45 protein-coding genes and 1 tRNA gene (2 of these 46 running past the window's edge) are annotated in these 57,671 nt (G+C 36.6%); 41 read left to right on the top strand and 5 right to left on the bottom strand.

Going from position 1 to position 57,671, the window contains the following annotated elements:
• The 7 genes from ABDJ41_RS09135 to ABDJ41_RS09105 all read left to right on the top strand — a co-directional run.
• Positions 1 to 1,910 carry the 3' portion of a TonB-dependent receptor gene (locus ABDJ41_RS09135; RefSeq protein ID WP_349785647.1) on the top strand. Its footprint begins 448 nt before the window's first position, so the window shows 1,910 of its 2,358 coding nt (coding positions 449-2,358); the start codon falls outside the window, past its left edge; the stop codon is at positions 1,908 to 1,910.
• 12 nt (positions 1,911 to 1,922) lie between these two features.
• Positions 1,923 to 2,744, top strand: coding sequence for a sugar phosphate isomerase/epimerase family protein (locus ABDJ41_RS09130; protein WP_349785645.1), 822 nt, complete (start codon positions 1,923 to 1,925; stop codon positions 2,742 to 2,744).
• 86 nt (positions 2,745 to 2,830) lie between these two features.
• On the top strand, positions 2,831 to 4,261 hold the full coding sequence (locus ABDJ41_RS09125; protein WP_349785644.1) for a Gfo/Idh/MocA family oxidoreductase: 1,431 nt from the start codon (positions 2,831 to 2,833) through the stop codon (positions 4,259 to 4,261).
• Positions 4,262 to 4,266: 5 nt separating this feature from the next.
• Positions 4,267 to 5,643, top strand: a complete 1,377-nt coding sequence (locus ABDJ41_RS09120; protein WP_349785643.1) for a putative oxidoreductase C-terminal domain-containing protein — start codon at positions 4,267 to 4,269, stop codon at positions 5,641 to 5,643.
• A gap of 222 nt (positions 5,644 to 5,865) precedes the next feature.
• Complete coding sequence (locus ABDJ41_RS09115; protein WP_349785642.1) at positions 5,866 to 6,876, top strand: endonuclease/exonuclease/phosphatase family protein; 1,011 nt, start codon at positions 5,866 to 5,868, stop codon at positions 6,874 to 6,876.
• A 13-nt stretch (positions 6,877 to 6,889) separates the two neighbouring features.
• Positions 6,890 to 8,080 carry a winged helix-turn-helix domain-containing protein gene (locus ABDJ41_RS09110; RefSeq protein ID WP_349785641.1) on the top strand — a complete coding sequence of 397 codons (1,191 nt, stop codon included), beginning with the start codon at positions 6,890 to 6,892 and terminating at the stop codon, positions 8,078 to 8,080.
• 41 nt (positions 8,081 to 8,121) lie between these two features.
• Entirely contained in the window at positions 8,122 to 8,889 is a 768-nt protein-coding gene (locus ABDJ41_RS09105) for a sister chromatid cohesion protein PDS5 (RefSeq protein ID WP_349785640.1), read from the top strand.
• On the opposite strand, the gene ABDJ41_RS09100 is transcribed toward ABDJ41_RS09105, so the two are convergent.
• On the bottom strand, positions 8,878 to 9,948 hold the full coding sequence (locus ABDJ41_RS09100; RefSeq protein WP_349785638.1) for a PCMD domain-containing protein: 1,071 nt from the start codon (positions 9,946 to 9,948) through the stop codon (positions 8,878 to 8,880). The two genes, ABDJ41_RS09105 and ABDJ41_RS09100, sit on opposite strands and share 12 nt — an antisense overlap.
• Before the next feature lie 4 nt (positions 9,949 to 9,952).
• Positions 9,953 to 10,693, bottom strand: a complete 741-nt coding sequence (locus ABDJ41_RS09095) for a hypothetical protein (protein WP_349785637.1) — start codon at positions 10,691 to 10,693, stop codon at positions 9,953 to 9,955.
• 130 nt (positions 10,694 to 10,823) lie between these two features.
• On the opposite strand from ABDJ41_RS09095, the gene ABDJ41_RS09090 reads away from it, so the two are divergent.
• Both ABDJ41_RS09090 and ABDJ41_RS09085 read left to right on the top strand, forming a co-directional pair.
• A complete protein-coding gene (locus ABDJ41_RS09090) occupies positions 10,824 to 11,465 on the top strand; it encodes an N-acetylmuramoyl-L-alanine amidase (protein WP_349785636.1) in 642 nt (213 codons plus the stop codon).
• A 72-nt stretch (positions 11,466 to 11,537) separates the two neighbouring features.
• Positions 11,538 to 11,990 (top strand): hypothetical protein, encoded by a 453-nt coding sequence (locus ABDJ41_RS09085; RefSeq protein WP_349785635.1) that lies wholly within the window; start codon positions 11,538 to 11,540, stop codon positions 11,988 to 11,990.
• 30 nt (positions 11,991 to 12,020) lie between these two features.
• Here ABDJ41_RS09085 and ABDJ41_RS09080 read toward each other — a convergent pair whose 3' ends face one another.
• Positions 12,021 to 13,004: a GlxA family transcriptional regulator gene (locus ABDJ41_RS09080; protein ID WP_349785634.1), complete on the bottom strand. Its 984-nt coding sequence runs from the start codon at positions 13,002 to 13,004 to the stop codon at positions 12,021 to 12,023.
• 139 nt (positions 13,005 to 13,143) lie between these two features.
• On the opposite strand from ABDJ41_RS09080, the gene ABDJ41_RS09075 reads away from it, so the two are divergent.
• The 18 genes from ABDJ41_RS09075 to ABDJ41_RS08990 all read left to right on the top strand — a co-directional run bounded on the left by ABDJ41_RS09075 (position 13,144) and on the right by ABDJ41_RS08990 (position 42,078).
• A complete protein-coding gene (locus ABDJ41_RS09075; protein ID WP_349785633.1) occupies positions 13,144 to 13,590 on the top strand; it encodes an SRPBCC family protein in 447 nt (148 codons plus the stop codon).
• Between the two features lie 63 nt (positions 13,591 to 13,653).
• Positions 13,654 to 14,511 carry an NAD(P)-dependent oxidoreductase gene (locus ABDJ41_RS09070; protein ID WP_349785631.1) on the top strand — a complete coding sequence of 286 codons (858 nt, stop codon included), beginning with the start codon at positions 13,654 to 13,656 and terminating at the stop codon, positions 14,509 to 14,511.
• Positions 14,512 to 14,599: 88 nt separating this feature from the next.
• The gene (locus ABDJ41_RS09065; protein WP_349785630.1) at positions 14,600 to 16,801 is read left to right on the top strand and encodes a B12-binding domain-containing radical SAM protein; all 2,202 of its coding nucleotides are present in this window, start codon (positions 14,600 to 14,602) and stop codon (positions 16,799 to 16,801) included.
• Positions 16,802 to 16,925: 124 nt separating this feature from the next.
• Entirely contained in the window at positions 16,926 to 17,543 is a 618-nt protein-coding gene (locus ABDJ41_RS09060) for an RNA polymerase sigma factor (protein ID WP_349785629.1), read from the top strand.
• Positions 17,544 to 17,619: 76 nt separating this feature from the next.
• The gene (locus tag ABDJ41_RS09055) at positions 17,620 to 18,735 is read left to right on the top strand and encodes a FecR domain-containing protein (RefSeq protein ID WP_349785628.1); all 1,116 of its coding nucleotides are present in this window, start codon (positions 17,620 to 17,622) and stop codon (positions 18,733 to 18,735) included.
• A 210-nt stretch (positions 18,736 to 18,945) separates the two neighbouring features.
• Positions 18,946 to 22,239, top strand: a complete 3,294-nt coding sequence (locus ABDJ41_RS09050) for a TonB-dependent receptor (protein WP_349785626.1) — start codon at positions 18,946 to 18,948, stop codon at positions 22,237 to 22,239.
• A gap of 33 nt (positions 22,240 to 22,272) precedes the next feature.
• Positions 22,273 to 23,844 (top strand): RagB/SusD family nutrient uptake outer membrane protein, encoded by a 1,572-nt coding sequence (locus tag ABDJ41_RS09045; protein ID WP_349785624.1) that lies wholly within the window; start codon positions 22,273 to 22,275, stop codon positions 23,842 to 23,844.
• Positions 23,845 to 23,863: 19 nt separating this feature from the next.
• Positions 23,864 to 24,841: a phosphodiester glycosidase family protein gene (locus ABDJ41_RS09040; RefSeq protein WP_349785623.1), complete on the top strand. Its 978-nt coding sequence runs from the start codon at positions 23,864 to 23,866 to the stop codon at positions 24,839 to 24,841.
• Positions 24,842 to 24,879: 38 nt separating this feature from the next.
• A complete protein-coding gene (locus tag ABDJ41_RS09035) occupies positions 24,880 to 26,187 on the top strand; it encodes an IPT/TIG domain-containing protein (protein WP_349785622.1) in 1,308 nt (435 codons plus the stop codon).
• Between the two features lie 8 nt (positions 26,188 to 26,195).
• The gene (locus tag ABDJ41_RS09030) at positions 26,196 to 28,034 is read left to right on the top strand and encodes a beta-N-acetylhexosaminidase (protein ID WP_349785621.1); all 1,839 of its coding nucleotides are present in this window, start codon (positions 26,196 to 26,198) and stop codon (positions 28,032 to 28,034) included.
• 172 nt (positions 28,035 to 28,206) lie between these two features.
• Positions 28,207 to 28,806, top strand: coding sequence for an RNA polymerase sigma-70 factor (locus ABDJ41_RS09025; protein ID WP_349785620.1), 600 nt, complete (start codon positions 28,207 to 28,209; stop codon positions 28,804 to 28,806).
• A 90-nt stretch (positions 28,807 to 28,896) separates the two neighbouring features.
• Positions 28,897 to 30,072, top strand: coding sequence for a FecR family protein (locus tag ABDJ41_RS09020; RefSeq protein ID WP_349785618.1), 1,176 nt, complete (start codon positions 28,897 to 28,899; stop codon positions 30,070 to 30,072).
• A gap of 237 nt (positions 30,073 to 30,309) precedes the next feature.
• Entirely contained in the window at positions 30,310 to 33,624 is a 3,315-nt protein-coding gene (locus tag ABDJ41_RS09015) for a SusC/RagA family TonB-linked outer membrane protein (protein ID WP_349785616.1), read from the top strand.
• Positions 33,625 to 33,639: 15 nt separating this feature from the next.
• Complete coding sequence (locus tag ABDJ41_RS09010; protein WP_349785614.1) at positions 33,640 to 35,139, top strand: RagB/SusD family nutrient uptake outer membrane protein; 1,500 nt, start codon at positions 33,640 to 33,642, stop codon at positions 35,137 to 35,139.
• 26 nt (positions 35,140 to 35,165) lie between these two features.
• Positions 35,166 to 35,735, top strand: coding sequence for a hypothetical protein (locus tag ABDJ41_RS09005; protein WP_349785613.1), 570 nt, complete (start codon positions 35,166 to 35,168; stop codon positions 35,733 to 35,735).
• A 23-nt stretch (positions 35,736 to 35,758) separates the two neighbouring features.
• Positions 35,759 to 38,257, top strand: a complete 2,499-nt coding sequence (locus ABDJ41_RS09000; protein WP_349785612.1) for a zinc-dependent metalloprotease — start codon at positions 35,759 to 35,761, stop codon at positions 38,255 to 38,257.
• Between the two features lie 132 nt (positions 38,258 to 38,389).
• A complete protein-coding gene (locus ABDJ41_RS08995; RefSeq protein ID WP_349785611.1) occupies positions 38,390 to 40,549 on the top strand; it encodes a TonB-dependent receptor in 2,160 nt (719 codons plus the stop codon).
• Between the two features lie 119 nt (positions 40,550 to 40,668).
• Positions 40,669 to 42,078, top strand: a complete 1,410-nt coding sequence (locus ABDJ41_RS08990; RefSeq protein WP_349785610.1) for a sialate O-acetylesterase — start codon at positions 40,669 to 40,671, stop codon at positions 42,076 to 42,078.
• Positions 42,079 to 42,100: 22 nt separating this feature from the next.
• On the opposite strand, the gene ABDJ41_RS08985 is transcribed toward ABDJ41_RS08990, so the two are convergent.
• Positions 42,101 to 42,174 (bottom strand) — tRNA-Pro (locus tag ABDJ41_RS08985).
• A gap of 195 nt (positions 42,175 to 42,369) precedes the next feature.
• Here ABDJ41_RS08985 and ABDJ41_RS08980 point away from each other — a divergent pair.
• From ABDJ41_RS08980 to ABDJ41_RS08915, 14 genes are all read left to right on the top strand, one after another.
• Positions 42,370 to 42,792, top strand: a complete 423-nt coding sequence (locus ABDJ41_RS08980; protein ID WP_349785609.1) for an HYC_CC_PP family protein — start codon at positions 42,370 to 42,372, stop codon at positions 42,790 to 42,792.
• 76 nt (positions 42,793 to 42,868) lie between these two features.
• Complete coding sequence (locus ABDJ41_RS08975) at positions 42,869 to 44,263, top strand: TolC family protein (RefSeq protein WP_349785608.1); 1,395 nt, start codon at positions 42,869 to 42,871, stop codon at positions 44,261 to 44,263.
• Positions 44,264 to 44,267: 4 nt separating this feature from the next.
• On the top strand, positions 44,268 to 47,426 hold the full coding sequence (locus ABDJ41_RS08970) for an efflux RND transporter permease subunit (protein WP_349785607.1): 3,159 nt from the start codon (positions 44,268 to 44,270) through the stop codon (positions 47,424 to 47,426).
• A 4-nt stretch (positions 47,427 to 47,430) separates the two neighbouring features.
• The gene (locus ABDJ41_RS08965; protein WP_349785606.1) at positions 47,431 to 48,519 is read left to right on the top strand and encodes an efflux RND transporter periplasmic adaptor subunit; all 1,089 of its coding nucleotides are present in this window, start codon (positions 47,431 to 47,433) and stop codon (positions 48,517 to 48,519) included.
• Positions 48,520 to 48,614: 95 nt separating this feature from the next.
• Positions 48,615 to 50,201 carry a glycoside hydrolase family 28 protein gene (locus ABDJ41_RS08960; protein ID WP_349785604.1) on the top strand — a complete coding sequence of 529 codons (1,587 nt, stop codon included), beginning with the start codon at positions 48,615 to 48,617 and terminating at the stop codon, positions 50,199 to 50,201.
• Positions 50,202 to 50,246: 45 nt separating this feature from the next.
• A complete protein-coding gene (locus tag ABDJ41_RS08955; protein WP_349785603.1) occupies positions 50,247 to 50,684 on the top strand; it encodes an RrF2 family transcriptional regulator in 438 nt (145 codons plus the stop codon).
• Positions 50,685 to 50,755: 71 nt separating this feature from the next.
• On the top strand, positions 50,756 to 51,967 hold the full coding sequence (gene hmpA / locus ABDJ41_RS08950; protein ID WP_349785602.1) for an NO-inducible flavohemoprotein: 1,212 nt from the start codon (positions 50,756 to 50,758) through the stop codon (positions 51,965 to 51,967).
• 93 nt (positions 51,968 to 52,060) lie between these two features.
• Positions 52,061 to 54,082: a cbb3-type cytochrome c oxidase subunit I gene (locus ABDJ41_RS08945; RefSeq protein ID WP_349785601.1), complete on the top strand. Its 2,022-nt coding sequence runs from the start codon at positions 52,061 to 52,063 to the stop codon at positions 54,080 to 54,082.
• A gap of 1 nt (position 54,083) precedes the next feature.
• Complete coding sequence (locus tag ABDJ41_RS08940) at positions 54,084 to 55,103, top strand: cytochrome c (RefSeq protein ID WP_349785599.1); 1,020 nt, start codon at positions 54,084 to 54,086, stop codon at positions 55,101 to 55,103.
• On the top strand, positions 55,103 to 55,363 hold the full coding sequence (locus ABDJ41_RS08935; protein WP_349785598.1) for a hypothetical protein: 261 nt from the start codon (positions 55,103 to 55,105) through the stop codon (positions 55,361 to 55,363). The genes ABDJ41_RS08940 and ABDJ41_RS08935 overlap by 1 nt, the downstream gene beginning before the upstream one ends.
• A 1-nt stretch (position 55,364) precedes the next feature.
• Positions 55,365 to 55,778, top strand: a complete 414-nt coding sequence (locus ABDJ41_RS08930) for a cytochrome C (protein ID WP_349785597.1) — start codon at positions 55,365 to 55,367, stop codon at positions 55,776 to 55,778.
• Positions 55,775 to 56,161 (top strand): group III truncated hemoglobin, encoded by a 387-nt coding sequence (locus ABDJ41_RS08925; protein WP_349785596.1) that lies wholly within the window; start codon positions 55,775 to 55,777, stop codon positions 56,159 to 56,161. Before ABDJ41_RS08930 ends, ABDJ41_RS08925 begins: the two co-directional genes overlap by 4 nt.
• Before the next feature lie 2 nt (positions 56,162 to 56,163).
• Complete coding sequence (locus ABDJ41_RS08920) at positions 56,164 to 56,640, top strand: hemerythrin domain-containing protein (protein WP_349785595.1); 477 nt, start codon at positions 56,164 to 56,166, stop codon at positions 56,638 to 56,640.
• Positions 56,641 to 56,868: 228 nt separating this feature from the next.
• Positions 56,869 to 57,444, top strand: coding sequence for a uracil-DNA glycosylase family protein (locus ABDJ41_RS08915; protein WP_349785594.1), 576 nt, complete (start codon positions 56,869 to 56,871; stop codon positions 57,442 to 57,444).
• On the opposite strand, the gene ABDJ41_RS08910 is transcribed toward ABDJ41_RS08915, so the two are convergent.
• Positions 57,417 to 57,671: the end of a sigma-70 family RNA polymerase sigma factor gene (locus tag ABDJ41_RS08910; RefSeq protein ID WP_349785593.1), read on the bottom strand. The gene runs 399 nt beyond the window's last position; the window shows 255 of its 654 coding nt (coding positions 400-654); its start codon lies off the right edge, out of view; the stop codon is at positions 57,417 to 57,419. The genes ABDJ41_RS08915 and ABDJ41_RS08910 overlap by 28 nt on opposite strands.

Below are 57,671 nucleotides of genomic sequence, written 5' to 3'. Positions count from 1 at the left end.
TACCTAACCTGTATGCAGGTAATCCTGGTGATGGCAGAAATGTCGTATCTGTGCGAGGAATGGTAAGTACCTCATATGATCCGGCAATTGCCACTTATGTTGATGGGGTAAACCAATTTGGCCTGGATACTTATATCTCGGATTTACTGGATGTAGATAGGATTGAAGTATTGAGAGGCCCACAGGGTACTTTATATGGTAGAAATGCCATGGGAGGCGTAATTAACATCATCACAAAGCAACCAAACAATACAACATCAGGTTTTGCAGGGATAGATGCAGGTAGTTTTGGACAGCAGCGTTATACACTTGGTTTACGGACTCCGTTGATAAAAGATAAACTGTTTTTTGGAGCGACTGGTATGTATAATGTACAGAGTGGAATTTATGTCAATGAGTTTACAGATGCACGCTTCGATAAGTTTAAGGGAATTATGGGAAGTTACTTCTTAAAGTATCTTGTAAATGATAAGCTATCCATGATTTTAAATGTAAAGCATAATGCGAACAGGAATAATGGAGCCTTTCCTCTGGTAGGTTCAATGGATGCAGCATTTGAAAATCCTTTTAAAGTGAATCAGGATGCAACTACTCAAATGGTTGATAATTTAATTAATGCTTCATTTTCTGTTAATTACTTAACTCATCGGATACATATTTCATCTCAAACTGCATATCAATCGAATTATAGGTATTATAAAACACCTATTGATGGTGATTTTTCGGCCTTGGATATTGTTTCCATAAAAAACAATTTTGGTAAGGACTGGAACAAAGTTCAGGTCTTAAGTCAGGAGTTTAAATTCAGCTCTCCGACTGCTTTAGAAAGCAGGTTTAATTGGACTGCCGGTCTGTATGGTTTTTATCAATATAGTCCAACAAAGCAAGGGACACATTATGGTGAAGATGCTGGCTTATTTGGTAGCCCAATTATTAACTTTACGGACCTTGCGACGCATACTGCTAAAAGTATGGGCGTAGCAACCTATGCTCAATTGGGGTATACCATTACAACTCAACTGAGTGCAACAGCAGGTTTTAGATATGATTATGAGCACAAGAAGCTACATGGCTTTGATGAAATCATTATGGATGGAATGCAGCCTTCAACAACTCCTGATTTTGAAAGCGGATTAAAAAGTTATCATGCCTTTTCTCCCAAAGTAAGTCTGAAGTATCAGCCTCTGGCATACAGTAATTGGTTCGCGAGTTACAATAAAGGGTTCAGGGCTGGCGGTATCAACCAAACGAGTTCTGAATCGCTTCAGTTTGTGACTTATAAGCCAGAAAATAGTAACAGCTTTGAGATTGGAACTAAGAATACCTTTTTTAAGGAACGTTTGAGGGTTAATGCAGCGGTATTTTATACCAGTGTAAACAATGCCCAGGTGCCGACTTTAATCCTTCCTGAAGCGATTACCGTTACTAAAAATGCAGGCAAGCTAAGGAGTAAAGGCGCAGAATTAGAAATTTCGGCTATACCTGTAAAAGGTTTGTCTATAGATTACAACCTAGGCTTTACAGATGCTAAATACACTGACCTGAAATTGGGTAAGGAAGAAGATGTATTAAACCTGGATAATAACAGACAGGTATTTACACCTGATTACACCTCTATGCTTGCCTTACAATATGCATATGACCTTTCTGCTTTAGAAGACATAAAACTTGTTGGAAGGGCTGAGTGGGCTGCAACAGGTAAGCAATATTTTGATCTGGAGAATAAGCTGGAACAAAAGGCTTATGACTTGTTTAATGCCAAATTTGGAATTTCCTTGAAGAAACTAGATTTTTTTGTTTGGGGAAGAAATCTGGGGAATAAAATATACGCAGATTATGCCTACGACTTTGGAGCTACACACTTAGGAACTCCACGGACTTACGGCGTTAGCATTAGTACTAAATTTTAAAAAAATAAACACATGAAAAAAACATTATTTTGTTTGATCCTATGCTCAATATTGGTTCAATCTTCTTTTGCACAACGTTTTGGGAAACTTCTAAAAGAAGCACCTGGAGTAGTTTCCTATACTTTCAGAGATGCTTTTTCTGAAGATGTACCTGGTACATTGGATATGATTAAATCCATGGGGATAACCAACATCGAATTTTCAAGTCTATTTAAGTTAAGCCCTGAAAAGATGCGGGCTTTATTGGATGAACGAGGTATGAAATGCACGACCTATGGTGTAGGTTATGGGGATATCAATAATGCTGAGAATGTAATAAAAACAGCTAAAATATTAGGAGCTGAGTTTGTACGTATACCTTCAATTCCACATAAGAAGGCCATCGACTCAAACATCATAAAAAAAGCGGTTGTTGATTTTAACATTTTTGGTAAAAAACTTAAAGAAGGAGGTTTGGAGTTTTGTTTCCATAATCATGGTCAGGAGTTCGTACCAGGAGGAGACTTCTTTAAAGAAAGTCTATTCGATTATCTTGTTCAAAAGACCGATCCTAGATATGTTTCCTTTGAAATGGATGTGCTTTGGGTGTTGGTACCGGGTTATGATCCGATAGAATACCTGAAAAAATATCCAAAACGCTTTAAACTGATGCATTTAAAAGATCGCCCTAAAGCTGGTGGTGAAAACGTAGCGCTCGGTAGTGGTCAGATTGATATGAAGGAATTACTCAAAGCAGCTAAGAAAACATCAATTAAGTATTTCTATATTGAAGACGAAAGTAAAGGAGTAAAGCAACAGGTTCCTAAAAGTTTGGCTTACTTAAAAAGCATTTAAATTACTGTTGTTGACTAAGAGGAGGTCGTCTCAATCAATATCAGAATGATAGATCAATACCGAATATAAACTTTTTCAAAATTAAAATGAGCACAAAAGACTTTTCGAGAAGACATTTTTTAAAGCAGACAATGATGTTGTCTGCCGCCGCCGCAGTTACCCCGGGTATACTGATGGGGATGAGTAAGGGAGATATAAAATTTGCCAGCGCGAATGAGCGGGTAAATTTGGCTTGTATCGGAATTGGAAATAGAGGAGCTGAAATTATACGTGATTTGTATAGAACAGGACTTGTTAATATTGTTGCATTATGTGATGTAGATATGGGTGCAGCGCATACTGAGGCAATCTTGAAAGAATTTCCAAATGTACCTCGCTTCCAGGATTTCAGGAAGATGTTTGATAAAATGAGTAATCAGATAGATGCGGTTACCGTTGGCGTGCCTGATTTTTCGCATTTCCCGATCACAATGATGGCTATGGGCTTAGGTAAGCATGTTTATGTAGAAAAGCCAATGGCTCGTACTTTTAATGAAGTAGAGCTCATGATGAAAGCCGCAAAGAAATACAATAAGGTGGTTACGCAAATGGGTAACCAAGGTCACTCTGATGCAAATTACTTTCAGTTTAAAGCCTGGAAAGAAGCAGGCATTATTAAAGATGTCACCTCAATAACAGCACATATGAATGCGCCAAGACGTTGGCATTCATGGAATCTCAACATGACCTCTTTACCACTTGCTCAAACAATGCCGGATACACTGGATTGGGATATATGGCAAATGGCAACATCTGGTCATAATTATAACAAGGATTATGTGAATGGACAATGGCGTTGCTGGTTTGACTTAGGTATGGGAGCTCTTGGGGATTGGGGTGCACACATTTTGGATACTGCACACGAGTTTCTGGATTTGGGATTACCAAACCAAATCGTTCCTAAATTGGTAGGACATAACGATTTCTTTTTCCCATTGTGTTCTACAATAGCTTTTAAATTCCCACAGAGAGGAAATATGCCAGCGTTGGACATTAACTGGTATGATGGTGTAAATAACTTACCTCCGATTCCTAAGGGATATGGCGTATCTGGTTTAGACCCGAATATACCACCACCAAGCACAGGGAAAATTGAACCTGCGAAATTGAACCCAGGAAAGATCATATATAGCAAGGATCTTATTTTTAAAGGAGGTTCTCATGGTAGTACACTCTCAATTATTCCTGCAGAAAAAGGAGCTGCTATGGCTGGTTCATTGCCAGAAGTGCCAAAAAGCCCTTCAAACCACTTTAAGAATTTCCTTCAAGCTTGTAAAGGAGAAGAAAAAACACGTTCACCATTTTCAATAGCAGGTCCGCTTAGTCAGGTATTCTGTTTAGGGGTTCTTGCACAGAAATTAAATACAAAGCTTGATTTTGACCGAAAAAACAAAGTAATTACGAATAATAAAGTTGCCAATGCCCTGTTGGTTGGGCCACCACCACGTAAAGGCTGGGAGCAATACTACAAGGTTTAATTAGGATGAAGAATATTTATATTATAATCTCAGTTCTGATTGTTTCAGGCTGTGGAAATTCAAAGAAGTTAAGCCAGAATACTGATGAAAAGATAAAGTTGATTACGTTAGATCCAGGTCATTTTCATGCAGCTTTAGTTCAAAAATCTATGTATCCTGATGTAGACTCAAATGTTTATGTCTATGCGTCTAAAGGAGATGACTTAAACAGTTATTTGGGACTGATAAAAAAATACAATTCAGATCCAGAGAATCCTACAGCATGGAACGAAATTGTTTATACAGAAGATGATTTCCTTGAAAAAATGCTCGCTGAAAAAAAAGGGAATGTGGTTGTTTTAGCGGGTAATAATCTTAAAAAGATCAATTATATCGATCAATCAATAAATGGAGGTTTAAATGTGCTGTCTGACAAACCAATGGCTATTGATAAAACAGGTTTTGAAACTTTAAAAACTGCATTTGAAAAAGCAGCTGATAAGCATCTTCTACTTTATGATATTATGACTGAACGTTATGAGATCACTAGTGTTTTACAAAAGGAATTCTCTCAATTGCCAGAAGTTTTCGGAAGTCTGGAAAGGGGTACTTTAGAGCATCCAGCAGTAACTAAAGAGAGTGTACATCACTTTTATAAGAAGGTATCCGGAAATACGCTGACTCGCCCTTATTGGTTTTTTGATGTTAATGAACAAGGAGAAGGAATAGTAGATGTGACCACCCATTTGGTAGATCTGGTACAGTGGGGATGTTTTCCAGAGCAAATTCTGGATTACAAAAAGGATATCGAAATTACTGCCGCAAAACGTTGGAGTACAGATTTGACCCTGGAACAATTTTCGGACATTACTAAGCTAAATACATTTCCTGCTTCATTAAATAAAGACATAAAGAACAATCTTTTAAAAGTGTATGCCAACGGAGAAATTAATTATGTTTTGAAAGGGGTGCATGTTAAAGTATTGGTGAAATGGAATTACAAGGCGCCTGAAGGAACTTCTGATACCCATTATTCAATAATGAGAGGAACAAAGTCAAACTTGATTATCCGTCAGGCAGAGGAGCAAAAATACAAACCAGAATTGTACATAGAGCCCGTAAATGAGAAGAACCAGGTCTTTAAAAATGCTTTGATATCAAAAGTAAAAGGATTACAGAAGAAATACCCAGGTATTGATATTGTAGATACTGAGAAAGGCTGGCAGGTTGTTATCCCTGGCAAATATAAAGAAGGACATGAAGCCCACTTCGCCCGGGTAACAGAAAATTTCTTAAGCTACATCAAAGCAGGTGCGTTGCCAAAATGGGAAGTGCCTAATATGATTGCTAAATACTTCACTACAACATCAGCATTGGAACTGGCGAGACAAAATCGAGAATAAGCTTTTTTGAATTTAAAATGTGTTGATAATAAAGCCTTAGAGAAAATCTAAGGCTTTATGCATTTAAAAGACAATAATATATTTCTGGTAATTGTGACTCTTGAATGAAAAGGAGTTAAATTAGACCTTAATATTTGTAATTTGGATCCCGAATCATCCTGTAGCCAACTGTAAAAAAGAATTAGATTAATAGATTTTGATCCAAATAAAATCAAACAAAAAATGATACAAAATAGAAGACTTGATATATTGAAAAAATTTGCACTACTGACCCTGTTAGTTACGGGAGCTATGTATAGTAGTGTAGCAAGGGGAACTGTAAATTCCACTGTGCTTAGAACAGCAGAGGTGGTCAGACCTCCTGATGAAGAAAAGGCTTTAAAAACCGAAACTCCTTCAAGTGAAGCACACAAAAGCCTTAATGTAATGACATTTAATATCCTGTGGGATAAAATGACAAAGGGACCAACACAATGGACTTTTCGTAAGCAGGGGATGGTGAATTTAATAAAAAGACATCATCCGGACATCGTTGGTATTCAGGAAGGTTTCATCAGTCAGATGGAATATATTTCATCGGAAATTAAGTACAATTATTTTGGTTGGGGTACTGATGATGGGAAATCAAATCTGGATAATCCAGGGAAGCGCCAGAGCCTGAATCCAATTATGTATGATCAGAAGAGGTTGAAGGTATTGGAAAAAGGTGTTTTTTGGTATGCTGACCAGCCAAATGTACCAGGCATATTCGCTGGTGAGGATAAGCATTTCAGGAATTGTGTATGGGGCAAGTTCAAAGAGCAGGGTAAAAAGGGTAGAACTTTTTATGTATTTAATACCCATTTTTCACTTAAAGATGATATGCGGCAAAAGCAGGTGATAATGTTGAAGTCGAAGATAAAGGAAATTGCAGGCGACGATGCCGAGGTAATTGTAACGGGTGACTTCAATTCTGATTTGATACGTGATAAATCTTTTAGCATGTTGATTGATAAAACAGGAGAAATGACATTGGTGGACAGCAAAAGAATTTGCTCTACTCCAGCATCAGGCCCTTCTTTTTCAGGTTCTGGTTTGATGGTAAACTCCAGAACAAAAGGTACGGAGATTGACCATATTTTTGTTCGTAATATTAAATCTTCTATGGCATATAAGGTGATTGATGACTATGAGGGGGATGTTTATCCTTCAGATCATTTTCCTGTACTGACGGTTTTAAAGTTTGATCGGTAAATTTCCATAACTAATGGAACATATCTCCCTAACGAAAGAACAGGCGCGGAATATTATCATCGATGCTGCCGGGCTAGCCCGGAAAGCACAGTTCGGGGAGGGAATTGAGGCTGTTTATAGAGTGATTGACCACCTTGGTTTTGTACAGTTGGATACGAATTATGTCGTGGAGCGTGCTCATCATCATGTTATGGCTGCACGTGTGCCAGATTATGAAACGAAATGGCTGGCCAATCTTTGTGAAGATGGCCGTATTTATGAGTACTTCATTTCGGATGCAGGTTATCTGCCAATGCAGGATTTCCGCTTTTCATTACCTGTAAAAAAGGCTTTTGAAACTCAAGGTAAACCAAACTTTAAGTCGGAAATCAATTTAATGAAGCAAATTCTGGATCGTATAGAACGGGAAGGACCACTTATGATTGGGGATTTTGAGAATGATCGTTTAGGAGCCAGTTCGGGCTGGTGGGATTGGCGGCCTGCTAAAGTTGCACTTGAAAGGCTTTACCTCAATGGAAGGTTAATGATAAGTCGCACTAAATCCTTCCAAAAAGTATACGACCTACCGCTTAACTTAGTGCCACAGGAAACAGACTTAAGCATGCCTACAGATGAGGAGTATGCACGGTTTGTTATCCTACGTACTATAAGGGCACTTGGAATTGCCAATGTCAAAGAAATAGCCTGGCGCGGTCGTCGTGTGAAAGGCAACCTCATTAAAAAGGAATTGGAAAAAATGGCTCATTGCGGCAAAGTAAAGGTGGTAATGGTCGAAGATCTGAAAGCTGTGTTCTATATGCTCCCAAATCAGGAAATTAATATAAAACTATCAAATGATGTTTTCATTCTTTCTCCCTTCGATATACTGAATGTCTTTCGTCACCGTTTAAAGGATTTCTTCAATTTTGAATATCAGATTGAATGCTTTGTACCTGCGCCGAAACGTGTATATGGTTATTTTTCTCTACCTGTACTCGCAGGAGAAACTTTTATTGCAAGAATGGATGCCAAGGCCGACCGTAAACAAAAGGTATTAATTGTACATAATATTCATTTTGAACCCATGGAACTCGAACAAGTCATTATTGAAAAGTTTAGTCAGGCACTAAAAGAATTCGTTCAGTTCAATCAATGTCAGGATATCATTTTCAAGAAATCGAATAATGAAGGATATTTAAATGTTATCAACAAAAGTTTTTCATAATGACATTGTTAAAGATGATGCCATTAAAATAATATTGTACTATGGGATTTTATGATTTAAGTAAAACGGAACGTTTAAATGTTGTTGCAGAAATCAGTAGTAATATACTGAATGATTTGAAGGCAGCACAATTTGAAAACATAATTACTTATTTTAAAGATGAAGATACCTACATTAGAAAATCTGCCTACCTATCTATTGGGAGAATTTATGGAACTCATGCCAACCTAAGAGCGCGGGTTATTGATATGCTGGAAAAGCTATTTCTGGATGCTGACTTTAAAGTACGTCAAACAGTCATCAATGCGGCTGGAGAAATTGGGAAGTCAGATTTTGATTCTGTAAAAAGTTTTTTTGACCGTGGTCTTTTCGATGAACACCATTCTCCACGTAATGCAGTTATTGGCTCTATAAAGAAGATGGGGGAAGTAAACCCTGTTCCAGTTTTAAACTGGGCAAAACTATACCTGCATCATGAAGATAAAGAGATCCGCAGAGAGATTTGTCATGGTATAGAACTCAGAGGACGTAAGCATCCGAATGATATTTTACCATTATTGCAGGAATTGCAGCATGATAAAACGTCGAGGGTTAGAAAGACCTTAGTTCATGTGATTGGCCAAATTGCTTATAAAAAAGGATGTATAGAAAAAGTCGTTGAGCATCTTAAGTGTTGGGAAAACAAAGAACTTGTTGCTGATGCACTGGAAGAAATTATTGATGTACATGAGCGCTACAAGGACTTTGCTGTATTGACTCAAGAACAAGCCCGTCAGTATATTCTGGATAATTTTAACTCAATAGATTAATGAAAAATTGTTTAGTAATAAGGTGCTATTTACGCCCCCTTCATAATTGATTCCATTTGCACTAGAAGAAAATACAACGCTAATATGTGTTACTGCTTCTGTTGCTGCACCATAGATTCCGTTTAATGGTTTTTGATATGCAGGCGTTTCTGCTGGCAATTGACCATAAATTAAAGGTATTGTAGTCTTTTTATAGCTGGCATCATCACTATTGCCAACCCGCAACCATCCAGTAGCTATTCTTTTTATTGCATTAGGGTCGTTTCTGTTTTCAAGTAAAATGTAAAGGTCTGCTGAATCCAGTTTACTAATTATATTGTTTGATCCATCTTTATAGGGTGTTCCTGCTTTGTAATTATAATCAATGCTAAAAGCTGACGGTTTAGCCTGGAATGGAATTCCGAATTGAGCGGATAAAGAGGGGTTAGAGATATTGAGGATGAACTTTCCAGTAAATAATGTCGCAGCCCCCATTCGTTGTTTGGTTATTTGTGCTATTAATCCTAAATCTTTTGTTACCAGTTGAGCAGCAAAATCGGTTCCAGATATTAATACCGGAGTTGTATTGAAATTGTTTGAACCTGTAGTTGTTACTCCGTCATTTGCGGAAGACCAAATGGTGCTGGCATCCTTTCCTGGTTGTTTATAAGCTTTTCCATTGGGAGTATACCAATCATCAAATCCTGAATTCTCCAATTGTGGATTACTACTCTCCTGACTCACAAAAACAGTATAATTAACCGATGTACCGTCTTCAGCCATTACGGTATAAATAAATGGCTTAGAGAAATCCTGAGCCTCTTTCGGATCAGGTGATATGGAAGCGAATGTGGATAGTGAAATGGAATCTACTGCTAATGCATGAATATTAGCATCATTGGCAACAGTGACATATATCTTAAAAAAATCCTGGTCAATACGTGTATTGCCACTCTGGTTCTCTATTGAAAAAAAGAGGATTTGTTTCAACTTTGATTTACCAAAATAATTTTCTTTAACACATGAAGAAATACATATAATCAGCAGTACTGAGGTGAGTATTTTATGCAGATCTTTCATATAGCTATTTCTTTTTGGTATCAAAAAAATAATAAAAGCCTAATGACAGCCTTAAAAGGTTAATAGAAAGATTGGCGGACACAGATTCCTTTTTGGTATAGGGTTCTCCGTTAATTGTGGTGTTAGACCATTTTGCGTTAATACCTGCTACTTGGGCACCTGTTTCTATACCAAAACCCCGAACGACCTTAATCATAATTCCTGGAACAAATCTTAGTTCAGCCATACGGTCCTTTACAAAAGTTCGTGTTAATACGCCATCTGTGGTTGACTCTTTTAACTGATTGTTGAAGTTGCCACCAAACAAAACTTCGCTAAATAAGTAAAAGCGATTTTTAGACTCCAGGGGGATGTATAGTTTTGTGGTTCCATATATTCCCCAAAATTTAGAAGCCTGGTTAACTTGTGAACGTATATTTTGTGGACTTACGTCAACTCCTTCACGTTGGGAGCTGCCGTAATTAATCAACCCTCCAACAGTCCAGTTATCCTTAATGAAATAGCCACCATCTAGTTTGATGTCAAAAGCGTTGTTTTTACGATCTTCTATGAGTACAATTAATCTATCCTCATTTTCAATTTTACTATTATCAAAACTAAATGTAATACCAGTGTATGCTTTCCCTTTTTTCAAAAAATAATCTGAGGAATTATTCACCTGAGCTTTTGCTGAAGAAAAACTTAAGAAAATAAATAAGCATCCTAAAATATAAACATCAAAAGGATATCTTTTCTGGTTTTTCATAGCGTATGTAAAGGAAGTGATAATCTAAAAATAACAATTAAAAATCATTTTTTAGGTTTATTGTTTGTTGACTTAAATGGTTGATTTCTATATATTTGATTTAAATTTGTTCCTTCTTAAAATAAATCCAATGGTGCGACTAAAGATTTTTTCAACTTCGACAGCTCTCCTTGTCATTGGAATAGTATTCTCTTTTTCTGAACAAGGTTTTGCTCAATCAAGAAAATCACATCAACTGACCACTAGAGATACTGTTGTGATTTTACCAAGGGCTGAATGGAAAGCGCAAGAGGCCAGACCTTATAAACAACATGTACCAATAAAGATCACTGTCCACCATGAAGGAGGCAAGGTCTTAACCACCGCCGATGATGCGAGGCAACGGTTAAAGAATATACAAACCTGGACAATGGGACCTGATCGTAAATGGACAGATATTCCATATCACTTATTGATTGCTCCTGATGGAACTGTTTACCAGGGGAGAAATCCATTAACTGTAGGTGAAACCAATACAGAATATGATCCTACGGGGCATTTACTGATCTGCTTCTTAGGTAATTATAATCAGCAAAAATTAGACGATAAGCTCCTTAAAGTATTGATCAATCTATTGGCAGATCAATGTATTAAATACAATATATCAGCTAAAGACATTTCCACTCATAGGGACCATAGTAAGCAAACCGCTTGTCCTGGAGAAGATATCTATTCTTATTTTAAAAGTGGGTATATCGTAAATGAAGTGAGTAAAGTGGTTAAGAGGGAGTAACTCGATCCGCTTTGGCATTTACGAAAAGAATCATATTTTAGTAATTATTATCTTCTACTAAATTTAACGCTTATGAAATATGAAAAAGTTCAGATAGGATGGGGTATGATCCTCATATTCTCAATAGTCGTCATCTGTTTGACCATTTCTTATTTAATGAAAATTGGAGATAATCCTCTCCCCACTAAGGTTTTCGTCCCAATTATCGCATCCTTTATTCTATTTATTTTAATATTCTACCGCTTAAAGATTAGGGTTGATGATGAAGGCATTCATATCATCTATGGAATTGGGTTAATACATATCAAAATTAATCCTTTAGAAATTATACAGATAAAAATAATTAAGACATCCTTGTCCCAGGGTTTAGGTATTAGGATTACTGAAAAAGGTATGTTATACAATATTCAGGGGAGAGACGCCATAGAAATGACTTATTTTAATGGAAAAAGTAAAACTGTTCTAATTGGAAGTAAGGACACTATTGCCTTAAAGGAATTTATCGAAAAAAAATACTCATTATGAATTTATAGTGATGTAAGTCCTTTATTATTGTTAAAATGTTGGTGTTTCCTTATTATATTTCTGTTTATATGCTAGTGGCGATAAGCCTGTAATTTTTCTAAAGACTTCTCGAAATGCTTTAATATCTGTATAACCCACAGCATACATAACCTCGGTTATAGTTTTCCGACTGGTTTCAAATGTCTTTTTAGCGGACTCAATTTTTACTCTTTGAGCATATTCAACAGGTGTATTGCCTGTAGCTTTGATAAACCTTCTGTCAAAATTCCGCCTGCCTATAGAAAAGTGAGCTGATAAATGTTCGACAGAGATTTTTTCTTCAATTTTATTTTCAATATAAGCCTGTGCTTGTTTTATCATATCATCATCATGCTTCTTTTGCCCGGTAAAAATGGTAAAGGCAGACTGACTTTGCCTGTCTATTTCAATCTGAAACACTTTTGAGCAAAAGATAGCCGTTTGTCTGTCATAGTACTTTTCTACCAGATAAATCATCAGATTAAGGAAAGAATAAGCTCCCCCGTTGGTATAAATTCCGTTTTCATCAGTGATCAGATGATCAGTATGTAAGTTGACTTTAGGAAATAATGTCCTGAAGCTATCTGCTGCAGCCCAGTGTGTAGAGCAATTTTTCCCATCTAGCAATCCGGTAGAGGCGAGTAAAAATGCTCCGGTGCAAATACTGGCAACTTCAGCTCCTGCTTTATACATTTTACCTATCCAGTTGATCATTAATTGATTCCCTTTTACTGCTTCCTGATAATTATGGTTTAATGAGGGAATGATAATAAGATCAGTTTTCTTTATTGAAGTAATACTGGTATGTGGTTTAATCGAAAATAATCCTTCATACAAATCGACTTTTTTAGAAATACCTGCAAGCTGGATTTTAAATATTTGTTTTCTTCCTGTATTTACCCAGTGTTCGTTGGCTCTGGTAAATATTTTATATGCACCTATAATGCTACTCAGGTTATTCTTTCCATCCGGAACAAGTATAGTAAGATGTTTCATCTCTTCTTTTTAACGAATATAAAAAAAATAGCTGTCCAAATCAACCCGTCATAATGTCTATTTAGCACCCTAAAGCAGATCTTTTTAAGTGTTATCTTTACTTAACAGATTTACTTAACAAAAATTGGAGGAATAAATTATGGCAGATATCTTGCATAGAATTGGAATCAAATCATCATCTATAGATGATGTTTATCGGGCACTGACTACAAGGGAAGGCCTTGCCGGATGGTGGACAAGCAATACCAAAGGAGAAGGCGATAAAGTTGGTAACATTATCGAATTCCGCTTTGGTGCCGGAGGTTTTGATATGAAAGTTACTGATTTGAATATGCCTGATCATGTAGAGTGGACAGTTGTGGCAGGACCAGACGAATGGGTAGGTACAACTATTATTTGGGATTTGAAACAGGATGGTGATTATGTTATTGTGCTTTTCAAGCATCTGAATTGGAAAGAACCTATAGAGTTTATGCATCATTGCAGTACTAAATGGGCGATATTTTTGATGAGTCTTAAATCTCTTTTAGAGACTGGAAGAGGTACTCCTGATCCAAATGATGTCAAGATAGACAACTGGAACTAATATTTGGATAAGCAGGATTTATCGTAACTTGGGGCGTGATTTAAACATTCGCAAGTTACAATTATGAAAACATTAAAGATAGGTTGGGCCGGGTTAGGCAATATGGGTACGCCCATGGCTTTAAATATTCTTAAGGCTGGATACGAACTAACAGTTTATAACCGTAATAAAAACAAGGAACAGGAATTAACAACAGCAGGAGCGATATCCGCTAATAGCCTAAAGGAACTTTCATCACATTGCGATGTTGTATTTACTATGCTTTCGGATGATGGAGCAGTAAAATCTGTTTACGATGAAAATGAAGGTTTGCTTTCAGGAGCAAAACCTGGAATGTTGTTGATAGATATGAGTACTGTTGCTCCAGAAACCTCACGTTTTCTTGCTGCAAAATGTAAAATCAAACAAGTAGCATTTATAGATGCTCCCGTTTCAGGTAGTGTACAACCGGCTAAGGACGGTAAATTGATTATACTGACTGGAGCTGAGATAGCAGATTTTGAAAAGGCTAAACCAATTTTAGGTGCACTGGGTAAGCTAGCTTTGCATTTAGGACCGGTGGGTGCTGGTAGTTCTGCTAAAGTTGCAATCAATTATTTATTAGGTGTCAATATTCAAGCCCTGGCAGAAACAGTGCTTTTTGCTGAACAAAATGGTATTAGTAAGGAAGATATGCTGACAATTATCAATGAAGGTGCTTGTGGAAATGGGATCATTAAATTAAAAACCCCTGCTATATTGGCCGATAATTATCCTCCTGCTTTTGCTTTGAAATATATTGTTAAAGATTTAAAATTGGCAAAAGGGGCCGGACTAAAGTCGCCACTTTCTGAACCCTTATTGAATACATTTGAAGCTGCGGCAGCAGATGGATTAGGGGAAGAAGATCTGATGGCAGTAATTAAGTATTTGAGAAAATAGTATAAGGGAAACAAGGATAAAGTAGGTAATCTTCTTTCGCTAAAATAATTATGGATATTTTTGCAGAGAAATACAATTCTATTCCATTTTGAAAACAGACCTTTTCCTTGTTACTCCTCCCTTTACTCAACTGAATACCCCGTATCCTGCAACCGCATATATCAAAGGTTTTTTGAATACTAAAGGTATTACTTCAACACAAGCTGATTTGGGTATTGAAGTAATTTTGGCTTTGTTTTCAAAGAAAGGTTTGGAAGGTCTTTTTCTACATGCTGAAGCATCATCTGACCAGAAAAAAAGCTTAAATGCAAAGCGGATAATTGCCTTAAAAAACGAGTATATCAAGACAGTTGATGCTGTTATAGCTTTTTTACAAGGTAAAAATCCAACCCTGGCTTTACAGATTTGCCAGGAGGATTTTTTACCTGAAGCATCAAGGTTTGAACAATTGGAAGAACTCGATTGGGCATTTGGTGCAATGGGAACGCAAGATAAGGCTAAGCACCTGGCTACGTTATACCTTGAGGATATTTCAGATTTCATTATTGAATGTATTGATCCCAATTTTGGTTTTAGTCGTTACGCAGAAAGGTTAGGCAGGAGTGCCAACTCTTTCGATGAGCTTTACGAAGTTTTAAATCAGGATTATACCTATATGGATGAAATTCTGATTAAAATTTTAGAGGAAAGGATTGCTGAGATTCAACCTAAATTATTCTTGATTTCTGTTCCCTTTCCAGGGAATCTGTATGCGGCTTTCCGATGTGCGCAATATGTAAAACAACATTACCCTGAAATTAAGATCTCAATGGGCGGTGGTTTCCCCAATACAGAACTTCGTTCTCTTTCTGATCAAAGAGTGTTCGAATTTTTCGATTATATCACCTTAGATGATGGAGAATTGCCTATTGAATTGCTTTACGATGCTATCACAAAAAAGCAGGTATTTAATCTATATAAAAGAACTTTTCTATTAGAGAATGGAACCGTAGTTTATAAAAATGATGCTTTAAGAAGCGATTACAAGCAGCTTGATGTGGGGACACCAGATTATAGCGATTTACAATTGGATCGATACATTTCAGTTATAGAAATCGTAAATCCTATGCACAGAATGTGGAGTGATGGGCGCTGGAATAAACTAACAATGGCACATGGATGTTATTGGGGAAAATGTACATTTTGTGATATTTCTTTGGATTACATTAAGGTTTATGAACCTGTAGCTGCTAAACTTATTGTAGATCGGATTGAAGAGTTAAGCGAAAAGACAGGGCAGAATGGCTTCCACTTTGTGGATGAGGCTGCACCACCAGCTTTGATGCGTGAAGTAGCACTTGAGATTTTAAGAAGGGGTATTTCTGTAACCTGGTGGACTAATATCCGTTTCGAGAAGAGCTTTACCAGAGATTTATGTGTTTTACTTAAGGCGTCGGGTTGTATAGCTGTTTCTGGTGGTTTGGAAGTCGCATCCGATAGGTTATTAAAGCTAATTGAGAAAGGTGTAACGGTTGAACAGGTAGCTCAGGTAACGCGTAATTTTACAGAAGCAGGGGTGATGGTTCATGCTTATCTGATGTATGGTTATCCAACACAGACTGTACAGGAAACTGTTGATAGTCTGGAAATGGTGAGACAGTTGTTTGAAGCAGGTATTTTACAGTCTGGCTTTTGGCATCAGTTTGCAATGACAGCACATAGTCCAGTGGGTATGTATCCAGAAAAGTTTGGTGTAGTCAAAGAAACAGAACAGATCGGGACCTTTGCGAATAATGATATCAATTACATAGATAAGACAGGAATAGATCATGATAAATTTAGCTATGGACTGAAGAAATCACTTTTTAATTTTATGCATGGTATCTGCTTTGATTATAAATTGCAGGACTGGTTTGATTTCAAGATTCCTAAAACAACGATCCCATCGGATTTTATTGATCAGGCTTTAATAGGAGAAAATAGACTTTTAAATACCAAACCGACAGCAAAAATTGTATGGTTAGGAGGGAAACCGGAAATGGAGGTCTTTACCAATTATAAAAAAGGTAAATCTCTGGAAATGGTTAATCTAATATTTCATGATAAAAAGGAAACATTTAGCATTCAGACAAATAAAAATGAAGGAGAATGGTTAATTTCAATCTTACAAAAAATAGCAGTTTCCAATACGCAGGTTTATACTTTTCAAGAGATTAAAGCTGATTTTGAAACTAAAATGGAACTTTTTGAACTGTTCTGGTATTCAAAACCAATTTATAGCTTAAGAGATTTTGGATTGTTGGTTTTATAACTGATTAAGTACAGAATTATAGCATCCAAATATCTGCGTCCTATTACAGATAGATAGACTTTACAATTTATTAATGTTAATTTTCCATTTGAAAACTGCGTTTACAAGGAAATAATATTTATAATTGGAAAAAATCTTATTAACTCTATCTGAGCTAAATATAATGTTGGATTATAGTAACTATAAAGATGAAGAACTGTCAGAATTACTAAAATCTGGAGATGCTAAAGCTTATACTGAGATCTATGAACGTTATAAACGGCAATTATACCTTTTTGCGTATAAAAGACTAGGAAATAGGGAGGAAGTTAGAGATCTTATTCATGAAATATTTCTCTCTTTATGGGTAAATCATGAAAATCTAAGTCTTAAATATACGCTTACAACCTATTTACATTCGGCGGTAAGAAATAAAATACTAGATATTCTTGCTCACAAAAAGGTATCTGTTAAATATATTGAGAGTTTTAACCTATATAAAGAAACAGAACAAGAATTTACAGATCATGGCATCAGACGCAAAGATTTGGAAGCGATAATAGAGAAAGAAATAGAAGCTCTTCCCTATAAAATGCGTCAGGTTTTCAATTTAAGCAGGAGAAGCTTTTATACCAGAAAACAAATAGCCGAAGAACTTGGACTTTCAGAACAAACAGTCAAAAGTCATATGCAACACGCTCTTAAAATTTTGAAATTAAAGCTAGGTTCCATGCTAATATTGGCTTTTCTTTCAAATCTTTAATTTTTTTTATCTTTTTTTTAACCCTTTCACCTTTACCGTCCGACTAACTACTATAAATATCCCAACCAGATATAATATGGACAATAAGGAATTAAATGATTTATTAGATAAATATAGAACGGGAACTTGTACAGAAGAAGAAAGAGATCTTTTAGAAAATTGGATTTCTTCTACAGTTTATCCTGAATATAAGATCTCTGAAGAAGACCTTCAGGAAGATCTATTGGCAATAAGCAAGGAGCTTCCTGGCCTAAAGAAAGAAAAAGTTTTATGGCCTGGAATCCTGACTGCTGCAGCTTCTATTGTCTTAATTATTGGAGCTGGTTTATATTTTTATCTCAAAGAACCTGTTGTACAGCAAAAAAATGCGGTTGTTCCTGTAACAGAGATTGTTCCTGGAAAAAAAACTGCTACATTAACACTTTCTAATGGAAAGAAAATCGTTCTTTCTGATATGCTAAATGGAGAAATAGCAAAGGAGGCCGGTCTTAAGATCTCTAAAACTAAAAATGGACAGATCGTGTATGAAATTGAAGCAAATGACAATGCTTACATATTTAATACACTTTCTACAGCAAAGGGTGAAACTTACCAGGTTCATTTACCTGATGGTACTTTAGTCGCCTTAAACTCAGCCTCAAGTTTAAAGTATGCTACTGCTGCAAATAAGAGTGGGGATCGTGTAGTTGAATTAAATGGTGAGGCTTATTTTGAAGTAAAAAGAGATGGAAAACATCCTTTTATTGTCAAAACAGACAAACAGGAAATCAAGGTATTGGGTACACATTTTAACATTAGTAATTACGATTCAGATCAGGAAGTTAAAACGACTTTGTTAGAAGGGAAGGTAAAGGTCACGGCCAAGAACAGTAATAATTCTGAATTTCTTAACCCGGGACAGCAATCTGTCCTTTCTGCTAAAGGTTTTTATGTCAAGAGCCATGTAGATATAGAGGAAGCTGTAGCATGGAAAAATGGTTATTTTAAGTTTAATGGTAGCCTGGAAGATATTATGCGAAAGGTTACACGCTGGTATGATATTGAGGTGATTTATAAAAAGAAACCAGATCCAAATCTTGCTTTTGGTGCCGAAATATCTATGCAAAGAGATATAACAGCCTTATTAAAGATTATCGAAGAGACTGGAAATGTCCGATTTAAAATTGAAGGAAGGAGGGTTTTCGTTATGTAAATCTTTACAAATCGGCAAATCCTAAAAAAATGCCAGAAGTGGTTCGAAGCACTTCTGGCCATAGGTTCGGGTCTGCTTTCTGACAAAATCAGATTAAAAATTCAATTGTGATAAATCTATAATAAACCCAAACAATTCAAATTTATGAATTTAAAACCATATCTGACGCGTGGTCGAAACCGCCATGCTTTATATAAAATACTGTTGATTATGAAATTGATCATAATTCTTCTTACAACAATGATATTTCAGGTAAGTGCAAATAGCTTTGCTCAAAAAATTACACTGAATAAGAAAAATGTACCCCTAAATCTAATCATTAAGGACATTCGGAAGCAGAGTGGCTATGATTTTATTTATAATCTGAATTTACTTAAACGTGCAAATCCAGTTTCTATAAATGTTCAAAATGCTGACCTTAAAGAAGTGCTGATGCTGTGTTTTGAAAATCAGCCATTCACTTATGTACTGGAAGATAAAGCTGTTATTGTAAAAGAGAAACAAAAGGTAGACCGGGTTAATACAATTTTTAAGGGAATAGACGTATCGGGAAAAGTGTCAGACGAAAAGGGCGGACCGATTCCTGGGGCTACTATTAAAGTTAAAGGAGCAAAGACCACTGCTATAACGGATGTCAACGGACGTTTTACGATTAAAGACATAGAAGAAAATGCGGTTTTGGTGATTTCTTTTATTGGTTTTGAAACTAAAGAAGTAAATGTTGGCACTTTAAAAACTATAGATGTTGTTATGGTAGAGCAGAAATCAGCATTGAATGAAGTGGTGGTGGTTGGCTATGGTACACAGAAAAAATCCAATATAACTGGTGCAGTTTCCATTCTTAATATGTCGGAAAGGGAAAACCAACCTCATACCAATGTTAGTCAGGCGCTACATGGCGTTTCTGGATTATGGGTAAATCAGGCAGGTGGTAAACCAGGTCAGGATGCAGGAACCATTAGAATCAGGGGCGTTGGAACGCTGAACAATAGTAATCCGCTTGTTTTAGTTGATGGTATAGAGTACAATATGAATGATGTAAATCCTGATTTTATAGAAAGCGTAACTGTTTTAAAAGATGCTTCTGCTGCTATTTATGGTTCAAGGGCAGCCAATGGCGTTATTCTAGTAACGACTAAGCAGGGTGCAAAAGGTGTAATGAAAATAGATTATAATTTTTCACAAGGTATTCAAAAAACTACTGCTATGCCGGATGTGGAGTGGGATGCCATTCGCTACATGCAATTAAAAAATCAAGCCTTACGAAATGAAGGTAAAACAGCGATTGATTATAGCGACGCCTTAATTGAAAACTATAAAGCTGGAATGCAGTATGACCCATTGGCATATCCTAGTGTGAACTGGTTTGATGAAGTGCTAAAGGATGGGGATTTACAACAGCATAACTTAAGATTTTCTGGTGGTAACAATACCATAATTTATAATTTGGGATTGGGATACAGCAATCATGATGGGATTTTAATAGACGCAAATAATGCGAAAAGATATACACTGAATTTGAACCTTACAGCAAATGTTACAAATAAGCTAAAGGTAGGTACTAATATCATAGGGAATTATAGAAGGTATACGGAACCTGCACAAGGATCTGATGCAACTAATTATTACTTTAACCGTTTGATGAGAGCATTGCCAATTTATGGAACTTATCTTCCAGATGGACGTTATGCAAACTTAGCTGTGGCAACACCAAGTCGTTCAGGAACAGAAAACTTAATCCAGTATTTAAAAGAAGGGACAGACGTTCATAGACCTGAGCGTATATTAGCAAAGGTGTTTGCTGAATATAAATTACCATTTGATATAAAATATAATGTCAATTTTGCTGTTGATAAGCTTGATGGATATTCTCATAAATTTGAACCTATTCTTGTCGCATATAATCCTTTAACATGGATGCCTAGTTATGCGCAACCCAATGCTAGTGCAGAAAGCTATAATGAACATCTGATTCATACCACTGTATATCAAACTTTAGATTGGGGAAAGAAAATTAAAGATCATAATCTTTCTGCTATGCTTGGACAGAGTTATGAGAATTATGATCGAAGAACGATGACTGCCAGAATAGAAGGCTATTTTGATAATTCATTAACAGATTTGAATGCCGGTTCTTTAAATCCTACAGTTTTAGGAGGTAGTTCAAGAGATATTCTTGCTTCCTATTTTGGGCGCTTAGGGTATGATTACAAAGGGAAATATTTTTTAGATGCCACTTTTAGATATGATGGATCTTCAAGATTCAACAGAGATAACAGATGGGGTTTTTTCCCTGCAGTATCTGTAGGATGGCGCTTAGATCAGGAGGCGTTTTTACAGAAATTAACAAATAAATTCGATCTGTTAAAGTTAAGGGCATCGGTCGGACAGCTGGGTAATCAGCAAACTGTAAGCTTGTATAGCTATATGAATACAGTTACGCTGAATCAGGATTATAACTTTAATGGTAATATCTCTTCCGGAGCTGCTGTAACTTCACAAGGTGATCCTAATATTTCATGGGAAAAAACGACTTCTTATAACATAGGTCTAGATGCCGAATTATGGGGCGGAAAATTAGGTGGTAATTTCGATTTATTCAAACGTAGAACTTCAGGGATATTAAGACCTGTCGGTATTCCAGCTCAGGTGGGGGCACTAACAGGACCTACTATGAATGTTGGAGTTGTTGATAATACTGGATACGAGCTTAATTTGACGCATAGAAATGATATAGGGAAGTTTAACTATTCTGTAGTTGCTGGAATAAGCTTTGTTAAAAACCAGGTGGTTGATTTGAATGGTGAAACGATCATCAGTGGTAGAAGAATCATCAAAGAAGGGTATCCTATAGATTCTTATTATTTACTGGCTTCGGATGGTATTTATCAGTCGATAGAGGAAGTTCATAACAGTGTAACCTTAAGTAATGCGGTTAAGCCTGGTTACGTAAGATACGTAGATCAGAATGATGATAAAAAGATTGATGGAGATGATAGGATCATCACTGGAAGTTCAATTCCTAAATACAATTATAGCTTCGGCTTAAATTTAGGATATAAGGATTTTAGCTTAAATACTTTCTTTCAAGGAGTACAAGGCATAAATATTTTCCCTACAGCAAATCTGGCTTTCCCATTTAATAATGGGGCAGGTGTAACTAAAGAATGGGCAACTGATTCCTGGACACCAGAAAACCCAAATGCAAGTTTGCCAATTTTAACGACTGCAACCGGTGCTACGGAAAATTATCAGAACTCTACTTTCTGGCTTAAGGATGCTTCTTATTTACGTTTAAAGAATATTCAATTAAACTATTCATTTCCTAAAGCTTTAATTTCTAAGCTGTCACTGAGTAAACTCACTGTTTTTGTGAACGGGCAAAACTTATTTACTTTCTCTAAGTACAAAATGTTTGATCCTGAAAAGAATATTGGAAATGATAATATGTATGAATACCCATCGCTAAAAACCTACAGCTTTGGTTTGAGTGCAACATTTTAAGATCAGGTAGTTTGAATTTATAAAAACAAAGAAATGAGAAATTTAATAAACTTAAATATATATATCCTGGTATTGCTAATAGGTTTTTCGTCATGTACAACGAATGATCTGGATATAAAACCAGAGGATCGATATACGGATGAGAATTTTTGGATATCTGAGAAAAATGCAGATGCAGCCTTATCTGGATGTTATGCAGTGCTTAAAAACCAGGGCATGTTTGATGGTGGACAAGCCACTATTTTATTAGAAGAAACAGCTACTCCAAATGCGTACAACTATACAAACAGAATGGGGTATGGAGTAATAGCACAAGGAACACAAACCAATTCTAATGCGGCTATTTTCAATGCGCGTTGGTTTGATAGCTATCGTGGAATAGGACGTTGTAATAATCTATTGGCTAAAATAGAGCCTATCCCTATGGATGTTGGACTTAAAAATAGAATGAAAGCAGAAGCCAAGTTTCTAAGAGCTTTTTATTATTCTATGCTGAGCACTTATTTTGGAGCTGTACCGCTTATTCTAGATCCACCAGATATTGAAAGTCAAAGTAAACTTCCTCGTACTCCAAGAGCAGAGGTGGTACAACAAATCATTAAAGATTTAGATGAAGCTGCAGCTATTTTACCTCCTTTATATACGGGTAACAATATAGGTAGGGCGACTAAAGGTGCAGCATTAGCGCTAAAAGCAAGGGTACTGGTATTTGAAGCAAGTCCATTAAACAATTCCGGAAATGTAAACAATCCGACAGGTGATGTTCAAAAATGGCAGTTGGCAGCAAACGCTTGTAAAGCAGTTATAGATCTGGCACCTGAAGCAGGATATGATTTATTCGGAAACTATAGACAGTTATTTCTTCCAGCCAATGAAAATAGTAAGGAATGTGTTTTTGATGTGCAGTTTAAAGCTCCGGAGCAAGGAAGTTCTTTTGACGTAGAAAATCGTCAGTGGAATGATAATGCACCATTACAAGATTTAATTGATGCTTATGAAATGCAACCAGGATTTACTTATAACCCTGCGCAGCCATATGCTAACAGAGACCCTAGGATGTATCAAACTCTTGTATTTCCAGGGGATACTTATATGGGAGCAGTTACCACCCATTCTTCTCCTTTTAAAAATACAGGATATGGAGTGAAAAAATATAGTATTTATGATACAGAAGCGAATAGTAATATTCTGAATGAAGGACGCTCTGAAACCAACTATATGATTATTCGTTATGCCGATGTATTGTTAATGTATGCTGAAGCCATGAATGAAGCTCTTGCAGCTCCTGGTGATGATATGAATACGACAAATATTTACAGTGCTGTAAATAAGGTTCGTCAAAGGGCTGGCATGTCTGCAATCCCTACTGGTAGAACTAAGGATCAGATGAGGGAAATCATAAGAAAAGAAAGAAGAATTGAGTTTGCCTGTGAAGGGATGTATTATAATGATATCAGAAGATGGAGGACCGCAGAAATAGTAATGAACGGACTGATCTATAATAGTACTGGTCTACCTATTTTAAGAAGGACCTTTAATGCGGCAAAAAATTACTGGTGGCTAATCCCATTGGCACAGTTAGATCTTAATCCAAATCTGAGATAGTGTTATTAATAAGATATATATGAAAAAGTTTAGAATTAAAGTTTTAAAACAAGTTAGCTGGATCCTATTTCTGGTTTTTATAACCAGTTGTGGCAAGAGTGAAATTCCTGTAGAAAAGAAACCTGTTACCCCACCCATAGAGGTGCCAGATCCGGACCTGGGGAATTATACATCGCTGACTAAAAAGTTAGTAGAGACCAAGACTTTGATCTCTACCGTAATTACTGATGTTACTTTTGTAGTTACGCCTGGTGTAGAAGAAACAGATATACGTTATGCCAATAAAGAGGGTAAGGCTATGCAATTATTTATTCTGAAGATAGACTTAAACAATCCCAACCTGAGCATGGAAGTGGGAACTCCTTTTAATAAACCAGAATTTAGTAAACAAACTGTTTTAAATATGGCAAAGGGAGTAGATGCCGCCGGGCATAAAATTGTTGCAGGGATAAATGGTGATTTCTATAATACAACTACACTTATTCCGGTCGGAATTTTACATAAAAACTCGCAGGTGATTAAAAATACTTTTAGTGATAATACTTCGGTTCCACAGCAGGGATTGAGCTTCTTTGCGATCTTAAATGATGGGAAACCATACATCGGATATAAGAGTGATTATAGTACCATAAGTCCACAAATTAAGCAGGCTACTGGCGGTGGAATTGTATTCCTGAAAGATGGTAAAGTGATTACGCAAAGTATACTTAATATAGACCCACGTACTGCAATTGGGTATACAGCCGATGGATTCGTTTATATAATTGTTGCTGATGGAAGAAACCCTGCATATTCTAACGGACTTACTTATGCAGAGATGTCGACCATGATGAAAGCTTTTGATGTGAAAGATGCACTGAATCTTGATGGAGGTGGTTCTTCTACATTTATGATCAGAAACCCTGCATCAACTTCTATGGAAGTTCGAAACTCACCTTCTGATGGGACGCAAAGAGAGGTGTCGAATGCATGGTTGGTAGTTTCAAAAAGTCTATAACAATTTTGTATAAGGTGTTTGATTTTAAAAGATATAAAATGAAAAGGATTATCATATTATTATTTGTGGCCAGTTTTATTCTGAGCTGCAAAGGAGAAAAGGAGCATGATCTTTGGGCTCCGCCAGAGCCTGCTATTGTAAGTATACAGCCTGATAGAGGATCGGAAGAAACAATAGTAACCATTAGTGGCCGCCGTTTTAGTGGTTCAATAGCAGAAAATAAAGTAACAATTAATGGTGTAGAAGCTGTCGTGTTAGAAGCTGCCGACAATTTGTTAAAAATAATTGTTCCAAAAGATGCAGGTACAGGTGAGATAAAGGTCACTGTAAATGGACATACCAGCAAGGGACCTGTATTTAATTATATGGAAAGAACTTACGAATACGTGGTAAGCACTTTTGCCGGTAGTACTTCCGGATTTGTAAACGGAGTTGGTACTGGTGCTAAATTTACAAACCCGGGCGGAATTGCAATAGACAATTTTGGAAACATCATTGTATGCGATAGAACGAACCACAGCATTAGAAGAATTACACCTGCAGGGGTTGTTACTACACTTGCCGGTAATGGAACAGCAGCTTTTGCAGACGGCTCTCCGGGACAGTTTAAATTTCCGTGGCAATGTGCTCTTGATGGACAGGGAAATATTATTGTTGCAGATAAAGACAATGATCGAATTAGAAAAGTTACACCTGCTGGTGTAGTGAGTACTATTGCAGGAAATGGTACAAGAGGTTATGCAGAAGGAACCCCAGGTAATTTTACAAATCCGATGGGAATCGCTGTTGACCCTTCTGGTAATGTGTATGTTGCCGATCGTGAAAATAATAGGGTTAGGAAAGTGAGCACTATGGGAGTGGTCAGTACTTTTGCTGGAGATGGAACGCCTGCAATTTTGAATAAGCCAGTTGCATTAGCAATGGATAAAGATGGAAACTTGTTTGTGTCTGATTTTGCTAATTATAAAATTAAGAAAATTACCCCCGAAGGAGTGATTAGTACTATTGCTGGTACAGGAATAAAGGGATATACTGATGGTACACCAGGTAAACCTTTAACTGCACAGTTAGGAGATGTTTTCGGATTGACAGTTGATAAAAAGGGCAATATCATTTTTGCCGATGCATCAAATGCCAGAATACGTATGATTACTCCAGCTGCTGATGGTAGTTATGATGCTGCAAATATTATTACAATAGCAGGTACGGGAACGGTTGGAAAAATAGATGGAGTAGGTACAATAGCCACATTTAATAATCCTTATGATGTAGCTGTTGATGCTCAAGGGGGGATTTATGTAGCAGAAGCTTCAAATCATTTAATCAGGAAAATTACCTATAAATAATGTTAAAAATGACATATAAAATATTAAGTATTTTTGCTTTATCATTTATCTGGTTGAGTGGATTTGCTCAGCAACAAGATTCTTCGATAAACATTATTCCCGCTCCAGTAAAGCTGATAAAGCATCAAGGGAGTCTGTCTCTTAAAAACATAAAAGTTAGTGTAAATGGTTTTGTTAAATCTCCGACTCAGCTTGTAACTTTTGCAGAAGGAGTTGTGAATTCGAAACCAAATAAATCTAATTCTACCGCTAAAGTCGGTCAGAAACTTGCACTTATTTTAGATAAGAAAATTAAATTACCGGAGGAAGGTTATCAGTTATCCGTAAGTAAATCTGGAATTGCGATTAAAGCGAATACAGAAAAGGGATTGTTCTATGGTTTACAAACTTTATCGCAACTGGTAGCTCTTGGTTCAACACAAGATATACCTTATTTAGAAATAGAAGATTATCCGAGATATGCTTATAGAGGAGCATTATTAGATGTTGGGAGATATATGTTTCCTGTAGCATTTATTAAAAACTATATAGACCTGCTGGCTAAGTATAAGCTAAATACCTTTCATTGGCATTTAACTGAAGATCAGGGCTGGCGTATTGAGATTAAAAAATACCCTAAATTAACTAGTGTTGGAAGTTACAGAGATCAGACCCTGATTGGTCACCTGCGTAAAGCACCACTACTATTTGATGAAACCAGGTATGGTGGATTTTATACTCAGGAAGAAGTTAAGGATGTGGTAGCTTATGCTACCGCTAAATATATTACTGTCATACCCGAAATAGAAATGCCGGGACATTCATTAGGCGCGCTTACGGCTTATCCTGAATTAGGATGTGGACACAATCCTGGTCCGTACAAAGTTGCCCAGAAATGGGGGGTGTTTGAAGATATTTACTGTGCAGGAAAGGACAATACCTTTAATTTTATACAAGATGTGTTAGATGAGGTGATGACGCTATTTCCTTCTAAATATATTCACATAGGCGGAGATGAGAGCCCCAAGGCAAAGTGGAAAACCTGTGAGTTTTGTCAAAAGAGAATAAAAGACGAAAAGCTGAAAGATGAACATGAATTGCAATCTTATTTCATCCAAAGAATAGAAAAATACCTGAATAAAAAAGGTAGGCAAATTATTGGCTGGGATGAAATTTTAGAAGGAGGCCTGGCGCCAAATGCAACGGTAATGAGTTGGAGAGGAACTAAAGGTGGTATTGCTGCAGCCCAACAAAATCATAAAGTAATTATGAGCCCTTACTCTCATTTATATTTAGATTACACACCAAGTAAATCAAAAGAAGAGCCGATAACTATTGGAGGATATCATCCAATAGAGAAAATTTATGCTTATGATCCCACACCGAAAGAATTGGATGCATCACAGCATAAATATATTTGGGGTGTACAGGGAAATGTATGGACGGAATATATGAGTACACCTGAAAAGGTTTTATACATGACATTGCCGAAATTATTTGCCCTATCTGAAATTGCATGGACACCATTGGTTAAAAAAAATTGGAAGGATTTTTCCGAAAATAGATTGCCGCATCATTTGGAAGATCTGGATCGTAAGGGAACGATTTACAGAGTTCCAGAACCAATAGGGGCAAAGGATACAACAATTGTCTCCAATCAGTATACTTTGAATTATAAGTCGCCGGTTAAAGGAGCTAAAATCTATTATACGATCAATGGATACACTCCATACGAAATGGATAACCTATATAGTAAGCCATTAACTATAAATATTCCTGTAGGTGAAGAAAGAGTAGTAAAGAGTGTAGTAATTACTCCAGCGGGACGTAGAAGTGTTGTGGTAACAACATTATTAAAAAATAAGTAATCAAATTGATTAAAGGTTCGAAGGCCCTGGAGAAATCCAGGGCTTTTCGTGTTTAAGAACTCTCATAGTCATATCAGGAAATCGTTAATTTTTTTGGCATTCCATATTAAATAATTGTGAAAGTTGTTTTTAATATTGACTTTTGATATTGCAACTGAATCGGCAATAAACTATGGCAGTCAGACCCTTGGAAAATGAAACGTATATTTTAACAAAAGTGGCGGAAGGAGATGAACAGGCATTTGCTATATTATTTCGTTGGTATTCAAAACCCCTTGCTGAGTTTGTATTTAAGATAACCAACTCCATTGATGATACGGAAGAAATAATTCAGGATTCGTTCATTAAGATCTGGCTAAGAAGAGATACATTAAACAGTATTAACAACTTTAGTGGTTACCTGTATATTCTTTGTAGAAATGCAGCTTTGTTGTCGCTTAAAAAGCTGGCGACTAAAACTGTTGCTCATGCTGCATTTGAAAAGGACATTTTAAATGAATTAGAGTTAGAAGATTTGGATAATCCTATTGATGAATACCGGAATCTGATTCAACTGGCTGTTGAAAAATTACCGGGGCAACAGCAGAAGATTTATAAAATGAGTCGCTACGAAAGATTAAAACATGATGAAATTGCAAAAACCTTGAATTTATCTCCAGAGACAGTGAAAAAACACATTCAGTTAGCTGTTCAGTTTATTAAAAAGGATGTTAGTGGACGTATTGATCTTGGCGTTGTTCTGGTTTTAACCAACTTTATGATCTTTAAATAAAAATATTTTAATTTCATTACCCCTCTTTTTCAATTTTTAACTCTTTAATATAAATGCATTCAATTTTTAATAAGCATTTGCACCGAATTTATGCAGGATCAAAGATTTAGCTATTTATTTGAACAACATTTTAATCGTAAAGCGAGTGGGGATGAAGTTGCCGAATTAATGGAGCTCATCAATTCAGGTCATTTTAATTTGCAGTTAGAACAATTCATAGATCAATACTATGAAGAGTTTGAGCCTAATAAAAGTCCGCTTACTATATTACAAGAAGATAAAATACTCAATGCCGTTTTAACTTTCAGCCCTCCAATTAAGGAGACAAAAATACATCGGTTTAAAATCATTCGTAAAATAGTAGCAATTGCTGCTACTATTTTTGTTTGCTTAGGAATAGGTTTTTATTTCTATGACCAAAACAATTATAAGAAAGAGCAAGAGTTAGCAGCAGATTTAATTGGCCCCGGATCTAACAAAGCACGCTTAGTTTTAGCCAATGGAAAAGTTATTCTTTTAGATACATTGAAAAATGGAGCACAGAATTTAGAGGAAGGTGTTCAGATTACGAAAACTGAGGACGGGCAATTAATTTATAAGATTACTGGAAATGATGGGAATGCTGATCACATGAACAGTATTGAAACGCCGAAAGGAGGTCAGTATCAGGTCCGTCTTCCAGATGGTACTAAGGTTTGGTTGAACGCAGCATCAACTTTAAAATATTCAAGCACACTTAAGGGAGTTAATAGGGAGGTTGTTTTAGTTGGTGAGGCTTATTTTGAAGTTGTAAAAAATAAAAATAAACCTTTTATTGTGCGAACAGGAAGTCAGTCCGTAGAAGTATTGGGTACCCACTTTAATATCAATGCTTATCCTGATGAAAAAACGCAGGTTACTACCTTGTTGGAAGGATTAGTAAAATCAAATGCCAAAGGGCATGAACTATTGTTAAAACCAGGTCAACAATCTATCCTAAATCTGAAAAATGAGACTTTAATTATGTCTGATGCTGATACGGAAACAGTGATGGCCTGGAAAAACGGGGATTTCATTTTTAAGGATGAGGATTTAGCTAGTGTAATGAGAAAAGTAGCACGATGGTATGATGTAGATGTAGTTTTTCAAGGTGTTGATCCGGAATCTATAAAATTAGGCGGATGGGTATCACGTGCTAAAAATATTTCCGCAGTGATTAAAATTATAGAACCAATAGCAGATATTAAAATTAAAATAGATGGAAGGAGGATTACTGTGATGAAGTAACTCTACTTTTTACACAGGGATTCTAAATAATTCAGGAGTGCTACGAACACTCCTGATTGATGGATCATCCCTGCTTACTTATTTATGCGAACAACTAAACCGATAACCCAACAATTCAAATTTATGAAATTTTGTGACAATTTCTCCTGTGGTATACATGGCCATTTGGAGAAGCTCAAGGATAGGGGCAATTTATTTTCAAAATGGCCTGATCCACATTTAAAGCGAATAATTATTATGCGCATAAAACTTGTTTTCCTAATAGCATTCACCACAATGTTACAGGTTAGTGCCAGCAGCTTTGGCCAAAAAATAAACATCAACCAAGCTAATATTACTTTGGAAAAAGCTTTAAAACTTATTCGTCAGCAAAGCGGATATGATGCTTTGTTTGATGCAAAGCTGATTCAAAAGTCAGGTAGTTTAAATCTTACTCTTAAGAACGCCAGTATTGATGAGGCACTTAAACAATGTTTAACCGGTACCAATCTTTCTTATACTATTGAAGAAAATACCATTCTGATTAAAGAGAGGTCATTTGTTGAAGAATTGAAACAAAGAATTACGGATCAGTTTGTTGAAAATAAGGTCGGCGGATTTGTTTACGACAAAAACAGCATTCCTTTAATTGGAGCTACCGTAATGGTAAAACGTACAAAGAAAGCTGTTTATAGCAATAATAAAGGCTATTTTTTCATTTCCGAGGTGTTACCGACAGATTCATTAGTTTTTAGTTATATAGGTTATGTTCCTCAAACTGTTGTGGTAGGGAGAGAAAGAACTTTTCTGATTACATTAAAAGAATCAACCAATTCTTTGGATGCAGTAATGGTACAGGGATACGGAAAGACAACCCAGCGATTGGCTACGGGTAATATTAGCAGGGTTACTGCTGCTGATATAGAAAAGCAGTTAATTGCGAATCCGATAATGGCTTTACAAGGCGCTGTAGCAGGTTTGGAGATTAAGCAGATCTCTGGCAGTGATTCTGACATGCAAAAGGTAGAAATCAGGGGCAGAAAATCTATCAATTCTAATTTTGGTTCTGAACCTTTATATGTGATAGACGGAGTGCCTTTAACAGTATTAGGAAAAACTAATGGAATTTCGACAAACAGGCAAACATCTATTTCTAGTGGTTTTGATCTGTTTAATGGTAGCCATCAAACGGGAATAAATCCATTATATAGTTTAAATCCTAACGAGATAGAGTCTATCGAGGTGTTAAAGGATGCTGATGCAACAGCCATTTACGGAAGTAGGGCAGGTAATGGAGTGATCCTGATTACCACTAAAAAAGGGAAGCCTGGTAAATCCACTTTTAGCGTAAATGCTAAGCAGGGAGTAAAGGTGGTAGCTGATCGTTGGGAAATGACTAATACAGCGCAATATTTAGACTATAGACGAGCTGCGTTTAAAAATGATGGTATTACGCCTACTGTTAACAATGCTAAAGAACTTATGGTATATGATCAAAACCGGTATACAGATTGGCAGGAATATGCCTGGGGTAATAAAGGTAAATGGACTAATTTTGATGCAAGTTTGTCTGGAGGAGATGCTCAAACCACTTTCAGATTAAGTTCTGCTATAAATCGTACAACAGATGTTTCGCAGATCAGTGGTGTAAATCAAAGAATTTCTGCAGGATCAAACATTAGTCATCGAGCTTTAAATCAGCGTTTATCAATAGATTTTTCTGCGAACTATTCGGCAACAGAAAACAATGCAATGTCAATCACACCGAGTATAGCATTTTTGGCCCCCAATTCACCTGCTGTATTTAATGATAGTGGAAATTTGAATTTCGATGCCTGGCAAACTAATATGAACGATTTTGCAGCTTTTGAAAAATCAACTAAAGTAAATTCAAACTTTTTGAATACCAGTTTGAATATCAATTTTAATGTGACAGATAATTTATCGATTAAATTAAATGCCGGGTATAATAATTCTATTTCAGACTTTAATTCCAGAAGTCCACTTAGTGCAGTGAACATGACATTGAATCCTCAGGCAATACCTAGCGCCGTGAACAGTATAAGCAGGATTAATAACCTTATTGTAGAACCTCAATTGGAGTACAAGGCGATTATTGGTAAAGGTAGATTCTCAGCTTTACTTGGAGGAACTTATCAGGATAACTCAACAAAAGGATTGAATATTAGTTCTGAAGGATATGTGTCTGATGATCAAATGGAAAGTGTAAATAATGCAAAGGTTTTTCGGATTACTGAGCTGCAAAGATTATATAGGTACTTAGGAGTTTTTGCCCGGTTAAATTACAATTGGGAAAACAAGTATATTTTAAATTTAAATGGCAGACGTGATGGCAGCAGTCGCTTTGGTCCAGCTAACCGTTTCGGTAATTTTGGATCAGTCGGTGCTGCATGGATTGCAACAGAAGAATCATGGTTAAGAAAAAAATTACCAAAAGTGATCAGCTTTGCCAAATTAAGAGCGAGTTACGGTGTAACGGGGTCTGATGGTGTGGGTGACTATCAATATATATCTCAATGGGCTAGAAAATCGAATGGCAGTGAAATGGATCTATATGATGGTGTTGCTCCGCTTTTACCACAAATTCAACCGAATGAAGATTTTCATTGGCAACAAAATGAAATGTTAGATTTAGCTTTAGAACTGGCTTTCTTTAAGGATGCAATTAATTTAGGCGTTACTTATTATAGCAATTATACCGATAATCAGCTGACGAATTTTCCGATAGCAAATTTTACAGGATTTTCATCTGTAACACTTAATTCGCCAGCACAAGTGCGCAATAGTGGTGTTGAGTTAAATTTCTCTGCAAAGTTGGTTCAGACTAAAAATATTTCATGGAATATGGGTTTGAATCTGAGTAAGAATAAAAATATATTGGTAGGTTATCCTAATATTGAAGACTCACCATACTATGTGCATTACAGGATTGGAAGTTCATTAAACAATATTTATACTTTTAAGTATACTGGTTTAGACCCACAAACGGGAGAATACACTTTTCTTGATTATAATGGCGATGGAAAGATTAACACTGATGTTTCTGTTCCAGCTGGAACCGGAGCTGATGATCGGTTTGTTGAAATAAATACTTCCCCTGAGCTTACCGGAGGAATGTCGCATAGTTTCAGATATAAAAATTTCGGCTTGAGTCTGAATTTTAATTACGTTAAGCAACTTGGGAAATATGTGAATGATTTTAATAATGGTAATATCAGTTTATATAAGTACGAAAATACCTGGCGTAATCCTGGAGACAATGCGGTTTTCTCTAAGTTTACTACACAAAATAAACTTTCAAATGGTCAGTATTCGCTGTCTGACGGAGAGTATTCCAGAGCCGACTTTTTACGTCTTAGTGCTGCACAGTTTAGTTATGCTATTCACGGTAACGTACTTAAATCTATAGGAATAAGTTCACTATCACTTAATGTAACTGCTCAAAATCTATTTGTGATTACTAATTATCAGGGATTGGATCCTGAAACACAGATTTTCGGTGGGGTTCCGATTTCAAGAGTCATAACTATGGGTTTAAATTGTTCTTTCTAACTTATAATGATACAAATGATGAAATTAAGTTATAAAAATATAATATATGTAGCGTTTTTAGGTTCTTTTTTATCTGCTGGTTGTAGTAAATTGGTAGATATTGATGAACCAATAGATACAACAACAACTGCTAAACTTTTTCTTACAGACGATAAAGCAGATCAGACCATCGCCGGGATGTATGCACAAATGACCATAGGTCAGAATACTGGGTTTGCCTTAACAAATGGTGGAGCAACACTATATGCTGGTTTGGCAGCTGATGAGTTGGTACCTGATGACGCTGTAGGTTTTGTTGAAGCGAATGATATATTTAAACATAAAATGTTAGCCGAAAATTCCTTGTCAGAAAGTATTTTATGGATACCTACATATAAAACTGTATATACGGCAAATGCAATTTTAGATGGTGAAGCTGCTTCTACTTCTGCAACGCTGACACAAGCAAAACGTAATGACTTAAAAGCCTCGGCAAAGTTTGTCAGGGCATTTTGCTTCTTTTATCTTACAAATTTTTTTGGGGATATTCCTTTGCCAATAGGTAGCAATCACCTCAATAACATGAATCTGAAAAGAGCACCGAAAGCTGAGGTTTATGAAAGAATTATAGCTGATTTAGAGGACGCACTTCTTTTACATAAAGAGGGAACTTCACAAAACCCGACAATAAAAACCAGAGCAAATAAACAGGCTATTGAAACCTTACTGGCCAGAGCTTACTTATATGTTGAAAACTGGGAAAAGGCTGAATTTTATGCCAATGAGGTCATTTCAAAAGGGCCGAATACTTTGGGGACTTTAGAAAAAACGTTTACTACAAACAGTAATGAAGCTATTTTTCAGCTGAGTGTGATCACTAATATAGTTGAATTTCATGAAGTAAAATACCTGAGTCCGCTATTTCCACTACAGCTACTCCCAATTGAAGTTCAGGATTATTTTACAGATCCGGATGTTTTTGTAGAAAACTCACCAGCGCTCATTCCTCTAAACTATATGAATGATAATTTGGCTAATGCATTCGAAAATGGTGATAAAAGGAAGGAAGTCTGGGCCAGTTACAATCCAACTGCAAATATTCCACCTTATAATGGCAAAAAGATATACTTCGCTTATAAGTATAAGAATCCGGAGGATCCGGCAGCCAGTCCTGGTAGTTATACTGTATTGCGTTTAGCGGAGGTATATTTAATTAGAGCAGAAGCAAGAGCTATGCGCAATGAAATCAGCTTAGCTGCAGAAGATATTGATAAAATACGATTGCGTGCGGGCTTAGATAAAACTACTGCGGCGGACCAGGATGCACTAATAAATGCCATAGCACAAGAAAGACGAGTTGAACTTTTTGCAGAATGGGGCCATCGTTTTTTTGATTTGAAAAGAACGGGGAAGGCATTAGCCGTGTTATCTGCTATTCCAGAAAAAAGTGCAATTACGAAAGATAAATTGGTGTTCCCAATTCCTAAAGAAGATATAAAGAATAATCCTAAGCTTATACAAAATCCAGGATATTAAACAATAACATATAAAACAAATCAACAATGAAACCTTATTTATTAAACAAGGGATGGAAGGGTATTGCCTTGATTTCCTTAAGCATGATGTTGACTTCCTGCCTCGATGATCTCTCGGGAGGTGCACCGGGAGCGGAAAGAAAAAAAATGCCTAGATTTTATGATGCTCAATTTCAGCAATCTAAAGCATTGAACGGTAAAAGTTATAGTTCCTGCGGAATGATCTCCGAAGTAGATCTTATTAATTTAGATAGCTATGGTAATTATGGAGATTACTATAGTATTGCATTAACTGATTCAGAAGCCGATGAATCAGTTTTCGCAATGGTCAGAATGTTTAAACCACTTGCATCAGGTTATTTAGCTGATTGGTCAAGAAAACAAAATAAAGGGATGATCCTCGATCTGAGAAGTAATCAATCAGGGAGTAGTACTCGTGAAGAATATCTTTTGGAAAATGGGCAACAGTTTTCTGTACCTGTAGTATTGGTATGGAATGCTGCATCTGCTTTGCGTGCACAGCGTTTCACAGCTTTATTAAATGATTTACCAGGTATAAATAGTAAGAGAATAAATAGTAAAGCTGGTAATTTCTAAACAAAAAAATAAAATAAATCATAATGAAACTGAATAGATATTTAATTATTGCTTTTTTATTAAGCTGCACATTTGCTGTTGTAGCTCAAAATAAAAAAAGTAAACGTTCTGCTAAAAACGTTGTGGCTGATACAACAAAAAAAAAGGTGCCAGGACTCAAAATTAACCCCAATAAAAAGATAAAACCTTATGAAACGGTAATCAATAAAAATTTTAAAAGTCAGAAAGGCTTGTTTGGCGTTCATAGCTATAGAGATACTATCTATTTTGAAATCTCAGACACTTTATTAAAAAGAGATATTATGGTGATTAACCGCTTATCAAAAGCACCAGGTGGAATAGGAATGTTTGCCGGGGAGCAATTGGATGAGAAAATGATTCAATTTGAAAAAGGAGCTGATTCGTCAATAAGAGTCCGTTATAATTTAATTATTAGTGAAGCAGATTCCGGTAGTGTGATTAATGGTGCAGTATTAAGGTCAAATGTGAATCCAATGGCGGCTACGTTTCCAATTGTTGCTTATTCGAAAGATTCGAGCAGTTATGTGATAGATGTTTCGAAGTTTTTGACTGAAGTAAATTTTATAAATAGCGTTCAGCCAGGTTCTGGACTAGATAAAGCAGTAACAACTATGTTAATGAAAAACGTTGTTGTTGAATCTATCCGGGTTCATCCGATAAATGTTGAGATTACTATAAGTAAAAATTTCAATAGTAAACCAGCTCCTGGAAGCACAGGTAATGAACCCGTTTCTTTAGAAACGAATACTTCATTTATTATGCTCCCTAAATCTCCAATGCAAAGAAGGTATTATGATAGGAGAGTAGGATATTTTGCTCAACAATATAATGCTTTTGCTGATGATCAGCATCGTGCAGAAGTTAGACAGTTTATTGTTCGCTGGCGTTTAGAACCTAAGGATGTTGATGTTGAAAAGTGGAAAAAGGGACAATTGGTAGAACCTAAAAAACCTATAGTCATATATATCGACCCTGCTACTCCAAAACAATGGGTGCCATTTTTAATTGAAGGAATAAATGATTGGCAGATTGCTTTTGAAAAAGCAGGTTTTAAAAATGCAATCTTAGGTAAGGAGTGGCCAGTAAATGACCCAGATATGCATATGGATGATGCCAGACATTCTATTCTTCATTACTTTCCTTCAGAAATAGCTAATGCATATGGTCCTCATGTTGCGGATCCACGTAGCGGTGAAATTATACAAACAAGAATTGGATGGTATCATAATATCATGGATATATTGAATCGTTGGTATATCATTCAGGCAGGAGCAACTGATCCGACTGCCAGAAAGGGCAAGTTTGATGACGTATTGATGGGCCAGTTAATGCGTTTTGTTTCTAGTCATGAAGTTGGACATACCTTAGGTTTGCGTCATAACTTTGGTTCAAGTAGTCAGACACCAGTAGATAGCTTAAGGAGTTTAAGTTATTTAAAAAAGCATGGTCATACTGCAAGTATTATGGATTATGCACGCTTTAACTATGTAGCTCAACCTGAAGACAATATTCCTCAACAATATTTATTTCCAAAAATCGGTGAGTATGATACATGGGCAATAGAATGGGGGTATAAAAGCAGTCATGCTAAAAATGCTGATGAGGATAAAAAGATTGTAAATCAATGGATTGTTGATCGCACCAGTAAAAATTCTCGTTTATGGTTTGGAGATGGTGAAACCAGAGCAGGAGATCCGAGAAATCAAAGAGAAGATTTAGGCGATAATTCCATGAAAGCAAGTATTTATGGGATTAAAAATTTGAAACGTATTTTACCGAACCTGAAAAGCTGGACTTATGAGAAAGGTGGATTATACGGAAATATGGCCAGGACTCATAGTGAATTGTTAGGACAATACTACAGGTATCTAAACCATGTCTTAAGTAATATTGGTGGGTTTTACAGAACATTCAGAAGTGAAGATGAGAAGTTGCCGGTTTATACAGCCACACCAAGGAAATTGCAACAGGAAGCTATACAGTTTTTTGATAAAGAGTTGTTTACAACTCCATTCTGGTTGATGAATTCAAAGATTCAGGATCGGGATATGGATCCGGGTTATGATCCTAAAAAGAACGTAACTGGAGCGAACTTTGTACAAGATATGCAGATAAGAACTTTAAACACCTTATTGGATGCAGCCTTGTTACATCAGATTATGGCTAATTATACACGTTTCGGTCCTGGTAACTATACGGTAACAGAACATATTAATGCAGTGCATAACAGTATCTGGAAAGATCTGAAAATGTCCAATGTAAAAATGGATAATTACAGAAGGAACATGCAGAAAAGCTATGTTGGTGCCTTATTGGATATTGTAAGAACGTCTAATCCGGAGACTCTTGAAACTGATTTGTCGTCATTAGTGAAAATTGAACTAAAAAAACTACGTAGCGATATTAAGATGGCAATACCAAAAACTTCAGAAACTATAAGTAAATATCATTTAATGGATTTAGAAGGGAGGATTGCTAAAGTATTAGATGCAAAAAGCTAGTTAATATACATGCTCTATGTTATGCCTGAATAAAACAAGGTATAATGAGCATTGCCCTAAAAATAGCCTCTTGCACAATTTAGCAAGAGGCTGTTTTTAAATATTCCATTTATTTCCTTAAAATTTCATAATATGAATATAGCCAGAGTGCCATTACTTTTGGCAGGACTGCTGTTGATCTCAATTTTAAGCAATGCTCAAACAACAATTAGCGGAAAAGTTAAGACAACTGATGGAGAACCATTACCCGGTGTTAGTCTGAAAATTAAACTCACCAGAGATGGGGGTATTACAGATAGCATGGGAACATTTGAGATTAAAACCAATATAAAGGGTTCCAGCTATCTTATTGCATCTGCCATAGGTTTTCATCCAGATAGTACTTTGATTAAAATAAATGGAAAAGAAATCTTCCATAGTTTTGTTTTGAAAGAAAATAAGAATGAACTGCAGGGAGTACAAATTCAAATTCGCAGAAATCTGTCGGAGGTAAATAGAGATTATACGCAATCTGCCATTAGTACTGCTATGACAGCAGGCACTGCAGCGGATGTTACAGCAGCTTTGCAAACCTTTCCAGGAGCAGCGCCAGCAGGTAATGAAACTGGTTTTTTTGTACATGGGGGGAGTGCTAGTGAAACTGCCGTGATGTTTGATGGACTAATGGTAAAAAATGCTTTCGGTAGCCGGCTTCCTGATTTAGCCAATAGAAGTAGGTTTTCTACTTTTCTGTTTGATAAATCTACTTTTACTACTAATGGATTTTCTGCAGCTTATGGACAAGCATTGTCCTCTGTATTAAGTATGGACACCAAAGGTATTGCCCAAAAAAGTTCTACAGAGTATTCAATAATCAATTTAGGGTTTGGAGCAGCACGTACTCAAAGGTTTAAAAATAGTTCATTAACCCTGGGTGCTAATTATTATAATTTCAAACCATATAACAGTGTTGTAAATCAGTACACCTTATGGCAACAAGCTCCCCGGCAGTATCAAACTAGTTTGAGTTATAAACTTAAACCTTCAAAAAATGGAATGATTAAAGTATTTGCTGATTATAGTGATACAGAACTTTCTTTTGATATTAAAAATCCCATTGTAGATGCTAAAGATCTATTACATAACAGGAATAAGAATATTTATCTGAATACTAATTATCAGGATTATCTAAATAAGAATTGGAAGATATATGCCGGAATAGGCTATAACCGTACGTTGGAAAGTGGACATGTGAATAAGGACGCCTATTTCCAAACTGATAACATCTGGCAGGAAAAATTGATGATTACAAGGTTGTTACCTGGAAGTTCTACTGTAAGTATTGGTGCAGAGCAATTTCAAAATTCGAGAGAAGAGGGGTATGCAGAGGGTAAAAGATCTTATAAGGATGTTTTATCTGCAGGCTTTGCTGAATCAGAAATTTATTTCAATAATCAGCTTAGTTTAAAGCTAGGTTTAAGATCAGAATACAGTTCATTTATTAGAAAGAGTAATCTGGCACCAAGAACTGCATTTATCTTTATGCCATACAAAGATCATCAGATTACCACTTCATATGGTTTGTATTATCAGAAGCCTGACGATAGCTTCTTAGCAGAAACATCAGCATTAGGTTATGAAAAAAGTGAACAATTCGCTGTTGATTATGAATACAAAATGTTAAACAGGTTGTTTAGAATTACAGCATATTATAAGAATTATGATGATTTGTTGAAAATCAAAACACCTGTTTTTTCTGGATTTCAGGCTTATGGCCCGCCATTACAGATTTCCGAATTTAACCATAATGGAAGTGGTTATGCAAAAGGTATTGATGTGTTTTATAAGGATAAACAAAGTTTAGAATTGGTAGAGTTTTACGCTTCTTATTCTTATTTAGATACGAAACGGAATTATATAGATTATCCGGATTTTGGCAGACCTGCTTTTGCACCAGAGCATACTTTTAATTTTGTGTTGCAAAAGGCAAGAGCTAAGGTCGATTGGTTTTTTTCGGCTGCATATACCTATAGCACGGGCAGAACCTATTATAATCCGCTCAATCCGGTCTTTATGGGAAATAACACGAAGGACTATCACAGCATTAGTTTTTCTGCAACTTACTTGCCAAAATGGATTGGAAAGTTTTCAGCTTTCAATTTAAATGTGAATAATATTTTTGGTTTTAACAATGTGTTTGGATACCGCTATTCTTATGATGGCGCCAGAAGAGAAACGATCTGGCCTCCGGCTAAAAGGAATTTTTTACTTAGCTTTTTAATGAATCTTGATGGTGATGAATTTAATCATTAAGAATAATATATAATTTTATGTGTTAATGTTTACCTTGTCTTACCAAATCCTGAAAGTCATCATTGAGCATTAAAATGCTTACAGGCACTTAAAGGCGCTATAAACACAACCATAACCAAATGAAAAAGTACTTTTTCCTTCTCGTTTTTACGTTTATTACTTTATCTCTATATGCAAAAATCAGGCTTCCAAATATTGTTGGGAGCAACATGGTGTTACAACAGAAATCAAATACTAAGATTTGGGGTTGGGCATCGCCAGGTGAGAAGATCAAGATCACGACTTCCTGGGATAATAAAACTATAGATGTAAAAGCCGATGGAAATGCGAATTGGAAGATCAATATTCAAACACCACAAGCGGGCGGTCCTTATACCATTACCTTACAAGGTGAGAATAAAATTGTACTTGATAACATCTTAATCGGAGAGGTATGGGTATGTAGCGGGCAGTCGAATATGGAGTGGAGTTTTAACAATGGCATTATAAGTATTAGAGATGAATTTTCGCATCTGAGTAAATTGAAAATCAGGTTATTTCATATCCCTAAAACCACATCGAAAACACCTCAGGATAATGTTGATGGTAATTGGGCGGTAATTGATAGTAATAACCTTAAGGCATTTAGTGCTGTAGGGTATTACTTTGGTAAAAATCTCAATCAGGCTATGGATGTACCTATTGGGCTAATCAGTAGCAATTGGGGAGGTACTCCTGCTGAAGCCTGGACACCTGATACCATGGTAGAAGGTAATCCTGTATTGAAAGATGCAGCAAGCAAAATAAAGCCGAGACCTAACTGGCCGGTAAAGCCTGGTTATGCTTATAATGCGATGATTGCACCACTTGTGAATTATCAGATAGCAGGTACCATATGGTATCAGGGCGAAAGTAACACTGAAACTGCATCAACTTACTCTGAGCTCATGAATACCATGATCGCGTCCTGGCGTAAGGCTTGGAATAAAGACTTCCCATTTTATTATGTGCAAATAGCTCCATATAAATATGGGAACAACAATATAGGCGCTTTGTTAAGGGAGGCTCAGATCAAAAGTCTTTCAACAAAAAATACAGGAATGGTTGTGGTTTCAGATTTGGTGAACGATACATTAAATATTCATCCGGTAAATAAAAAGGATGTAGGTATAAGGCTGGCAAATCTGGCAATAGCCGAAACTTATGGTCTAAACAAAAGTGCTTCACCTAAAAACGCGCTCTTTAAGTCTGTTACAATAAAAGGAGCTAATGCAATAATTGATTTTTATAATACTGATACAGGGCTAGAGATTAAAGGCAATACGGCAAAAGAAATCTTTATTGCTGGAACAGATCAGGTATTTTATCCAGCAACAGTAAAAATAAAAGAGAATACTATTGTAGTTTCAAGTCAGCAGGTAAAGACACCTGTAGCTGTCAGATACCAATTTAGTAATGCAGGAATAGGTAATTTGTTTAGTAAAACTGGCTTGCCTGTAGCTCCATTTAGAACAGATAGCTGGGAATTAAATACAGAGAAGATAAAGTAATACATTATCCTGTATTTAATTGTCGGGATGGCGGGATTCGAACCCACGACCTCCAGCACCCCATGCTGGCGCGATACCGGGCTACGCTACATCCCGAATATTCATTATTGAATATTGTAATTGCAATTATATAAAATTTAACTTAAAAGCACTAGGGAATTTCTTTTAAGACTTCAATGTATATAATGTTATATCCATTAATTACAGAATTGTGTCTTTGCCCATTTTTACCAAACGGAATTATGTAAGAAAATTACAGAATAGTGTAAATAATCTTAAAAGAGAAAGGGCATGTTTGTGGCAATGAAAAGACTCGTTGTCATATTCCTTTCTATGTTATACGTTGTAATGTCTTCGGGCTTTACAATGTACACACATTTTTGCAATGGAATACAACAAGGAAAAGCTTTTTCAGTCAATGAGCAGCCTGATAGACCTTGTAATATCTGTGTTGTAAAAAATAAACAGCAGAAGAAAAAGAAGGGTTGTTGCAAACATGAATCAGAACTGGTTAAAGTCACTGATTCTGTTAAAAAGACAGCTAATCAAACAATTTGTTTAAAGGTTTGGGGTGATGTAATTCCCAACAAGACATTGGGTGCAGTTTTCGATATTAATATTGAAAGTCAACTCAAAACTGTTCATACAACTCCTTCAAATGTCCCCATCCCGGGCAATCCAATCTATATTTTAAATTGCGTTTATAGAATTTAGACCGACTTACGGAATTTATTTCAGCATTTAACAAAATGCTAAAATTCTTTATGTCTAATGTCTAAATATATACACAATGAAACTTAAAATCATTGCGTCTTTTAGTGTATTGCTTGGTTTTAGCTTTTCTGGCTTTTCCCAGGTATTACACCTACAAGATGCGTTAAATCGTTCCGTAGAGAACTTTGATCGAATCAAGTCGAAACAGGCCTTATTACAGGCTTCGGAACAAAATATAGCTTATCAAAGGAAACAATTATTGCCAGATCTCACATTGGCAGCACAACAGAGTTTTGGAACAATTAATGCCCAAAATGGACCATTGTATGCTTATGGGGGATTAGGAGCAGCTTCGACTTCTATGCCATTGGCAGAGCAAAACTGGAATGCCGCTTTCGGATCACTCTATTTTGCGAATGTCAACTGGAATGTCTTTACTTTCGGAAAGCTGAAACAAGAAATTAACGTCGCTAAATCAAAGGAGAAAACCGCTTTTGCAGATTTGGAACAAGAAATCTTTCAGCATCAAATTAAGGTAAGTGCTAATTATCTAAGTCTATTGGCGAGCCAACGTATCAAATATGTACAAGAGAAAAACCTTGACAGAGCAAAGGTATTTCACGAAATCACTGCTACCAGGGCCAATAGTGGATTAATCCCGGAAGTAGAGGCTTCATTAGCTAAGGCTGAGGTATCAAACGCACAGTCACAGCAGATTAAAGCGTATGATAAGGAATTGGAGTTTTCAAAAAATCTGGCTGTACTGTTGGGAGATAAATTTCAACCGTATCAATTGGATAGTTTGTTTAGTACTTCAATACCTTTCATAACTGCGGGACAAACCGCTGAGGTGTTAATTAAACATTCTTTATTGAACTGGCAACAAAGTAAAATCAATCAGAGTGTTCAATCAGAAACTTTGATGCGAAAATATAGATTGCCTGCTATTTCAGCATTTGGAGTGGTTCAAGGCAGAGCTTCTGGTTTTGACTGGAATTATGTACAGGATAATTCTGCTTACTCTTCATCTTATACTAAAGGTGTTGGAATTGATAGAAGTAACTATCTATTGGGCTTAACACTCAGTTGGAATTTAACAAATATCTTTCGTCAGAACAGCAAAGTTGGAGAGCAACAATTTATTACCAAATCATTAATACACGAGCATCAATTGTTAAATGAAGAGCTAAATGCGCAAGCCGCTCTGGCAAAAGCTAAAACTAAAAATGCGGTAGAGAATTTTGAAGAAACCAAAGTGCAGTTGACTGCAGCGCAACAGGCTTATTTGCAGCACAAGGCTTTATATGAAAACGGCCTGACAAACCTGGTAGATTATACTCAAACCCTTTATAGCTTAAACCGTGCAGAAATTGATTTTGAAATAGCTCAAAATAATGTCTGGCAGGCTTTGCTGTTACAAGCCGCAGCACATGGAGATTTAAATGTTTTATTAAACGCCATCCAAAAATAAATCTATGAATTTAATACGTTTTGCACTCCGCAAACCCATATCTATTATGGTGTTAGTGGTAGGATTGTTATTCTTTGGAATACGGTCTGCCAAGGACATTCAGGTAGACATTTTACCGGAAATGAATTTGCCGGTGGTCTATGTTGCCCATTCGTTTAATGGTTATACACCACAGCAAATGGAAGGATATTTCACAAAAATGTATGTGAATATGATGCTTTTTACCAATGGAATAAAAAGTATTGAAACTAAAAATACACAAGGCCTTACCTTAATGAAGGTGAATTTTTATGAAGGGACAGAGATGGGGGAAGCCATTGCCCAAATCTCGGCCTTGTCTAATCGTTCGCAGGTGTTTTTACCTCCGGGCGCACCACCTCCGTTTATCATTCGTTTCGATGCTTCTTCGCAACCAGTGGGGCAGTTGGTGTTTAAAAGTCCAACTAAAACAAATAACCAGTTACAGGATATTGCCAATTTTACGGCGCGTCCATTTCTAATTGCCATTCCTGGACTAACAACAGCCCCTCCATTTGGAGGAAGTCCACGTACTATCGAGATCAATATCGATCCAAATAAATTAAGGACGCATCAGTTGTCACCAGAGCAAATTGTAAAGGCGATCAGTCGCCAAAACATAACTTCTCCTTCTGGAAATGTGTATATCAACGATCTTAATTATTTAACTCCAACGAACAACACGTTAAAAACTGTTGAGGAATTTGGGGATATCCCTATTTTTAAAGGAACAGTCGATAATGTTTATATCCGAGATGTTGCCACTGTAAAAGATGGTGCAGATATTACAGCCGGATATGCTTTAATTGATGGTAAACGTTCAGTATATATCAATATTGCAAAATCAGGAAAAGCTTCTACTTATGATGTGGTTCAAAACCTGAAAAAGTCTATCCCGAATATTCAAAAGAACTTGCCGGATGATGTGACCATTTCTTATGAATTTGACCAGTCAGTATATGTAATCAATGCAGTAAAAAGTTTGATTATGGAAGGTGTGTTGGGGGCTTTGCTTACTGGTTTAATGGTTATGTTATTTTTACGTGATACCAGGGCGGCGATTATTGTGATTCTGACTATACCAATTTCTATCATTTCTGGAGTATTGTTTTTAAAGCTATTCGGACAAACGATTAACATTATGTCGTTATCTGGATTGGCATTGGCGGTTGGTATTCTGGTCGATGAAAGTACAGTAACGATAGAGAATATCCACCAGCATTTTGCAATGAAAAAATCTAAGGCACAGGCCATTTTTGATGCATGTAAGGAAATAGCTTTTCCAAAATTATTGATCCTTCTTTGTATTCTTGCCGTATTTGCACCAGCGTTTATCATGACGGGCATTCCTGGTTCATTATTTATGCCACTGGCCTTGTCTATTAGCTTCTCAATGATTGTTTCGTTTTTAATGTCTCAAACCTTTGTGCCAATTATGGCTAATTGGTTAATGAAAAACAAACATTCAGCAGCAGAGGAAATTAAAGAAACCAGATTTGACAGGTTTAAAAGACGTTTTACAGATTTACTGCAAAGCTTGATGACCAAAAAGAAACTGATCGTATTGACGAGCATGATTCTGGTATTAATTGCTGCGGTCTTTATGTATCAATATACAGGAAAAGATGTGTTGCCTACTGTTAACTCAAGCCAGTTCCAGGTTAGAATTACTGCGCCAGAGGGTACGCGTATTGAAAAAACTGAGCAAAAGGTTAAAGCTGTTTTAAAAGAACTGGATTCCTTACTAGGCAAAGATAATGTTGCCATTTCATCAGCCTTTGTAGGGCAACACCCTTCAACCTTTGCGGTAAGCCCAATTTACCTGTATAATGCAGGACCGCATGAAGCTTTAATGCAAGTAGCTATGAAAAAGTTTGATGGCAATTCAGATGAGTTGAAAGATAAAATTCGTCACCACATCAAGCAGAAAATGCCGGATTTGAAATTGTCTTTTGAGCCAATAGAACTGACAGAAAAAATCCTTAGTCAGGGTGCAAATACACCTGTAGAGATTCGGATATCGGGGATGATGAAGAAGATGAACGCTATGACGGCGAATAAATTAATGATGGAGTTGAAGAAACTGGATTATCTAAGGGATGTACAGATTCCTCAATCTATGAATTATCCGGCTTTAGAGATTAATATAGATAGAACCAGAGCTGCTCAATTAGGTTTAGATGCACAAGATATTGCTAAATCATTAGTCGCCAGTACAGCATCATCACGTTACACCAGTAAAAATATGTGGGTTGGTGGTATGATGGGAATTGCCTATGATGTACAGGTGCAAATGCCTCAAAATCTGTTAAACAGTAAAGAAGAATTGGCAAATATTCCTTTGTCTAAAAACTCTGACAGGCCAGTATTAGGTGATGTAGCAACGATTACGCCAACTAAAACATTGGGAGAAAGTTATAACCTGGGTACTATGGGGTATACAACGGTTACCGCTAATGTTCACAAAACTGATTTAGCAAGAGCACAAAAAGATGTTGATGCTGCCATTGCTTCTTTAGGGGAATTGCCGAAAGGTGTGAACGTAAAAGTAGCCGGAATGATTCCAGTATTGGATGATACAATGGATAGTCTCGCAAACGGCTTATTGATTGCCATCATCGTGATTTTCCTGATGCTTACGGCTAACTTCCAATCTTTCAAGGTATCCTTTGTCGTGTTAACAACTGTTCCTTTTGTGGTATTAGGTGCATTACTTTTGCTAAAGGTAACTGGCTCAACGATCAACTTGCAATCCTACATGGGAATTATTATGTCGGTTGGGGTATCTATTGCCAATGCAGTATTGTTGATTAGTAATGCAGAAACGCTGCGTTTACAAAATGGCAACGCTTTACAATCAGCCATAGAAGCTGCGGGCTTACGTATTCGTCCAATTATCATGACGACCCTGGCTATGATTGCTGGTATGTTGCCAATAGCCATCGGTTTTGGTGAAGGAGCAGACCAGGTATCTCCATTGGCAAGAGCCGTAATTGGTGGATTGTTCGCTTCTACATTTTCAGTATTGATTATCCTGCCTTTGATTTTTGCGTGGATACAAGGGAAAAGTAAAACACAATCGCCATCATTAGATCCGGAAGACGAAAATAGTATTCACTTTATTAACCAAACAATTAGATCGTAAAAACATGAAGATATTAGCATATGTATTGGTCGCAACCGCAGTTACTTTATCAGCCTGCAACAATGCCAAACCAGAAAAGACAAAAGATGTAAAAACAGATAAGCCAATGATGATGATGAATCCTTTTGAAAAGGTAACCATCAGTAAAAGTAATCCGCTGGTTCAATTGAAGTTGGCAGGCGAACTGGCACCTGATCAGCAAACGGATCTATACGCAAAAGTGAATAGTTACGTAAAGCAGATTAAAGTTGATATTGGTTCCGTAGTAAATGCAGGGCAGGTATTAATCACTTTAGAAGCACCTGAGATCCAATCGCAGGTTGCTAGCGCTAAAGCTAAATGGCAGGCACAAGAAGCAATTTATTTGTCTACAAAATCTACATACGACAGAATGATGAAAGCCAATGAAACCAAGGGGGCTATAGCTAAAGATGCTCTGGATCAGATTACAGCAAGAAAGTCGGCGGATGAATCACAGCTTAATGCTGCAAAATCTGCCTATAATGAATTACGCGATATGGATAATTATCTGGTAATTCGTGCCCCTTTTAATGGGGTAGTGACAGAGAAAAATGTAGATTTAGGTGCTTATGTAGGACCGATGGGGAAAATACCATTGTTAGTAATTCAAAACACACAAAAGCTACGTCTAAGTCTTTCTATTCCAGAGGCGAATACACCTTATTTAAAAGTAGGAGATACTATTAAGTTTAAAATCCGTTCTGCTCCGGAAAAGAAATACTATGCTATTATTTCCAGAAAATCGGGGGCTTTAGATCTTAAGTTACGTTCAGAAAAAATAGAAGCAGATTTCTTGAATGTGAATCAGGAATTAAAGCCTTTTATGGTAGCAGAAACCATGATCGGATTACAAAATACTAAAGCTACATTCTTTGTACCTAAAACAGCTTTGGTAGAAAGTAGTCTGGGTATATATGTGATTCGGGTAGAAGAGGGGAAGACCAAAAATATTCCAGTTGTCAAAGGCAGAACAATGCCTGATCAGTTTGAAGTATTTGGTGAGCTGAATGAGGGTGATGAAATTCTGAAAATGGCGAGTGAGGAGATGCAGGAAGGGACAAGTATCAAGTAATAAATAGAATAATAAAAGAAATTGCCGTGGAGAAATCTGCGGCAATTCATCAATTGTAACTTGTAAACTCAAGGAAGGAATACGAACTTAGCTAAATGAATAATTTTGCTGACGTAAGTCTTAAACGCTATTTAGGACTTGCGTTTTTTTCGATCTTTTTAATTTCTTGTTATGTTCGTAAGGATAAAACATCTATAAATCAGTTAGATTCAGTTCCTTTTAAAGAACAGGTTGGTGCATTAAAATTACCGTTGGAAATAGCTCCGATTGAAGCGCCTTTTCAGATGCAACAGTTAAAAAGACCAGTTTTTCCTGCTTTAACAAAGCTGATTACAGCAAGTGGAGCAAGGGAAGGTATAATCGTAACTGAGGAAATTCAGAAAACGATAGACGAACTAAATGCAAAGGGGGGTGGTATAGCTGTTATTCCGAAAGGGAAATGGCAAACAGGGCGTATCGTTTTAAAAAGTAATGTAAACCTGCATTTAGAAGATGGTGCGGAGTTGTACTTTAGTGGAGAAGTAAAAGATTATCTGCCAGCAGTATTTACTAGAAATGAAGGCATAGAAGTTATGTCGCTAGGTGCATGTATTTATGCCAATGGACAAGAAAATATAGCGTTGACTGGAAAAGGGCGGTTAATAGGCCCGGCAAAGGAAGGTTCTGTTCGTAAACAAACTATGACAACTCAGGTTATAGAAGAATTTGTAGACCTTAGTAAACCTGTTTCAGAAAGGGTATATGAAGGAAAGAATGGTAGCCCGGTTCTTCCTCCAATGTTTATTTCGCCCATTAACTGCAAAAATGTTTTCATAGAAGGAGTATCATTAGAAAATACCGCATTTTGGAATATCGTTCCTGTATATTGTGAAAATGTAATTATCCGCGGTATAACTGTAAATTCTGTAGGTATTCCGCGTGGTGATGGTATAGATATTGAATCCTCAAGAAATGTGTTGATTGAGTACAGTACTTTAAGTAGTGGTGATGATTGCTTTACGATTAAAGCTGGACGTGGTGAGGATGGGGTCCGTGTGAATAAAGCATCAGAAAATATAGTAATCCGCTATTGTCTGGCGCGAGAAGGACATGGAGCTATTACTGTTGGTAGTGAAACAGCAGGAATGATTCGGAACTTATACGTGCATGACTGTGTATTTGAGGAAACAGGGAGTGGGATCAGATTTAAAACCCGCAGACCCCGGGGTGGTGGTGCTGAAAATATACATTATAACAGAATCAGAATGAATCTTACAGGAAGTGCTTTTAATTGGGATATGCTGGGAAGTGCACAACATGTGGGGGAGTTGGCAGATAGACTTCCGGTCAGACCTATTAATTCACTGACCCCTGTATTCAAAAATATTGTAGCCAGAAATATAGTGGTCGAACGCTCTAGTCAGTTCGTAAAGGTGAGCGGTATTCCCGAAAGTCCTTTAAGTAATGTGCTTATAGAATATGCTGATATTAAATCAGATAAGTTATTTGCAGCAAGTGATATAAATGGCTTTATAGTCAAAAGTGCAAGGGTAGAAGCAGATGATCCGATAATTAGTCTGCTAGGATCACGTAAACTGATTTTTGAAGAAGTTGAGTTCATTGTACCAGGTAATAGGCTTGAATTATCAGTCGCTTCATCAGAAGAACCTGTATTTATCAAGAGTAAGAAAAATAAAAGATAAAAAACTCTTTTATTTTTCTGTAATAAATGTAACTTTGTCCATGCCATGGGAGTCTTTTCAAAAACATGTGAGTACGCGATACGATCAGTATTTTTTATCGCACACCGAACAGCATCTGGTAATAAAGTAGGGATTAAAGAAATTGCAACAGGGATTGATTCTCCTGAGCATTTTTTAGCCAAAATATTACAGGATCTGAGTAGAAAAGGCATTGTACAATCTGCCAAAGGGCCAAATGGTGGTTTTTATATGGAGGAAACAGCACTTAAAAGACCATTGGCAGATGTAGTAGAGGCGGTTGATGGGAAAAGTATTTTTACGGGATGTGGCTTAGGTCTGGCTTATTGCTCTGAAACCAATCCTTGTCCTTTACACCATGAATTTAAAGCCATTCGCAACCAATTAAGAGATTTGCTGGAGCAAACAATGATTAAGGATTTTAGTGAAAACCTGAATCTGGGTATTACAAGCTTGAAGAAATAATTATTCAAAAAAATCGGAGTCACTTAAAGGTTTATTTAAATAAAAGATAAAAAGGTATTAATATATTTATTATGAACACAGAGCAAAAACAATTGATCAGCGCAACAGTACCGGTTCTAAGAGAAAACGGAGTATTATTAACTAAACATTTTTACAATAGAATGTTCACTCATAATCCAGAACTTAAAAATATGTTCAACATGGGGAACCAGGAGAGTGGGAAACAGCAGACAGCTTTGGCCCTGGCTGTATTGGCTTATGCCGAGAATATAGCAAATCCAGGTGTATTAATGCCTGTGGTTGATAGAATTGGTCATAAACACGTGAGCTTAGACATCAGACCAGAGCATTATCAGATTGTGGGTCGTCATTTAATAGCCTCCATAAAAGAAGTACTTGGTGAAGCTGCAACGGATGATATTATAGCTGCCTGGACGGTAGCTTATCAGCAACTTGCAGATTTAATGTCTGGTCACGAAAGCAAGTTGTATAAAGAGAAAACAGAAACAGAGAATGGCTGGACAGGTTGGAGGCCATTTTTTATAGGTAAGAAAGTTGAAGAATCTGCAGAGATCATTTCATTTTATCTGTATCCGGCTGATGGGGGTAAAGTAATGCCTCATATACCAGGTCAGTATATCAGTATCAGGGTGTTTTTGCCAGAAATGAGCTTATATCAATCACGCCAATATAGTGTTTCAAGTACTCCAACACAGGATTATTATCGTATATCAGTGAAAAGGGAGAAAGGAATTGAACTAGATACTGATGGTAAGATCAGCAATTATCTGCATGACTTTATCAAGGAAGGTGACAAAGTTGACCTGACCGCGCCTGCAGGTAGCTTTACACTTGCTGATGATTTAAATGTTCCGGTAGTATTGATTAGTGGAGGTGTAGGTCTGACTCCAATGATGAGTATGTTACAAACATTGGTAGAGAAAAAATACAACCATTCGATTACCTGGTTACATGGCTGCAGAAACCGGAATGTTCATGCCTTTAAATCCGAATTAGATGTAATCATAAGGGAAAATCAGAATGTAAATCAGCATGTTTTTTATGATTTGCCTACAGAAACAGATATGCAGGAAGGTGTAATGGAAGGCTTTTTAGATATTTATAAAATAGCTTCTTTACCACAATTCCCTGGGACAAGGTATTATGTATGTGGCCCTTCTGCATTTATTCAAAAACAATATACAGATCTCCTTGCAAAAGGAATTGAAAAGGAAGCAATTCTATTTGAAGAATTTGGGCCTGCCTTACTTCAAATGAATTAAAAGATTGATTAAGAAATAGAAATCACCATCATTATGATAAGTCTTACTTCAGTACTGCTATGTGTCTCTTTTCTTGTTTTATTATGCACTTTAATGGCAGCAGTTTTTATTTATAATAGGATTAAAGCCGCAACTGCACTGTATAAAAAGCAGAAATCAGAAGGGCCACAATCTAGTTTGCAGCAATATCTACATTCGTTTAACAGCACTCAGATTGAAGCTTTACAGCAATATCTGAGGAAAAAAAAGAATGATGTTGATAAGATCAACAAAACAGGACTGTTAAGTCTAGGGACTCTACTCTTTTGGGTACTAAGTGCCAAACAAGGGGTTGCACAAACGACAAAAGCAGGTAACACGATATGGGCTGAAGGAGGAGTGATCATTACCTTAATTCTAATTCTAATTCCAATATTGGCCGGAATATGGCTGATGATGGTTAAAGTAAATAACATATTCCGCCAGTATCAGGATAAACAACGATTACAAGAAGCTGATGAACTGATCTCTTTAATAGATCAGACAGATCAGTCGACTTTAGAAGATGCATTAAGCAAGCGAAAAAAAGCACTAGACTATAGTTTAAAACACAATGAATTATCTGGGACAATAGCTGCTGAAGATGATAAAGGATTATTATATCAAATCCAAAATGATCCAGGCTTACCTGTTGTTTCCATTAAGAAAAGAGCCATAAAAAGGCCAGCAGTAAATCCAGAACTTTCAAAATTGATCCTCTGGTATTTAGGTGCAGCAACATTCTGGTTGCTTTTCGGAACTACTGTTGGCGAATACCTGGGAATAAAGTTTGTTGCACCGGATGCTGACCAGTTAAGTTGGCTAAGTTTCGGTCGATTGCGTCCTGTACATACCAATGCAGTATTCTGGGGCTGGGCTTCATTAGGAATGATCGGACTTGGTTTATATGTAGTTCCGCGAGTGGGCAATGCAGCACTTGCCAGTATAAAAATGGGCTGGTATAGCCTTTGGCTAATTAATTCAGCAGTCATCATCGGAAGTTTATGCCTTATGGCCGGAATTAACAATGGTGGGGGCGAATACAGAGAATATACATGGCCAGTCATGTCGCTTTTTGCCATTGGTGTTATTTTAACATTAATCAATTTCTTACAAACTGTAGCCCAAAGAAAGACTAAAGAAATTTACATCTCCAACTGGTATATCATTGCATCAGTCATATTTGTGATCGTTATAGCGGTAGTAGCTTATATACCTTGGTGGCAAGATGGATTAGGAGAAACCATCATACAAGGATATTATATGCACCAGGGGGTAGGGATGTGGTTTATGTTTTTTACCCTTGGTATCGTTTATTATTTCCTGCCTCAGCAATTAAATAAACCAATTTATTCGTACAGCCTTGGTATCCTTGCATTTTGGACACAGATTCTGTTCTATACGCTAATAGGAACTCACCATTTTGTTTTCAGTTCAATACCCTGGTGGTTGCAAACAGTCGCCATTTTAGGTAGTATGGGGATGGTGATTCCAGTAGCTGCAGGTACAACCAACTTTATCATGACCTTTAAAGGTGCATGGCATAAAGTGCCATCAAGCTATACCTTACCTTTCTTTCTTGTAGGTATCATATTTTATTTTACCGGCTCATTACAGGGGACCGCAGAAGCATTTCGTTCTACTAACCTAATCTGGCATTTTACAGATTTTACTGTGGCACACTCACACTTAACCATGTATGGAATCATCTGTTTTTTCCTATGGGCAGGCATTTATGCATTAGTACCGAGATTAACAGGAAAAGAAGCACCTCAGATTACTGTTGGAGCGCATTTTTGGCTGGCATTAATAGGGTTGATGTTTTATACCATTCCCCTAATGTATGGAAGTACATTGAAAGGGTTGATGTGGATGGATGGGAAACCATTCATTGATAGTGTCGTGTTTATGGCTCCCTATTGGTTGTGGAGGGCCATAGGTGGAACATTGATGTGGATGTCGCATTTGTTCTTTGCCTATAACCTATACAAAATGATAAAAGGAAGCCGTCAGGTTATTGATGTTCCAGATGTTGCTTTAGAAAAATTGTATCAATCAGAAGAATCTTCGACGGAAAAAAGAATTAAAACCAATTGACATGGATTTTTTTAACAATCATAAACAACTTTTTGGCGCAGCATTTTTGTTATTCGCAATACTTACATTATTTGTGTGTATTATTCCGGCTTTAAATAACGAGGAGAATAATGCACCTCTGCCTAATGCTATTCCTTTGGATGAACAGGCGATATTAGGAAAGGCAGTTTTTGTTGCAAACGGATGTGTGGCTTGTCATACTCAGCAAGTGAGAAATGTAGATATGGATAAAGTTTGGGGAGATCGTCCAAGTATTGCAGCAGATTATGCGGATATGCATCGAACAGATACCTGGCGCAATACGGCTACAGTTATGGGCACAGAACGTACCGGACCAGATTTAACAAACATTGGCCAGCGACAATCTAGTGCCGATTGGCATTTGGTTCATTTATACAATCCACGTATTGTAGTTAAAGAATCAATTATGCCAGCCTATCCCTTTCTATTTGAAGTGAAGAATAAATTAGAAGAAGGTGATGTTGTGGTAAATGTTCCTGAAGAATTTCGAAAAGGACGTAAAGGGAAAATAATTGCCCGTGCCGAAGCACTTGAATTGGTCGCCTATTTAAAAGCACTTAAGCAAACAAAACTTCCAGATGGTACACCAGAGCCTGATTTTCTGTATAAGAAATCCGGAGATCTGGCTGCTGGCGCGCTCAAAAAAGGAGAACCTAAAGAGCTGGATGGTGCAAGACTTTATACCAATAACTGTCAGAGTTGTCACCAAGGAAATGGAGAAGGTTTAAAAGGTGCTTTCCCAGCACTTAAAGGTAGTAAGATTGTATTGGACGACAACCCTGAAATAATGGTAGACATCATTATGAATGGCTATAACGGAAGAGCAAGTGAAGGTTATGGCGCGATGCCTGCTGTAGGCATAAATAATAAATTGAAACCTGAAGAGGTGGCTGCAATTATGAACCATGAAAAAACAAGTTGGGGTAATTCCGCTAAAAAGGTGACACCAGAAGAGGTGAAAAAATTAATGGATTTGGTAAAAACTAAAGCTACAAAATGATGAAAAAAGCATTTTTAACCGGTTTTGTTTTGTTGATGTACATCACTGCAATGGCTTGCCCTGTATGCGAAAAACAACAGCCGAAATTACTAAAGGGAATTACCCATGGCGCAGGTCCGGATAGCAATTGGGATTATGTAATTATTTCGATTATGGCAGTTATTGTTTTGTTTTGTTTATTCTTTTCCGTTAAATGGTTGATTAAACCGGGAGAAAAATCAGCCTCGCATATTAAATTTTCAATTTTAAATCTGGACTGATATGGAAGAGAAAAGCAAAGTATTTATATTTATTGATGAAGAGATTAAACCTATAGCAGAGTTGATTTCTCCTGTGAACTTTGAGCTGGATACTTCAAAATTGATTGATGGTAAGCATGTACTTAGGATTGTAAGTAAGGATCCTACTGGTAAAGAGGGAATCAGATTGATTCCTTTTGAAGTAAGGAATGGTCCGGCCATTTCAATTGAGGGAATCCAGGAAAATGCAGTTGTTGATGGGATTGTGCCCATCATGATCAATGCATATGGTAAAGGTAATCAGAAAAATTTTTTAATTGTTGGTAGTGAAACACCACAAAGTATCCCATTCTGGATATTTATTTTATTAATCTTATTTATAGGATGGGCCATTTATTATTTGGTAACGTCCTCTGCAGTAAAGTTGTTTGTATGAAAGCTGACATAACTAATTTTGAAGATATTGTATGGTTTGTGGATTCATTTTATCAAAAAGTGCAGTCTGATGAACTAATCGGGCCTGTTTTTGACTCGGTAATTGTAGATTGGGAGCCGCATCTTGAAAAGATGTATAAATTCTGGAATGCAGCATTATTTGGTATTCAAGGTTTCAGAGGAAATCCATTTGCCAGACATGCACCGCTGTCCCTTAAAAAGGGGCATTTTGAGCGTTGGTTGCTTTTATTTAACAAAACTATTGATGAGCAATATGAAGGAACAATGGCTAATGAAACCAAAAGGAGAGCGAATATGATGGCGGAAATGTTCTTAAATAGAATTCAGAATATGAATGGAGGCCATAATCGTGTAATTGTTTAACCATGAATAATAAGCCCCTAAAACGTAGTCAGGAAATGCAGATCTTGTCCAGAGATCACCACTTTGGTTTGCTTTTCACCTGGAAAATTAAGCAGGGGATAAATAAGAAAGTGGATAGCCTAAGGATGAAAGATTATGTTAATTTCTTCTGGAATCAACATTTGAAGGATCATTTTTTGGATGAAGAAGTTTTACTCTTTAACAGGTTCAGTTCAGAAGAACTCTGCATACAGGCAAAAAAAGATCATCAACAAATTATTGATCTGATTGAGCGTGTGAATGCTGCAAGTCAGGGTGATTATGCTGTCTATGAAAAGTTATTCACTTTTCTTGATCAACATATCCGTTTTGAAGAAAGAGTTGTTTTTCCTCACTTGGAAGTGATCATTCCTGAATCCGTTCTAACTAGTATTGGTCATTTCCTGGAAAAGCATCATCAGGATTTTGTAGATGATTTTAAAGATGAATTCTGGAAGTAAGGGGTCTAAAAAAAGATTATTTTTACAGTAATAGCTGATGAAATAAATTACGAAATAACTACTCTCCCAAATGAATATCGTAATTTGATGATGCTGATTTCGATAGAAATGAAAGTAATACTTTGAACAAGATTGGGATACATAATCCTAAAATGCGCTTATCCTGTCAACTGTTGATAGATGAATCTTGTGATGGGATGATTGTTAAAATAGTAGGAGAAACTAATTATGGATAACCTTATAGCCAATATCAGACAATGTAAGGTATGTGAACCTTACCTCGAATTAGGAGCGAATCCAATTATTTCAGCAAGTAAAAAAAGTAAAATCGTGATCATAGGACAAGCGCCAGGTAGAATTGTTCATCAAACGGGTATTCCATGGAATGATAAAAGTGGGGATAGTTTGAGAAATTGGCTAGGGGTAGATAAGGCTATGTTTTACAATGAAGATATTTTCGCATTGGTGCCGATGGGATTTTGTTTTCCGGGCAAAGGTAAATCCGGCGATCTACCTCCAAGAAAAGAATGTGCTCCTTTATGGCATAATAAGTTGTTGGATTTTATGCAAGAAGTAAAGCTGATTTTATTGATCGGGCAATATGCTCAGCATTATTATCTGCAAGACAGATGTAAAACAACTTTAACAGAAACCGTAAAGAGCTATCGGGAATATTTACCTCAATACCTGCCTTTACCACATCCTTCGCCTAGAAATAATATCTGGATGTCAAAAAATAAGTGGTTTCAAACTGATGTATTAACTATACTCAAAGATCAGATCAAAGCTGTTGTTGAAGATTGATTGGCATTATTGATCTGCTTCATCACATTATTTACAATTCTATCACATCTAATTAGATTGAAGGCATAAAGATTTTGCGGTTGCCAATAAGTGTTCAGCTCTGTACGTAACATTTCTTTCGCCCGGGTTAGTCTTATTTTTACATTTGACTCCCCTAAATCCAATGCTTCCATAGTTTCATTGGTACTCATACCCTGAACTTCACGCATCATAAATACGATTCTGTA

Origin of the sequence: Pedobacter sp. ASV1-7, assembly GCF_040203335.1 — a bacterium.
Taxonomy (GTDB): Bacteria; Bacteroidota; Bacteroidia; order Sphingobacteriales; family Sphingobacteriaceae; genus Pedobacter.
Note: the sequence above shows the minus strand (reverse complement) of the source record. Positions and strands in the feature narration are given on the sequence as shown.

Excerpts from the sequence above, each read along its gene's own strand:
- ABDJ41_RS09130 (WP_349785645.1), top strand. The coding sequence starts at position 1,923 with ATGAAAAAAACATTATTTTGTTTGATCCTATGCTCAATATTGGTTCAA.
- ABDJ41_RS09125 (WP_349785644.1), top strand. The coding sequence starts at position 2,831 with ATGAGCACAAAAGACTTTTCGAGAAGACATTTTTTAAAGCAGACAATG.
- ABDJ41_RS09120 (WP_349785643.1), top strand. The coding sequence starts at position 4,267 with ATGAAGAATATTTATATTATAATCTCAGTTCTGATTGTTTCAGGCTGT.
- ABDJ41_RS09115 (WP_349785642.1), top strand. The coding sequence starts at position 5,866 with ATGATACAAAATAGAAGACTTGATATATTGAAAAAATTTGCACTACTG.
- ABDJ41_RS09110 (WP_349785641.1), top strand. The coding sequence starts at position 6,890 with ATGGAACATATCTCCCTAACGAAAGAACAGGCGCGGAATATTATCATC.
- ABDJ41_RS09105 (WP_349785640.1), top strand. The coding sequence starts at position 8,122 with ATGGGATTTTATGATTTAAGTAAAACGGAACGTTTAAATGTTGTTGCA.
- ABDJ41_RS09100 (WP_349785638.1), bottom strand. The coding sequence starts at position 9,948 with ATGAAAGATCTGCATAAAATACTCACCTCAGTACTGCTGATTATATGT.
- ABDJ41_RS09095 (WP_349785637.1), bottom strand. The coding sequence starts at position 10,693 with ATGAAAAACCAGAAAAGATATCCTTTTGATGTTTATATTTTAGGATGC.
- ABDJ41_RS09090 (WP_349785636.1), top strand. The coding sequence starts at position 10,824 with ATGGTGCGACTAAAGATTTTTTCAACTTCGACAGCTCTCCTTGTCATT.
- ABDJ41_RS09085 (WP_349785635.1), top strand. The coding sequence starts at position 11,538 with ATGAAATATGAAAAAGTTCAGATAGGATGGGGTATGATCCTCATATTC.
- ABDJ41_RS09080 (WP_349785634.1), bottom strand. The coding sequence starts at position 13,004 with ATGAAACATCTTACTATACTTGTTCCGGATGGAAAGAATAACCTGAGT.
- ABDJ41_RS09075 (WP_349785633.1), top strand. The coding sequence starts at position 13,144 with ATGGCAGATATCTTGCATAGAATTGGAATCAAATCATCATCTATAGAT.
- ABDJ41_RS09070 (WP_349785631.1), top strand. The coding sequence starts at position 13,654 with ATGAAAACATTAAAGATAGGTTGGGCCGGGTTAGGCAATATGGGTACG.
- ABDJ41_RS09055 (WP_349785628.1), top strand. The coding sequence starts at position 17,620 with ATGGACAATAAGGAATTAAATGATTTATTAGATAAATATAGAACGGGA.
- ABDJ41_RS09050 (WP_349785626.1), top strand. The coding sequence starts at position 18,946 with ATGAAATTGATCATAATTCTTCTTACAACAATGATATTTCAGGTAAGT.
- ABDJ41_RS09045 (WP_349785624.1), top strand. The coding sequence starts at position 22,273 with ATGAGAAATTTAATAAACTTAAATATATATATCCTGGTATTGCTAATA.
- ABDJ41_RS09040 (WP_349785623.1), top strand. The coding sequence starts at position 23,864 with ATGAAAAAGTTTAGAATTAAAGTTTTAAAACAAGTTAGCTGGATCCTA.
- ABDJ41_RS09035 (WP_349785622.1), top strand. The coding sequence starts at position 24,880 with ATGAAAAGGATTATCATATTATTATTTGTGGCCAGTTTTATTCTGAGC.
- ABDJ41_RS09030 (WP_349785621.1), top strand. The coding sequence starts at position 26,196 with ATGACATATAAAATATTAAGTATTTTTGCTTTATCATTTATCTGGTTG.
- ABDJ41_RS09025 (WP_349785620.1), top strand. The coding sequence starts at position 28,207 with ATGGCAGTCAGACCCTTGGAAAATGAAACGTATATTTTAACAAAAGTG.
- ABDJ41_RS09020 (WP_349785618.1), top strand. The coding sequence starts at position 28,897 with ATGCAGGATCAAAGATTTAGCTATTTATTTGAACAACATTTTAATCGT.
- ABDJ41_RS09015 (WP_349785616.1), top strand. The coding sequence starts at position 30,310 with ATGCGCATAAAACTTGTTTTCCTAATAGCATTCACCACAATGTTACAG.
- ABDJ41_RS09010 (WP_349785614.1), top strand. The coding sequence starts at position 33,640 with ATGATGAAATTAAGTTATAAAAATATAATATATGTAGCGTTTTTAGGT.
- ABDJ41_RS09005 (WP_349785613.1), top strand. The coding sequence starts at position 35,166 with ATGAAACCTTATTTATTAAACAAGGGATGGAAGGGTATTGCCTTGATT.
- ABDJ41_RS09000 (WP_349785612.1), top strand. The coding sequence starts at position 35,759 with ATGAAACTGAATAGATATTTAATTATTGCTTTTTTATTAAGCTGCACA.
- ABDJ41_RS08995 (WP_349785611.1), top strand. The coding sequence starts at position 38,390 with ATGAATATAGCCAGAGTGCCATTACTTTTGGCAGGACTGCTGTTGATC.
- ABDJ41_RS08990 (WP_349785610.1), top strand. The coding sequence starts at position 40,669 with ATGAAAAAGTACTTTTTCCTTCTCGTTTTTACGTTTATTACTTTATCT.
- ABDJ41_RS08980 (WP_349785609.1), top strand. The coding sequence starts at position 42,370 with ATGTTTGTGGCAATGAAAAGACTCGTTGTCATATTCCTTTCTATGTTA.
- ABDJ41_RS08975 (WP_349785608.1), top strand. The coding sequence starts at position 42,869 with ATGAAACTTAAAATCATTGCGTCTTTTAGTGTATTGCTTGGTTTTAGC.
- ABDJ41_RS08970 (WP_349785607.1), top strand. The coding sequence starts at position 44,268 with ATGAATTTAATACGTTTTGCACTCCGCAAACCCATATCTATTATGGTG.
- ABDJ41_RS08965 (WP_349785606.1), top strand. The coding sequence starts at position 47,431 with ATGAAGATATTAGCATATGTATTGGTCGCAACCGCAGTTACTTTATCA.
- ABDJ41_RS08960 (WP_349785604.1), top strand. The coding sequence starts at position 48,615 with ATGAATAATTTTGCTGACGTAAGTCTTAAACGCTATTTAGGACTTGCG.
- ABDJ41_RS08955 (WP_349785603.1), top strand. The coding sequence starts at position 50,247 with ATGGGAGTCTTTTCAAAAACATGTGAGTACGCGATACGATCAGTATTT.
- hmpA (WP_349785602.1), top strand. The coding sequence starts at position 50,756 with ATGAACACAGAGCAAAAACAATTGATCAGCGCAACAGTACCGGTTCTA.
- ABDJ41_RS08945 (WP_349785601.1), top strand. The coding sequence starts at position 52,061 with ATGGCAGCAGTTTTTATTTATAATAGGATTAAAGCCGCAACTGCACTG.
- ABDJ41_RS08940 (WP_349785599.1), top strand. The coding sequence starts at position 54,084 with ATGGATTTTTTTAACAATCATAAACAACTTTTTGGCGCAGCATTTTTG.
- ABDJ41_RS08935 (WP_349785598.1), top strand. The coding sequence starts at position 55,103 with ATGAAAAAAGCATTTTTAACCGGTTTTGTTTTGTTGATGTACATCACT.
- ABDJ41_RS08930 (WP_349785597.1), top strand. The coding sequence starts at position 55,365 with ATGGAAGAGAAAAGCAAAGTATTTATATTTATTGATGAAGAGATTAAA.
- ABDJ41_RS08925 (WP_349785596.1), top strand. The coding sequence starts at position 55,775 with ATGAAAGCTGACATAACTAATTTTGAAGATATTGTATGGTTTGTGGAT.
- ABDJ41_RS08920 (WP_349785595.1), top strand. The coding sequence starts at position 56,164 with ATGAATAATAAGCCCCTAAAACGTAGTCAGGAAATGCAGATCTTGTCC.
- ABDJ41_RS08915 (WP_349785594.1), top strand. The coding sequence starts at position 56,869 with ATGGATAACCTTATAGCCAATATCAGACAATGTAAGGTATGTGAACCT.